A 57,671-nucleotide genomic window follows, 5' to 3' on the forward strand; every position below is an offset into this window, starting at 1 on the left:
ACGGACTCCTCGGCAGCACCCGCGACCTCACCCGCCAGGCCGGCACCCACATCCGCCAGCACCACCACGCCCCCCGCCTCATCAACCTCTGAGGTTTCGACGCAGAGCCCGCCTCGGCCCCGGCGCCAGGCGGCCTGCCTCCCGCGGGGCTGCTCGCGGTGCCGCGGTGCCGGTGCCGCGGCACCGCCGGTGCATCGGTGACCGGGGGAGCGGCCGGTGGCCTCGGCCCGCCGGGTCCGGTAGCGGAACCGGCCCGGTCCCGGGGCAGGGACCGGGCCGGAGCGCCGGCGAGCCGTCAGATCAGCTCTTCTGCGCCTTGGCGGTGAGCCGCGCGACAATGGACGCGAAGTCGTCGGTCTGGAACGACTGCTCCTCGGCGTTCGTGGCGTAGTCGAGGGTGGCGAGCACGGCACGTTCCAGATGAATGTTGAGCAGCCGCTTGGTGCTTTCCACGGCCTGCCGCGGAAGTTCGGCGATGCGCTTGGCGCAGGCTATCGCCTCGGAAAGCGGGTCGGCGGCGACATGGTTGGCCAGGCCCATCTCCACGGCGCGCTCCGCGGAGATCCGCGCACTGGTGAGCGCGTACTCCTTGGCCCAGTGCAGGCTGGTGTGCAGCGGCCAGGTGAGCGGGCCGCCGTCAGCCGCCACCAGACCGACCTGGATGTGCGGGTCGGAGAGGAACGCCTTCTCGCCGATGTACACGATGTCGCTGAGGGCGACCAGGCTGCACCCGAGCCCGACAGCGGGGCCGTTCACCGCCGCGACCACCGGCACCCGGCAACGCACCATGTTGAGGACGATCTCCCGGCCGTGCGCGATCGACTGCGCCCGCAGCTCCGGGTCGTTGAGCAGCACGTTCAGGTACTCGAAGTCGCCGCCCGCGGAGAACGCCCTGCCGTTGCCGGTCAGCACCACGGCGCGCACCTCGCGGTCGTCGTTGAGCCGCGGCCAGAGCTTCGCCAGCCCGTTGTGCAGATCATGGTTGACGGCGTTCAGGTCGTCGGGTCGGTTCAGCGCGATGATCCGCAGCGGACCTTCGGCGCGGACCTCGATCTCCTCCGGCATGTCGTACACGTCATACGTCCAATCCGATGATCCGGGTAGCGATGTCGTCGGAGGGCCGGCCCCGGTGCATGGCCCCCGGCGATCCGGGACCGCATCTTCTCGTCCTCAACCTCTGCAAACTACATTCTCGCTGAAGGTGAATCAACTTCTGTCGTCGAGAATGTCGTCGGCGGAACTGCTCAGGGCTTGACTCGGGGGCTTGGATGTGTACACCTACACCGTGTCCCAGGTGATTTCGGATGTGAACGGCCCGATGAATGCGGATACACCACGCAATGCGCATTCGTGTCGCACTGTGTCGGGGGCGACCCGCGCCGCGCCGCACGGGCGCGGGCGGACCCGGACGCCCGGCATGCACAGAAAGTGGGGTCATATGTGCGGTGGGTTACTCCCCGTTGGGTATCTCGGTGAACTCGACCATCACACTCGTGGGTACGAAGCCAGCGTCACCCAGGTACTCAAGGAGGATGGCGGCCGGGCGGGGTGAGGTGAACGGAGCGGTGCCCGACCACGACGGGTCGATGGTGAGTGTCGCCCGCCCGTTCGCGTCGAGGGTCGCCTCGAACGAGGGAAGACCGAAGTTCTCCCGGTTGCGTATCTTGCCGGTCGGAGTTCCGGAGACGCCGGGAACAGCCTTCACCTGAACATCGACGGTGTACGACTCGGCGAAAACGACAGTCGAACCGGGGACCGACGCGATGATCTRCGCATTCGGGATGTCTGCCGCCATCGTGCGCCGGTCCGGCCGGTAGTTCTCGTCGCCACTGTAGTCAAGCGTCAGGGTGTGGTAGCCGGGGGCGAAAGCGATGTCGAGGTGCCCCATCGAATACGGCTCCATGTCGCTGTGACTGATGGCCACCTTCCCGAGGAGGGCGTTCCCCTCGTACACGTTGATGATGCCGGTGGGCCAGGGAGTGGAAAAGCCACCCACAACGACTACGCCGACATCGATCCCGCCTGCGCGCACGTGGCCCGAGGCCTGCACGGCCTTCCGCTCATCCGCCGTGGATGGCGACTGGCTCGGCGTCGGCGTCGTCGTCGTCGTCGTGGGTGCGGGGCCGGTAGCGGTCGGCGTGGCACTGCCAGTCGGGTGGGGTGTGAAGGGGGTCGTCGGGGTGGGCGAGGGCGCGGTGGTTACCGTCGACCCACCGCCACCCGGGCCGGAGGCTATCGGTTCACACCCTGACACGAGAAAGCCGCAGGTCACTGCCGTGGCGAGGGCGAGTGAAGCGGGTCCGCCGCGATTCCCACGGATAAGTCGCCGAAAGCCCATGCATACCTCCAGGGTCAGTGGGATATGCGCGGCGAGCGATCAGTATGCGGCCCGCAGGCCGGGCGCATCCCACAGCGGAGAACGTCTCCGACCAGTACGAGGAGCACAGGTTATCGATCGCCCGTTAACTACGAGCAGCGAGGTCGAACGCATTGTGTGGTCGTAGCCGGGCGCCTCGACGACCGGCGCGCTACCCCGCGCGGCGTGGCGCGAAAGGATCCCGCGAGGCGGCGAGTCAGCCCAGGTGGGCGAATTCGCGGCCCTGCTGGACGCGGGCCTCGACCTCCACCAGGAACGACGGCAGGTCGTCGGGCGGGTCGCCCATCTTGCCGTCGGCGTAGCGCCGGTAGACGCCGGCGAGGATCCCGGCGGCCCGCCAGGCGGTGAACGCCAGCCAGTAGTCGAGCTGCCCGACCGGCTGGCCGGAGCGTTCGGCGTAGCGGGCGGCCAGCTCGTCGGCGGAGGCGAACCCGTCGAGCGCGGAGGGCAGCTGCTCCCCGCCGGTCCGGGCATCCGTCGCCGACCAGGTACGCAGCAGGTAGGCGACGTCCGCGAGCGGGTCACCGAGCGTGCACAGCTCCCAGTCCAGGATCGCGTGCAGCTCCCCATCCGGGCCGAGCAGCGCGTTGCCGAGCCGGTAGTCGCCGTGCACGATGCGGGGCGCGGAGTCGGCGGGGCGGTTCGCGACCAGCCAGTCGTGCAGCTTTGTGATGCCGCCGAGGTCACCCAGCCCGCAGGCGTCCCACTGCGCCGACCAGCGGCGGAGCTGGCGGTCGAGGTAGCCCTCGCGGCGGGCCAGGGTGCCCAGGCCGACCGTGTCGATGTCGATTGCGTGCAGGGCGGCGAGCGCGTCGACCAGGGCGTACCCCGCCCGGCGGCGGGCCGCCGGTGACGGGAGGAGCTGGTCGGCGTCGGCCGCGTCGCGCACCACGAGGCCGTCGACGTGGCTCATCACGTAGAAGTGGGCGCCGGTGACCTCGGGGTCGTCGCACACTCCGAGCACGCGGGGAAGGGGGACGTCCGTGTCCGCGAGCGCGGCCATGATCCGGGCTTCGCGGGTGACGTCATGGGCGGTGGCCAGCAGCGCGCCGACCGGCGGCCGGCGCAGCACGAACCGGGTGCCGTCGGCGTCGGTCGCGATGTACGTCAGGCAGGAGTGGCCACCGGTGACACGGTCGTAACTCAGTGGTGGGACGGCGTCCGTGACGTGCTCGCCGAACCAGCGGTCCACCTCCTGAACCGCGATGCCGAGCGGAGCCGGCGCCGTTTCGTGGACGTCCATCTGCGACCTGCCTCCCGCGAGCCACCATGTGCCGGTCACGACACTGGACCGATGTGGTGCCTGCCGCTCCGACGGGGCGGCCCCGGGAATCCCGGAGCCGCCCCGCCGGTGGCGCGTCGGTGACTCAGGTGTTGCGGCCGCCGTTGACGCCGATCACCTGGCCGGTGATGTACCCGGCCTCCTCGGAGATGAGGAACGACGCGGCGTTGGCGATGTCCTCGGGCCGGCCGGGGCGCCGCACGGGGGTGAGGTCGGCGTGGTGGTCGACGGTGCCGCCGAGCAGGCCACGCTCCTCGGACGCCCGCAGCATCGGGGTGTCGACGAAGCCCGGCGGGATCGTGTTGACCGTGATCCCCTTGGGCCCGAGCTCCAGTGCGAGCGACTTGGTGAAGCCGACCAGACCTGCCTTGGTCGACACGTAGTGCGTCATGTACTGCTGCCCGGACTGGGCGCTGGACGACGAGATGTTGACGATGCGCCCCCAGCCCGCCTCGATCATGTCCGGCACGGCGGCCTGGCTGCAGTAGAACGGCCCACTGAGGTTCACCGCGACGATCCGGTCCCAGACCGGGTCGGTGATCTTCAGGAACTCCTTGAAGCCGGTGATCCCCGCGTTGTTGACGAGCACGAGGATGGGGCCGTAGGTGCTGCGCACCTGGTCGAGCGTGGCGTTCACCGAGGCGCGGTCGGAGACGTCGACCTTGAAGGCGGTGGCCTCGTGCCCCTTCTGCCGGGCCTCCTCGGCGACGTTCTTCGCCGCCTCCTCGTTGAGGTCGAGGACGGCGGTGGCGAACCCGTCCTCGGCGAGCCGCAGGCTGATCGCGCGCCCGATGCCCGATCCACCTCCGGTGACGACTGCCGTGCGCCGTTCGGTCACTGTCCCGAACCTCCCTGTGGTAGCTGCGTCGCTGGTGATCGGTCGGCGATGTGAGAGCGCACGAACCACCAGGTGGTTCCCACGCTCTCACATCTCGCGAACAGAGTTACGCGACCGCCTCTTCACCGGCCAGCGATGCGCGGTGCATCAGCCGGGACGACGACGGTCCGTAGGGCAGGGCCCGGTGCAGCATCCCGGTGTTGTCCCAGATCACGAGATCGCCCTGGGTCCACCGGTGCCGGAGGACGAACTGCGGCTGGGTCGCCCAGTCCAGCAGACGGTCGAGCAGCGCCCGCCCCTCGTCCGCGGGCAGGCCGACGACCCCGCCCGCCGTCGATCCGACGAGCAGCGACCGCCGGCCGTTGCGGCGGGTCCACACCACCGGCTGCTCCCGGGTCGGGTTGCGGTCCCAGRCCGCCCGCTCCTCGGGTGAGGGGTCGGGGTTGGCCACGAGCTGGGAGGCGGCGAAGCTGTGCAGGGCCCGCACGCCCTCCAGCTGCGTCTTCTCCTCGTCGGACAGCGCTTCGTATGCGGCGTAGGTGTTGGCGAACTCGGTGTCACCCTCCGGATCGCCCGAGATCTTCCTGGCCGTGAGCAGCGTGGCCTTGTCCGGCACCTCGCCGGTGGTCCCGTCGATGTGCCAGTAGAACGTGGCCTCGCGGTACGCGGCCAGCTTGCTCTGCGACGCGTCGCGGGTGATCCGCTGGATTTCCTTGATCTTGTGGCCGCCCATGGGAAGCGGCAGGACGTTGCCCAGCAGCCGGCCGAAGGCGACGAGGCTCTCGTCGTCGATGTCGGCCTCCCGGAAGACGACGACGCCGCTCTCCTCCAGCGYCGCCAGGGCGTCCTCGGCGACGCCCTTGTCGAYGAGCTGGGTGCCCTTCAGCCCCGTGAACTCCGTACCGGTGTTCGGAGTGATCTTCCTGGTGGTGGTACCCATGGCACTTCGCCTTCTCAGAGAGCCGGTTCGACGGCGGTGTCGAAGAAAGCCGCGCCCGAGTCGGGGATCCGGGGCTGCTTGAAGATGTTCACCGGGTACGCCACCATGATCATGGAGGTCAGCAGGTGGTACAGCCGGGTGTCCTCGTCGGACAGGTCGTTCACGTCGCGCGTGTCGAGGTAGGCGATCGCCTCCTCGGCGAGCGGGGCGATCGCGTCGTAGAACTCCTGCAGCTCGTCGATGGTCTTCGACAGCCGCTTCTCGTAGCGCTCGACCCGGGTTGCCAGCGCCCAGTCCGCGACCCACGGCTCGAGGGCGCTGAAYGGCTCCGGCAGGGAGGTTTCCACGGTGGTGGTCATGAGTTCGGTTTCCTCTACTTCTCGCTGCCGGCCTGGTGCGCCGCGACGGCGTCCTGAACGACCTTGTRGAACTGGCGGATCATCAGTTCCATGTCGGACAGGTGGAAGGTCTGCAGCGCGCGGTTGTTGAGCTGCGACCAGGTGGCTTCCACCGTGTTYGTGTCCTGCATCGCGAACTCGATGGTGCTGTCGACGACGAGTTCCTGGGCCAGCCGCTCGGAGACGGTCTTCGGCTCGGGGAAGTAGATGTCGACCTCGTAGGCGTGGGTGCCCACCGTCTCCGGGATGTACTGGTACGTGATGTAGTACCCGCGGCCCCACAGCTGGATCGACAGGTTCGGGAACAGCCAGTACTGGTCGTTGCTCCAGGACTGGACCTGGCCCGGGTTGCGGTCCGGCGTCAGGTGGCCGACGTCCTCACGGATGTCGTCCGGGCCGAACAGTCCGGCGCGGAACAGCCGGTAGACCCAGTTCATGTCCCGCTTCGCGGGGCCGACCGAGCGCGTCTTCTTCTTCAGCAGAGGCGGGCCGGGCACCGAGGTGAGCATGTGCGGGGTGAACAGGTCGTAGTGGTACGAGTCCATCGGCGGGACGAGCTTCTCCGCCTCGGCGACGTTGGTGTTGAGGAACCGGCCGTGGACGTAGGCCGGGTGGTACCACTCCAGCAGCGCGTCGATACCGATCTTCCAGTTGCCCTTGACCTTCGTCCGGAAGGACCAGTGGTTGGTGAACTTCTCGAACGGCCAGCTCTCCAGCTCGGTGGCCAGCTTCTCGCCGAGGAACTGGCGCAGCGGCGGGGCGTCCTGGGAGAAGTTCACGAAGATGAAGCCGGCGAAGACCTCGCAGCGCAGCTGCGGCATGGCGAGCTCGTCGTCGGGGAGCGACTCGAAGAACTCGTCGCGCTTGGTCACGTAGGTGCACTTGCCGTCGAGGCCGTAACGCCAGCCGTGGTACTTGCAGGCGAACTGCCGGGCCGTGCCCTGGGTCTCCTGGGTCGGGTGCTCCTGCCAGACGACCTTGTTGCCGCGGTGCGCGCAGATGTTGTGCAGCGCGTACACCTCGCCGTCGGTGTGCCGGCTGATCACGATGGATCCGAGGCCCACGAACTCGCGGGTGAAGAAGGTGCCGTTGCGGGGCAGCTGCTCCACGCGGCCGACCTTCAGCCAGGTCCGCTTGAAGATCGCCTCGCGTTCGGCCTGGAAGAACTCCTCGGAGATCGAGTCCTCGTAGCTGACCGGACCGGTACCGAGGTTCGGATAGTCCGGCGTGTACTTGCCTCTGCCGGTCGCAAGTCGTTCCTGGATGGCCATCGGCCCCAACCCCTTTCGCAGAATGTGATTCGTTCACACCGCCGGCGGGATCTACCCGGCCCGGACGGTCCGGACGCCTGTCAGATCACCCCGTCGGCACGCAGCCGCGCGATCTCCTCCGGTGCCCGCTTGAGCAGGTCGCCAAGCACGTCGTCGGTGTGCGCGCCGAGCTCGGGCCCGAGCCAGCGGATCTCCCCCGGGGTGTCGGAGAGCGCGGGGATCACGTTGGGGACGGCCAGCGGGCCGATCCGGGAGTCCTCGACGGTGATCGTCTCCCGGTGCCGGTACTGCGGATCGTCGAAGATGTCGGCGATGGAGTACAGCTGCCCCGCCGGAACCTGGGCCGCCCGGCATCGGGCGAGCACCTCCTCACAGGGCAGCGAGCCGACCCATTCGCCGACCAGCGCGTTGACGAGGTCGCGGGCCGCGAGCCGGTTCGCCTTCGGGCCGAGCTGGTCGGCGTCCGCCAGCTCCGGGCGCTCCATGGCGCGGGTCAGCCGGGCGAACATGTCGTCGTTGGAGCAGGCGATCGCGACCCACCGGTCGTCCTTGGCCCGGTAATGACTGTGCGGGAGCACGTTGACGGTGTCGGCGCCCATCCGCTCCCGGACGAAGCCGAACTGCTGGTAGGCGGGCGCGATCTCGTCCAGTGCACGGAAGATCGTCTCGTACAGCGCGAGGTCGACCACCTGGCCGCGGCCGGTGCTCTCTCTGGCCCGCAGCGCCATCAGCACACCGATGACCCCGTAGAGGCCGGTCATGTAGTCCGCCAGCGAGGTGGAGCCGGGGGTGACCGGGGTACCGCCGGGCTCGCCGGCCAGGTAGGCCAGGCCGGAGAAGGCGTGCGCGATCCGCGCGAAGCCGGGGAGGTCGCGGTTCGGGCCCGACTGCCCGTACGCCGAGACCCGCAGCAGGATCGCGCGCGGGTTCAGCTCCTGGATCGCCTCGGGGCCCAGCCCCCAGCGCTCCAGGACACCCGGGCGGAAGTTCTCGATGACGACGTCGGCCGTCGTGATGAGCTCCCGCAGGAGCTCCAGGCCGCGCGGGTCGGCGAGGTTCAGCGTCACCGACCGCTTGTTACGGCTCTCGCTGAGCCAGACCAGGGTGTCCCCACAGTCCGTCTCGGTGCCGAAGCGGCGCAGGTTGTCGCCGGTGTCGGGGCGCTCGACCTTGATGATGTCGGCCCCGAACTCGCCCAGGACCGTGGCGCAGAACGGCCCGGCCAGGTAGGTGCCCAGGTCAAGAACTCTGACGCCCTGRAGTGCGTGCATGCTGTCAGCTCCCGGTTGGTCCGTGGTTCGACAGTGAGCCGATTCTCAGGCCGACCAGGGTGCCGACACCGGGCCCCTGGCGCCGCCRCTGGGGCACGGCGCCGGCGGGGTGCCGCCGGCATCTAACTCGAACCGGTGGTCGGCGTGCTGGTCTTGGGGCACGCTGAACCGTGTCTGCTCGATCATGAGCCTGTCCCTTCGGCGGGGCGGATGAGAACCACGATCTTCCTCACCGGAAACGACGCTACCACATATAGCAGGTCGTCCTATAGTCGGACGCGCATGTTATTCTCCGCCGGTGACGATCGAGCGACCCTTCCGCTTCGCTGTCCAGGCGACGAAGGCGAGGTCGGCGGCCGAGTGGCGCGACCTTGCCCGCCGCGTTGAGGGCCTGGGGTTCTCCACCCTCTTCCTCGCCGACCACTACCTGGGGCGTGGCCCCGCGCAGCGGGAGGCCCGATGGCCCTCGCAGCACCTCGCGCCGATCGCGGCCATGACCGCCGCGGCCGCCTTCACCACGACGCTGCGCGTCGGCTGCCGCGTCTTCTGCATCGACTACCACGAGCCCGCCGTCCTGGCGAAGGAGGCGGCGACGATCGACCTGCTCTCCGACGGGCGGCTGGAGTTCGGCATCGGCGCCGGCTGGAGCCAGGCCGAGTACCGGGCGATGGGGGTGTCCTTCGAGCCGGCCGGGCCGYGGATCCGCAAKCTCACCGAGGCGATCGCGCTGTTCAAGGCCCACTGGTCGGGGGAGCCCATCGACCAGAAGGGCGAGTTCATCAACGTCACCGGCTATTCGGGGCTGCCGCTGCCGGTGCAGAAGCCGCATCCGCCGATCATGATCGGCGGGGGCAAGCGGCGGGTGCTGTCCCTCGCCGGGCGCGAGGCCGACATCGCGAGCATCTCGACTCTCCACTTCGCCCCCGTGAACGAGGACGGCCTCACTCCCGTCGAGGAGGCGGAGCGCCGGACCGGGTACGTCCGGGAGGCCGCGGGTGACCGCTTCGCCCACCTCGACATCGAGAGCTCGCCGTTCTTCACCAAGGTCACCAAGGACGCCGAGGAGATCGAGGCGGCGGTCGGCGGCGTCGCGGCCACCATGCAGGTCGAGGCCGCAGGCCTGATGCGTCATCCGAACGTGCTGGTCGGGTCCGTGGAGGAGATCGTCGAGCGGCTCCAGGAACGGCGCGCGCAGTTCGGGGTGAAYTACATCAGCCTCCAGCAGTCGGAGATCGACAGCTTCGCCCCCGTCGTCGAACGCCTGGCGGGGCAGTGAGTACCGGCAGGCGACCCGGCCCCCGGGCCGCCTGCCGGCAACCCGGCCGGCCGGAGCTCAGCGGGCGACGTATCCGCCGTCGACCGGGATGGCCGTCCCCGTGATGAACGAGGCCTCGTCGCTGGCGAGGAACAGCGCCGCCGCCGCCAGCTCCTGCGGCCGGCCCCAGCGGCGCATCGGCTGGGGCAGGTTCTTGCCGGACGGCGGCTCGGAGTCATCGTCCGCGTTCGCCAGGCCCGTCCAGGTCATGCCCGGGCAGATCGCATTGATCCGTATACCGCTCTCGGCATAGTCCAGAGCGGCCGACTTGGTGAGCTGAATGACTCCGCCCTTCGCGGCAGAATACCCGGCCTTACCCTTCCAGCCGACCAGCCCCGCGGCCGACGCGGTGTTGATGACCGAACCGCCGCCGTGCCGCAGCATCGCCGCTATCCCGTACTTCATCCCAAGGAAGACACCCTTGAGGTTGACGGCGACCACCAGGTCGAAGGTCTCTTCCTCGATGTCTGCCAGGGGGTTGGGCGGCCCGCCGAAGCCGGCGTTGTTGAAGAGCACGTCGAGCCGCCCGAACTCGCGCTCGGCGGTTTCGATCATATTCTTCGCGTCTGCGGAGAGCGACACGTCGGCATGCACCGCGACCGCGCCGTCACCAATCGCGGCCGCGGTCTCCTTCTCGCGGCCGCTGATGTCGGCGCACACGACCTGGGCGCCCTCCCGACCGAACAAAAGGGCGGTGGCTCGGCCTATGCCGGAGCCGGCGCCGGTGACCACCGCGACCTTCCCATCCAGGCGTCGCGCGGGAAAAGAATCCGGAATCTGCTCGACCATGCAGGTCATACTACACATCGGTCGTCCGGGGTAAAAGCGTCCGGCGGCGGCCAGGATCGCGGCCAGCGTAGCCCGGATGACGAAGAACGAGAACCGTGCGAAAAAGGCCGCTGGGGCCGCGCGCGGATATTCTCCTGCGCTTTTCCGGCGGTGCCGCGGCAAGTCAGTGCGGGTCCGGTCGGTCAACCGACCGGCCGGACCCGCCTCGCGGACGTCTGCCGCAGGCTCAGGCGCCGGCCAGCGACGCCTTGTACAGGACGTTCGCGGCCAGCCGCATGTGCRCCGCGTCGACCAGGCGGCCGTCCCGCCCGATCGCCCCCACGCCCGCGGCCTCGGACGCCCGGTAGATCGCCACCGCCTCGTGGGCCTCGGCGACCTCCTGCTCCGTCGGCGCGAACACCTCGTTGGCGATCGGCACCTGGCCCGGATGGATCGCCCACTTGCCGTCGAATCCGAGCAGGCTCGCGTGGGTGGCCGAGCGGCGGTAGCCGTCGACGTCCTGGTAGGCCGGGTACGGCGCGTCGATCGCGTCGATGCCCGCGCCGCGTGCCGCGGCCAGCACCTGCACGCGTGCGAAGTGCCAGAAGTCGCCGGGGTACTCGCCGACCGGATCGAAGTTGCCGTCCACCCGGGCCTTCAGCGATGCGGAGAGGTCGCCGGCGCCGAAGATGATCGCCTCGAGGCGGTTGCTCGCCCGGGCGATCTCGGCGGCGTTGGACAGCCCCTCCGCCTCCTCGATGAGGACCTCCAGCGCGATCCGCCGGGTCAGCCCGAGCTTGTGCTCCAGCTGCGTGAGCAGCACGTCCACCCACCAGACGTCACGGGCAGACCGCGCCTTGGGCACGATCAGCACATCGACGGCCTCGCGGGCGCCCGTCACGATCTCGATGATGTCGTCGTGGCACCAGGGCGTGTCCAGCCCGTTGACGCGGACGGCGCGGACCGTCCGCCCCCAGTCGTGACCGGTCAGAGCGCGGACGGCGATGCCGCGCGCGGCCTCCTTGGCGGCGGGCGCGCAGGCGTCCTCCAGGTCGAGGAAAACCAGGTCGGCGCCCGACGAGGCGGCTTTCTCGCACATGCGCTCGCTGCTGGCCGGGGTTGCCAGTTCGGACCGGCGCGCGCGCGGGCCGGAGGAATTCGCTCCAGCCGCGGGACGGGTGGGCGGGGAATTATCGGGCGCGGCCGCTGCCAGGCCGGGAACGTCCACACTCTGTGCTGACACAACTGCCTCCCTGAGTCCTGCGCCGGCCGGGCAAATGGCCGGAGYCCGATACTTCTTCGGCGTGGGGCCGAGTCTTCCGAGAACGCGCCATGAAGCCGCGTGAATTTCTTCCCGTTGCCTGCTTGATCTCGCCGGAACCAGGCCGTCTGATCCGGCGAGAACGGTTCCCCGGGGCGTGCTCAGCCGTGCGGCACCGCGCCGCGCTCCGAATTTCGACGGGGGTTCCCGAGGACGGCCGCCGATGCCGGCCCGGCGGGCCGAGGAATACCACCCCACCCTGGTTGTATCGGGCGCGGGACCTCTCGCCGGGAGATGGCTGAACGGTGGACCCCCGGCGGGGAATCCGCGGCGGGCGCGCGCCGGCCGCGACGGGATTTCGCCGGGGCGGCCAGCCCTGGGGGTGATTTCTCCGTGCGATCTTGGGCCCGGTGCCGGACCGGGCGGCCGGCGGAGGTCAGGGTGACGCCCGCCCACGGGCGCACGGCCGAATATGCTCCCAGTGGATCACTTTCCCTCGGCGCGGTAGCGGGCTGTGGATTCGGTTGTTCGATTTAGATGCCAACGTTAGTGTTGTCGCATGACAACCGCAACTGTCGGCGGCCCCGGGGCACGGTCCGCTGCCGCCGCGCCGGCGGTGGTCTGCGGCGGCTCCGGCTTGTGAGCCTGCCTGCCGGCGGCGGAGCGTCGGCCTGATCGCGGCTTGCCGGCTTGCCGGCTGGCTGGCCGGCTGGTGGTGGTCGTCGCGGGTCGGTGGCGAGCGGCAGCCGCGCGCGGGATCGTCTCCCTGTCTGAGCGTGTTGCACATATTTGACTGATCACTACCGCGGGCCGTGTCCGGAGGGACTCATGCAGCAGCAAGAACATCTGTTCATCGGGGGCGAATGGGTCGCGCCGAGCGGCACGGCCACGATCGAGGTCGTCTCGCCGCACAGCGAACAGGTCATCGCCCGCATCGCCGCGGCCGGCAGGGAGGACGTCGACCGGGCTGTGGCGGCGGCGCGGCAGGCCTTCGACGAAGGCCCCTGGCCGCGCCTCGACCCGGCCGAGCGCGCCGAGGTCATCCGTCGCCTGGCCGCGCTGATCAAGCCGCGCCGCAAGGAGCTCGCCGAACTGATCACCGCCGAGATGGGCGCGCCGATCTCGTTCGCGAAGCTGTCACACGTCACGCTGCCGATGTTGATGATGGGCGCCTTCGCGGACATCGCCGTCAACCTCCCCTGGGAGGAGCCGCGGAAGGGCTTCTACGGCCAGGACATCCTCCTGCGCAAGGAGCCCATCGGGGTCGTCGCCGCCATCGTCCCGTGGAACATGCCGCTGTTCCTGACCGTCGGGAAGCTGGTACCGGCGCTGCTCGCCGGCTGCTCGGTGATCCTCAAGCCGTCGCCGGAGACGCCGCTCGACGCCTACGCGCTGGCGGATCTCCTCGGTGAGGCCGGGCTGCCGCCGGGTGTCGTCAGCGTGCTGCCCGGCGACCGGGACCTCGGGGAGTACCTCGTCGCGCACCCGGGCGTCGACAAGGTCTCGTTCACCGGGTCCACCGCGGCCGGGCGGCTGGTGGCGGCCTCCTGCGGATCGAACCTCAAGCGGGTCAGCCTGGAGCTCGGCGGCAAGTCCGCCGCCGTGGTGCTCGACGACGCAGACCCGGCCGCGGTCGCCGCCGGTGTGGAGATCGCCGGCCTGATGAACAGCGGGCAGGCCTGTGTGGCCCAGACCCGGATCCTCGTTCCCCGCTCGCGCTACGACGAGTACCTGGACGCGCTGGTGGCGATGGTCGAGTCGCTTCCGGTCGGCGACCCGACCGACCCGGCGACGAAGGTCGGCCCGCTGGTCGCCCGCCGGCAGCAGGAGCGGGTGCGGAGCTACATCGAGGTGGGCCAGAAGGAGGGCGCGCGGCTGGTCACCGGCGGTAGCGACCTGCCGGCCGGAGTGGAGAGCGGCTGGTACGTGCGCCCGACGGTCTTCGCGGACGTCGACAGCAGCATGCGCATCGCCCAGGAGGAGATCTTCGGGCCGGTGCTGACGGTACTGCCGTACAGCGACGACGCCGAGGCCGTCCGGGTCGCCGATGACACCGAGTACGGCCTGTCCGGATCGGTGTGGACGTCGGACGTCGAGCGGGGCCTCGCCATCGCCCGCCGGGTCCGCAGCGGGACCTTCGGCGTCAACCAGGCGTACAGCATGGATCCGAACGCGCCGTTCGGTGGGGTGAAGGCCAGTGGCATCGGGCGTGAGCTGGGCCGCGAGGGCATCGAGAGCTACCTTGACGTGAAGTCGATCTCGGTGGCGCCGGCGTCCTGACCGGCGGCCGGCGCACGGCTGGGACCCGCCTGCCTCGGGGCCGCTGTAGGGCCCCCGGGCAGGCGCTGGTCCCAGGGTGGTGACGCGCCGCATGTCGAGGCGCGGGGTGCAGACGTGCCGCGTGACCGGTCGCGGCGACGTCACAGCACGGTTTCACAGCGCGGTTGCCGCGCCAGCCCGGGTGGGCGGCGCTGCCGCACTGCGGACTGCGTACTGCGGGGTACTGCGACTGCGGCTACTGCGGAGTGCCACGGCCCACTGGCCGCGGGCCTGCCGCAGTCAGGAGGCGGGTGCGGACGAGGTGTCGACGGCAACCCAACGGCGGGCGTGCGAGGAGGCGGCGCCGAGGTCCTGGAGCCGGCGCAGACCGGCGGTGACTTCGGCGGGGGGCAGACCCAGGTCCAGCGCGAGGACTCGTGCGCGCACCGGCTGGTCGGCCCGGGCGAGGGCGTCGCGGACGGCGAGGACGGTGCGGTCGGCGCGGGTCAGCTTGTCCCGGTACCTGCGTTGAGGCTGGCGCGGGACGTCCCCGGTTAACCTGCTCTTCGCCTGGAGGGAGCCCGTGGGAGAGGTCACAGAATGCATTGCATCACCTTTCTCGATTTCGCTTAACTCCAACAATGCCTAGTTTCGCGGCGGTCGTCATGGTGAGGTTCGCCGCGTCACGCTAAGTGTTTGCGACAATACAGCTTGCCCATTGGTGTGTTCGGGTAACGCCACGATCTCTTCGCTGCCGCAGCGCCTGTGTGACCGGGGCAACGCCGGCTGGCCCACCCGTAGGTGCTGGGTGGCCCGGGCGCCGCGGGGCCTTCGCCCCGGCCGGCGCCGGCAAGCCGCCGTGATCGGCGGAATGCCCCGGACAGGCCGCATGCCACTGCCGGCGCCCGTCGAACGGCCCGGGTTTTCCTTGTCTATTGGCTCTCATTCTACGAAGAATTTCCTGAAGGCCGGAACATGTCGCGGGCGTCCTGATAGCGACAGCGACGTCGGTAAGAGGCGCCCGGTGCGGACCCGGTCGCGGCCCCCGTCGGCATGGGCCCGGCCGGCCCGGTGGCCGCGCCGGTGCCGCGTTCCCCGCCACCCCCACCGGCCGCGGCGCGGGACGCCGATGGGCCGGTGGCTGCCGGTGTGGACGGCTGGGCATGGTGCCTCCTCTCGGTCGGTGATGGTCGACGGTCGTCCTACCGGAGTTGCTCAGTGGTGGAACGACGCGCGGCTCCCGTCGCCCGGYCACCTCCCGGCCTGCCGGTCGGTCAGTCGGCAGACGACCCGCCGCAGATCGTCCAGGAGCAGATGCGCGAGATCGCGGCTGAATTCCGCCCGGACAACGATCCGCAGCACGGCGAGATCCGTCAGGGCGGGTGGGAAGTGATAGGCCGGAACCAGCCAGCCGCGGGTGCGCAGCGCCTCCGAGACGTCGAAGACGCTGAAGTCCGTCCCGTCCCTCATCGTGAACGCGAACGCCGGGATCCCGGAGCCGTCCGAGATCAGCTCGAAGGGCCCGAGTTTCGAGATCTCGTCGGCCAGCCATCGCGCATTGTCACGGCACGTGCGGGCGGCGAGCTGGTAGCCCGCGCGACCGAGCCGCAGCAGCGAGTAGTACTGGGCGACGACCTGTGCTCCGGGCCGGGAGAAGTTGAGGGCGAAGGTCGGCATCGTGCCGCCGAGATAGTCGACGTCGAACACCAGATCGGCCGGGAGGTGCCCGGTGTCCCGCCACACCACCCAGCCGACGCTCGGGTACACCAGCCCGTACTTGTGCCCGGAGGCGTTGATGGAGACCACGCGGTCGAGTCGGAAGTCCCAACGCAGGGCCGGGTCGCAGAACGGGGCGATGAAGCCTCCGGAAGCGGCGTCGACGTGCACGGGGACGTCGGGCCCGCCCGTCGCGGCCAGCTGGTCGAGCGCGGAGGCGATCTGCTCGACCGGTTCGTAGGTCCCGTCGAAGGTCGACCCCAGGACGGCGACGACGCCGATCGTGTTCTCGTCGCAGTGAGCGACCGCCTCCCCCGGGKTCAGGTGGGTCCGCCCGGGGGCGAGCGGGACCAGGCGCGGCTCGACGTCCCAGTAGCGGGCGAACTTCTCCCAGCAGACCTGGACGTTCGCCCCCATGACGATGTTCGGCTGCTGCTCGGTGTGCGGTGACCGGGCGGCACGGTCCCGCCACCGGCGCAGGAGGGCGAGACCGGCCAGCATGCAGGCCTCGGACGAGCCGGTCGTCGAGCACCCGATCGTGTTCGCGGCGTCCGGGGCGTTCCACAGGTCCGCGAGCATGTTCACGCACCGGGACTCCAGCTCGGCGGTCTGCGGGTACTCGTCCTTGTCGATCATGTTCTTCGCGGCGCACTCGGCCATCAGCCTGTCCGCGTGCTCGTCCATCCAGGTGGTCACGAACGTCGCCAGGTTCAGCCGGGCGTTCCCGTCCAGCATCAGCTCGTCGTGCACGATCTGGTAGGCGGCCTCCGACGAAATCGACGAACGCGGTATCCGGTACCGGGGCACCGAGGTGTCCTCGTCCAGGGCCGACAGGTGTGGGCGCACCGCGACGTTCTGGTCGCCACGCTCGCCGCGAACCCGGCCATGCAGGGCCATGGGTGGTTCCTCCTCCCGGCTGGCTCCGGTGTCGCTCTGAGTCTGCGACTTGGCAAGCGATCACGCCAGGTGACGTACCGGGTGTGGAGGGTGTCGCCGGGTGGCACTCTGTCGCCCGTGTCAGGTCGGCGAGGCCCGTCAGCGGCCCCCGGTCAACGACCGTCAGGGGCGGTCGGCGGGTGCCGGTCGGGCCGGTGCCGTCGGTCGGGCGCCGGTCAGAGTGCGTCGGTCAGAGAGCGTCGGTCAGCGGCCGTCCCGGCTGCCCAGACGCCAGTCCTGAGGCGCCGGCGGGCGACGCCTCGGTGGACGAGCCCGTTGCCAGGCGCTCGACGAGGAGCAGCGCGAGATCGTCGTGCAGGTTGCCGCCGACGTGCCCGGTAAGCGCGCTGGTCAGCTGGTCGAGCGCGACGTCCGGGGACACCCCCCGCAGCAGGTCCACGTGCCGCTCGAGCTGGAAGAAGGCCCGGTCACCGTCACGGGCCTCGATCAGCCCGTCGGTGAACAGCAGCAGGCGGTCACCGACGTCCCAGCCCGCGGTGGTCGTGGCGAAGCGGTCACCGAGGCCCAGCGGTGGGGAGAACGGGCAGGTCAGCGCGGCTGTGCTCGTGGCCCCGACGAGCAGCGGAGGGTGGTGGCCGGCGGAGCACAGGCTGAGCCGGCCGTCTGGGTGGATGTCGACCAGAAGGGCGGTCACGAAGTCCTCCGGGTCCGCCTCGCGGCTGACCGAACGCGCGCACGCCGCCGCGACCTGCTCCTGATCGAGCCAGGTGGACGCGGCCTCGCGGAAGGCGCCGAGCACCACGGTCGCCAGACGCACGGCGGGCAGCCCCTTGCCGCGGACGTCACCGATGATGACGCGGATCGTGTGCTGGGTCGCGACGACCTCGTAGAGGTCGCCGCCGACCGAGGCCTCCCGGGCGGCGGAGAGGTAGCGCGCGGCGAACCCGGCGCCGTGCAGCCGGCCGGGGATCTCCGGGAGCAGGGCCCGCTGGGCGACCTCGGCCACGGCGCGGACCTGCCGCAGCTCCGAGGTCCGCCTCGTCCGGTGGACCGCGATGTACACCGCCACCGTCGCCTGCGCCGCGACAAGCACGCACGCGGCGATGTGCTGGCCGTTGCCGAACCGGTGGTCCCACAGGCCCGAGGTGACCGCCACGACCTCGCCGAACAGCCCCACGCCCAGGGTCACCCCCACCGGGCAGGCGACTGCCGCCACCAGTGCCCCGAGGCCGAAGTAGCCGGCCGTGGACAGCGTGGTGGACACACCCACCACGATCGCGGCGGCGAGGACCAGCAGGCCGGCGGCCAGCGGCTCCCAGAAGCCTCGAACCCGGTCAACCACGGTGGTGAGCATGTGCCATTGTCCCGAGAGAAACGCTTTTGTCAGCGGGGGACCGTCACATCGGCCGCGCGGCGGACGCCTCGAGACGTCCTGGGTAACGGGTGTACCACTTTTCGACGTCCTCCAGCTCGGCGGCGAGAGAGATCAGTGTCCCTTCGTAGCCGGCCGGGCCCATCAGCTGTGCACCCACCGGCAGTCCCGCCGGCGTGAGCCCCGCGGGGACGTTCACCGACGGCCAGCCGAGCACGTTCCACGGCCAGGTGTACGGGCAGGCGGCGACGATCGCCTGGTCGGTCTCCCAGTTCGTCGGCCGGTTCAGCTCCCCGACCCGCGGCGGCGGCACGGCCGTCGACGGCGCGAGCAGGATGTCCACCTTCCGGAACAGGCGTCCGATGCCGGCCCGCGCCACCGCCTCCACCGCCCGGCTCGGGCGGAGCAGCGGCCGCAGCGCCCGGCCGGTACGGGCGTTCGCCAGCGTCCGCGGGTCGAGCAGGCCGGGATCGGGCACGCGGCGGGACCAGTCCCGGATGCCGTCCATCGACCGGGGGAGGAACAGCAGCCCGAGCAGGCCGTAGGACGGGTCGGCGGGCACCACCTCATGGCCCAGCCGCGCCAGTACCTCGGCGAGGCGCTCCACCGCGGCGCGGACGGCGGGATCGAGGGCTGCAGGCATCCCGCTGTAGGGGATCCGCAGCGACAGGCCGATCCGAAGCCGTGGCGGCGGCCGTTCCGCCGCCCGGGCGAACGGCTCCACCGGCGGCGACGGGCGGTCCCGGTCCACCGGGAGGCTGCCGCTCAGCAGATCCAGCAGCAGCGCGCCGTCCGCGACGGTGCGGGTGAGCGGCCCGAACGTCGTGAGCCCGTTGAACTGCTCGGGAACCGGCGCGCTCGAGATCCGCCCGCGCTGGGGCTTGATGCCGACAAGATGGGTCCAGGCGGCGGGAATGCGGACCGATCCGGCACCGTCCGAGCCGATCGCGGCGGGCACCAGCCCGGCGGCGACCGCCGCCGCCGCGCCGCCGGACGAGCCGCCCGGAGAGTAGTCGAGGTTCCACGGATTGCGGGTGGCGCCGAACGCCGGACCCTCGGTGAACGGCCACTGCCCGAACTCGGGAGTGTTCGTCTTCCCCACGATGACGGCGCCCGCGGCCCGCAGCCGGCGGACCATCTCACAGTCCTCGGTGGCGGGCGGAAAGTCGCCGGCGGCACCGAACGCGGTCGGCAGGCCGGCGATGTCCGTGTCATCCTTGATCGCCACCGGGACTCCCAGCAGCGGCAGCCGCTCCCCGGCGGCCAGCCGGCGGTCGGCCTCGTCGGCTTCGGCGAGCGCCTGATCGGTACGCAGGACCCGGAAGGCGTTGAGCGTCGTGGCGGTCGCCTGCGCGCGGTCGAGGCTGGCCGCGACGAGCTCGCGTGACCCGACCTCCCCCGAGGCCAGCCTGCCGGCGAGTTCCCGCAGGCCGGGCAGGCCGTCGAGCTGGTAGCCGTCCGTCCACACATCCGCGGTACCCGACATCAGCCACCTCCTGGACGCGACACGCGCGGCGGAGCCGTGGACAGCACGCTAGCCGACCCGGCCAGCCCGCTCGCCGGCCCGGCGGGACATGAGACGTACGCGGCAGATGTCGGCCGTCGAGCCGATGCGCACATCCGTGCACCCGGTGGCCTATGTGCCAGACCACGCCCTGATACGTGGACAGGTCGGTTATCCATGGCATGGGCGGGTATTCGGCCAACGGACGCGTGTGAGCAACCCCGGATTCGTCATCGGTTCACCGCACGCGAGACTCGCAGACCCGCCGAGGAGGACAACGAGATGACCGAGGGCATGAGCACCCGCCACACCGAGCCGACCGCATCGCCCCCCGCCTCCGCCCCAGCGCCCGATCTCGGGGGCCCGGCCGCTGCCGGAGCAGCCTCGGGCCCCGCGCGCCACGTCCCGCCGGTGGTGGACCCCGCCGCCCGCTCCGTTCCCACCGCGGCCGCGGCGGACGCCGCATCCGGCGGCTCCGCCGGGGCAGCCGGGGCAGCCGGGGCAGCCGGGGCAGCCGGGGCGGCGGACCGGGTCGCCCCGGTCGCCGGCGCGGCTTCCGGCGGCACCGCTGGCTCGGACGACAACGCCTCCGGCGACGACAACGCCTCCGGCGACGGCGCCGCCAACGCCGATCTTCGCGCCCGTTTCAACGAGGTGACCTCCGGGCTCGCCCCGCACGTGGCGGCCGCCACGGAGAAGACACGCGACGCCGCCGGGAAGGCCGCCGAGGTGGTCCGGGACAAGGTGATCCAGACCCCGGCCCTCGCGTCCGCGGCCGGGCGCACCGTCGAGGCCAAGGACCGTGCGGTCGGCACCGTCCGCGAGCAGCTCGACCAGCACCCACAGGTGGCGGCCGCCGCCGAGCGGACAGCGGCCACCGGTGGCAAGGCTGCCCGGTCGGCGGGCCAGCAGGCCCGGCGRCATCCGGGTGCGACCGGTGGCGCCGTGTTCGGTGCCGCGGCACTCCTCTTCCTCCGGCGGTTCACCCGGCGGCGGAAGGCCGCGCGCAACGCGTAGTAACGCGCGCAACGCGTAGTAACGCGCGTAGCGCGCAGTAACGCGGAGCAGCACGCCACGCGTCGTCACAAAAGGGCCAACAGGCACCTTGCAGGATGAAGTGTTTATAGGTGGACGACCCGGGGACAAAGCAACCAGTCGCTCGAAGTGAGCGAACATCTCGGTAAGGGAGAGCCACAGATGCTCACATTCATCGTCGTCATGGTCCTGCTCGGTCTGATTGCCGGCGCCGTCGCACGGCTGGTTCTCCCGGGCCCGGACCCGATCGGCATTCTCGGCACGATCGGTGTTGGAATCGTCGGCTCCTTCGTCGGTGGTTTCCTCGGCTATGTTCTCTTCGGCAAGGATCTGGGTGAGGGCGCTCTGCAGCCGTCCGGGGTCATCGGCTCGATCATCGGCGCGATCATCGTGCTCGCCGTGTGGCGCGCGATCAGCGGCCGTGGCGTCTCCCGGAACCACCACCACCGCAGCCACCGGTACGCCCGCCGGTAAGCGGCCGGCGGTCCCGATGTCCGGGACCCGCGGCTGACGGGCCCAGCAGGGCCGGAACAGGACGCAGGCCGCCGCCCCAGGTTTCTCCGGGGCGGCGGCCTTCTGCTGTGCCGGGGGCCCGTGTTCCGCGCGGCGGAGCTCCTGCTGCCCGTGGCGGGCAGGGTGCAGCACCAGCTCCGTGTCGGGACCCGACGCGGAGCTCGACGCCAGGCGCAGGGGCTCGTGGCTCGCGCCTTGCGGCGGCAAAGCCGGATTACTACCTTGTGTGTGGACTGTCGGGTCGGTGCGTCGTCGCGAAGGCGCGCCGACATTTGTCTGGATGTGCGATTTGTTGCTTGTCAGCAGATGTTCCATCCAGGTCTTGGGTCAAAATGTGTCGTCCACGAGTCATCCGTTTTACGGATTATGAGTTTCTGCTGAGGCATCCTGGAGGCATGYCGCTGTACCCGGTTGCCCCCTTGCCAGGCATCCACGTGCCGGCCGAGTCGTGCCCTGGTCCGCGCGGTACTCTTCGAGGCGCGGCCCGGCCCCGCGGTGTGGCGTACCGAATGCCGGAAAGTCGCGGGAGCGCCGGGTGTCCCCGGCAGCGTGCAGGTCGCTCCGGGATGGCGGGATCGCATGTCTGTCTCCTGCGGACCGGTATGTCGACATGCCAGCAGGAAAGGCCGGGAGGGGCGAGCCGTGAACGCGGTCAAGGTGAGGTCGGTAGGCGCGGAGGACCTCCCTGTGCTCAGCGACATCGACAAGAGGATCTTCGGTCCGCTGGCCTACCCCAGGTTCGTCCTTCGCCAGTACTTCGATGTCCATCAGCGGGAGATCCTGGTCGCGGAGGAGTCCGGCGAGCTCGTCGGTTATTCGATTGCGGTTCGTTGTGGCTCGGACGACGAGCGCGAACTCGCCCACTTCCTGGCGCTCGGGGTGGACACGTCGCACCGGCGCCAGGGGGTGGGGCGCCTGCTGGCAGAGGAGACCCTCGACAGCCTGCGCCTCCGAGGGGTGCGCCGGGTGCGCCTGGCGGTCGCGCCGCGCAACACGGTCGCGATTGCTCTTTACGAGTCGTTGGGCTTTACCCGGATCGGTGCCGAGGACGACTACTACGGCCCCGGCGAACCGCGGCTGCTGTTCGACCTGGCCTGGCCCCACACCGAACCCGCCGGCCCGCGCTCGTCGGGAGCCGCCGCCTACTGAGCGGAACTCGGGCAGTGCGGCCGCCAAGCCGCACGCCCGCTCTTCAGACGCCCGCTCTTCCGGTCCTTCCAGCCTCGCTGGCGCTTCCAGCCTTGCCAGCCCTTCCAGCCTTGCCAGCCCTTCCAGGCGCTTCCTGCCTCGGCCGCCGCCGTAGGACGCGCCCCCTCGCGGCGGTGACGGCCGCGTATCCGGCCTGCGGCCTCGCGCGCCCGCGTCGTGCCCTGACAGCGCGCCCACGCCCGGCCGCCTCCGTGCGCCCGGGCCCGGTGGCCGCGCGCACGCAGGGATTCTCCGCGCGTGGCCGGCCCCGCGATCCGTCGCCCCCAGCCGCCCGGCCCGACCGCGGCCCGGCCCGAGACAGTGACGCGCGCATTCAGTGGGAGCAGATGTGCACGTAAAACCGATGGAACCCGTGGGACCCGGCGAGCCGCGGATGGCGAACTCCGCGGGTGAATGGGACAGATTCGACCCCGACGCCTATTACGAGCTCAACTATTCCGCGCTGCGTGCGGATGACCGGCAGATTCTCGAGGGCGTCCGGGCCTACTTCGCCACCTTCGCCGCCGCGGCGGCGGCGGAGCGTCCGCTGAGCGGGCTGGATGTGGGGAGCGGCAGCAACCTCTACCCGACCCTGTCCATGCTGCCGTGGTGTGAGCAGATAACGCTGGTCGAGTTCGGTGCGAGCAACGTGGTCTGGCTGGAGAAGGAGATCAAGGCCTATGGCGCGACCTGGGACGAGTTCTGGGACGTCCTGTGCCAGGAGCCCGTCTACGGGGCGGTCGAGGACCCGCGGCGCCTGCTGGCGGAGCGGGCGACCGTCAGCCAGGGCAGTGTCTTCGAGCTGGACCGGGCCCGCTGGGACATCGGGACCATGTTCTTCGTCGCCTGCTCCATCTCGGAGAAGGAGGACGAGTTCCGTAGGGCGTCGGAGTGCTTCCTGAACGCGCTCGTGCCGGGCGCGCCGTTCGCCATGGCGTACATGGAGAAGTCGGAGGGCTACCGCGTCCGTGACGTTGCCTTCCCGGCCGTGTCGCTGGACATGACGCAGATCCAGGACAGCCTGGACGGGCTGGCCACGGACCTGAAGGTCAACCGCATCGTCGTGGCGGAGCTGCTGCGCGAGGGATACGAGGCCATGGTTCTCGTCTGCGGCCGCACCCGGCGTGAGCCGGTGCCGGGCGCACGGATACCGGACTGAGGGGCCCCGCCATGGACATCCGACCGCGGCAGCTCCTGCTGGAGATGTGGAAAGCCGCCGCAGATTACTCCTACGGCGACGGCACGTGGCGTTTCGCCGGCCGCGCCGCACCGAACTCGACCAGCGACGCGGAGCAGATGCTCTGCCTGATGTACCCCGCCTACCAGATGACCGGGATGGGTTTCGTCAGGCCGGACGAGACGGCCAGGGACGTGTGCGCGGCGCTGGAGGGCCTCGGTGACGCCCGGCAGATCCCGCAGGTGCTGAGCCGGGCACTCGTGCAGTACCTGCAGCGGTACACCGACAGCAACGGGGCCCCTGTCTTCGCCGGCGGCTCCTATTTCCAGACACTGCACGAGGGCGACACAATCACCCCCGACCAGGAGGCGCTGGAGGTCGTCGACTCCTTCTCGATGTCCATCACGCTCTCGCTCGCGATTCTCGGCTTCGTCAAGGAGTTCCGGCCGACGGTGCGCCGCAGCGCGCTGCTCGACGAGATGCGGGCGCTGGAGGCGGYTGCGTCGCACCGGCTTACGGCATCGATGGTGGGAATTCTGCGGTGCTTCACCGTGCGGTCGTTCACCCCCGACTCGCCGGACGGGCAGGCACTGCGTGATCTGGTCAACACGGACGACTCGCCGCGTGAGAGAGTGCTCGACTCCTTCCGGGAGGCTCTGGTCCCGGCACGTACCGCACTGCGCGAACTGAAACTGGGCGTCGACCTCTCCAGTAGCGACGTGGTGGAGGACGACTCCCTGCTGTTCGAGTGCGGCTGGTCCTGGGGTGTCATCCGGGATGCCCCGCCCGTCGAGCCGGGCGGGAACTACGAGGTGGCCCAGGCGAAAGGCCTTGCCGAGGCCCGCCCGTCGCTCTACTTCACCCTCTCCGCGCTCGACGGCATTGCCGACCTCTTCTCGGAGCGCACTCGCCGGCTCGGCCTCATCAGTCCGGAGCAGGAGGGCCTGGTCGGCGCGCTGGCGCTGCGGCAGAACCTGGCTCAGCTGTACTGGGCGACCATCGCCCGTTTCGGCCGGGCCCGCTGGGCGGTCGAGGAGATTCCGTGGCGGGGCCGGCTCGTCGCCGACGAGGGGCCCGAAACGGACTACGACACCCTCCTCGCCGCCTCCATCACCATCGAGGCACTGGCCACCGAGCGGGCGAGGGACGTCGACGTCGCGCGCATCGCCTCCGTTCTCGAGGAACTGGCGATCCGGGGCCGGGTGACCCGGCGCGCCCGTCTGCGTGAGCAGGCCACCCAGCTGCACGTGCCCGGCGTCCGCATGGAGCTGTCCGGCGCGGAGGACCTGGGCCCGCCCGTGGTCTGGCCGGTGGCCGACTTCTCGACGGCGCTGCTCAAGCGGGTCGCCCGCACGGCCTCGGTCACCCGCGACAGCGCGCTGCGGGACAGGCTGCTCACCCTGGCCGACCAGATCTGGCTCAGGCACCTCCAGCGCCGACAGATCACGGCCGGCTCGGGGGCGGGGCTGTGGGACGACATCGCCGACATGTTCAAGGTGGAGATGCCGGACAAGGAGCCGTCGTGGTACTTCACCGAGCGAATCATGGAGGCCCTGGTCTCCGTCGCGACCATCGCCAACACCCGCCCGTACAGCAGCCGGCTCGCCGAACTGGCCCTGGACATGATCGCCGAGGCCGACCATCTGCACGCCGGTGAGCTCCTGCGCCAGTCGCCGACCGCTGCGCTGCCCGCCCGCACCCAGCTGCACGGAATCGGAGCGAGCCTGAGACGGGCCCGGGAGCTGCGGGAACGGCAGCCGGCAACGGCGGTCGCCATCGTGCAGGAGGCGCTGCGCGATCTCGACAAGCTCGCCCTCGCCCGGCGCGGATGACGGCCGGCGACCGATGATCGTCTTCGCGACCTCCGACAAGGGCGGAACCGGCCGCTCCGTGACGAGCTGCAACGTCGCCTACCGGCGGGCGATGCAGGGCAGCGATGTGTGCTATCTCGACTTCGACTTCGGCTCGCCCACCTCGGGCGCGATCTTCGGCGTGGAGGCGGCAGGCCAGGGGACGCCCACCGGGCGCGGGTTGCACACCTATCTCGCCGGGGGGACGGCGGAGGCGGAGCAGTTCGACGTCTGGACCCAGTCGACTCTGGGCGGCGGCTGGGCCAGGCCGCTCGGCGCCGGCCGCCTCACACTCCTGCCCGGTGATGCGGGGGGCGGTGAGTTCCCGGTGAACAAGCAGATGATCCGCCGGTGCACCGACCTCTTCCTCTCCCTGGACGAGGAGTTCGAACTGACCCTCGTCGACCTGAGCGCGGGCCGCTCGTATGCGACGGAGCTGGTCCTGCGAGCCACCGCCGATCCGGTGCTCGCGGCCAAGACAACGCGCTGGCTCGTGTTTCACCGGTGGACCCGCCAGCACATCGTGGCCGCCTCGGGTCTGGTGCACGGGACGCAGGGCATTCTCGAGACGGGTGCGGAGTACGGGCACCGGAAGCCGGACCTGGAGGACGGCATCCGGTTCGTGCGTACCGCCGTGCTCGAACCCGAATCGCCGCAGCTGGCCAGCCTCCGCCCGGAACAGTCCGTGTGGCTGCAGTCCTATGACATCGATCTGCAGCGGCTGGCCGGGAAGATGCGGCTGGGAAGCAGCCTGATGATCGGGTCGATTCCGCTGGACCCCGTTCTGCAGTGGCGGGAGCAGATCATCGTCGAGGACGACATCTCGACCACCCGTATCGCCAACGCGGAGACCGGGCAGGCGTTCGAGGCACTCGCCGAGCGGCTGACGGACAAAAGCCTGTGGGAGGGGCTCTGACACCCGTGGAACCGCCGCCCAGCGAACCGCCGCCCAGCGAACCGCCGCCCAGCGAGCCGCAGCTCATGGAACCGCAGCTCATGGAACCGCTGCCGGGCCAGCCGCCCCCGGCAGTGCCGGTGGCGCCTTCCGCACGCGCCGTCTTCCGCGAGACGAGCGCGGCCGGGCGCACCGTGGAGGTGCCGCTCGCCCAGCTGTCGGTGGAGCTCGGCCATTTCTACCCGGAGGACTTCCACGACGGAGCCGGAGCCCTGGCCGCGCACTTCCGCCGGATCGCGCCGTGGGCGGAGCATTCGTCGCTCGGTGCGCTGGTGGGGGCAGCTGGACGTCCCACCAGGGTCAGCACCTGCCTGCTGGTGGACGACTACTCGGAACCGGACACGTTGCCGCCGCCGGGTGTGGTGCTGCCGGAACTGATCGCGGCCGCCGGTGCTCACGGCCTGGTCATCGACTACATCGCGCGGGAGTCCGCGTGCGTGGAGAACGGGCGGGTGCCGCTTGCCCGCCTGGTCGAGAAGGCACTCATCCCCGATCCGCCGTACGGGACGAACGGGTCGCGCCCGCCGGTGCACGAGACCGGCTGGCTGTGTAACGGATCCCGGTCGGTATCCACCGCCGAGGTCCCGGCCATGGGAGGCCGGACACCCTGGCACCCGCCGGCTGAGAACGCCGCCCGCCGGCATTCGGTGTTCCTCGACGCCGAGCTGTGGACGGAGGAACCGGGCCCGGAGGGCCGGCTGTGGTCCTGCTCGTTTCTTGCGGCGGTGTGGCAGCTGCTGCGGCTCGGACTGCTGCGGGCGCGGGGGGAGACGGTGGTCAACCCTGTGCCGGTCGACCTCACCGATCTTCCGGACGGCTGGGCCGACTTCCCGGCGATCGGCCGGATGACCCCGAGGGCTGCGCCGTTCTGCGCCTACCGGACGTTCTCTGCGCTCGGCACGACGTACCTTCCCGTCGAGCATGCCGTGCGGGTGATCCTCGGGCAGGTCGGCATCGACCCGGCTGCCCTGGCGTCCACGGTGCGACGGGCGGCGGAGGAAGGCCTCACGGTGCCGGCCGAGCCCGCCGACCGGCTCACCTACCTCTTCCTGAGCCGCTGATGCCCGCCTCGACGCGACCGGCCCCCGCGCGGGCGCGTGCCGGGCCGGCTCCAGCGGAGAACCTGGACGTCCTCGTCGGCGAGGTCCGGACCACCCTGCTGCAGAACTCACACCAGGTCGGTGCGGATACCGTCGCCCGGCTCCTTGATCTGGACCCAGGTCGCCGGGTCCTCCGTGCGACCAGACCCTTCACCTACGCGGTGTCACCGGACGAACGGGTGGGCGTGCACTGCCCGCTCCCCACCGGCTCGGGCACCCGCGCGGACGGGGTGGGAACTGTCCTGGCCCGGGCATCCGTCACCGGCGGGATCATCCTGCAGGCATCGGCGCGGGCCCGCCTCGTCCGGGCCGCCGGCGAACGCCGGCTGCCGTGGTCGCACTACCTGACGAATCCGGGGACCATCGAGGTCGGCGCGCGCTGCGGCGCGCCGGACCTGACCGCGGGCTTCCTACGGGACTCCGCGCGGTCGTCCCCGGCCGCCGGCCCTGCCCGCGAGTACCTCGATCTCGGGGCTGTCGTGAACCGACTGCTCAATCAGGTGCAACGCATGCCTTACATCGACCGGGTAACGATGTTGCGGGCACGCCGGACAAGACTGCGGTTCGCCGTAACCTGGCGGTCTCCGGATTCCGGTGAGCTGGCAGAATCACCGGATATTGAACTCGTTGTCCACGACGAGACGTCGCGGACAGTACGACTACGGCTGCCGGCATCGATCAGCGATCCGGCCGAGGCGGTGGTTGCCTGCGAGGATCTCGCTCTGCATGACTGGCTGCTGACCACCGTCGCGAATCTGATGGAGAACAGCAGAATCGGTGTCGATCCGGCCGCCGAGGTGGTGGCCCGCATCCGCCCGGCCGTCGACCATCTGCTCCACCTGTGGATGCCGGGCGCCAGAGTCGCCGAGGACCTGGGCTGGATGTGGACCGCACTCGAGCGCCGTCCCGGCTTCTCCCGCCAGTGGACGAGTCTGCGCGGCCAGATCCAGAACCAGTTGCTCCTGGCCGTGCTCGAAAAGCCGGCCGCGGCGCCGACCCACGGAAACCTGGTCTTCCAGGACGGCGTCGAGGGGATTTCGCACCGGGCCTGAACCGGTACTGGCGGCCGACCGAACGGGGTGGACGTGCCTGCTTTGAGAATCGTCAGGGAGATCGCGCTGGCGCTGGCCACCGGCGGCGCCACCTTCCTGATCAGTTACCTGCTTGACGGGGAAATGACCTGGACGACGATGCTCTCGGTCTTCATCGGCGGGGTCGTGCTGGTCGTGCATCATCTGGCGTCCCTGGAGGACCGGATGGAGACCGTCGTGCTGGGTCAGGAGCAGCGCCTGGGCACCTTCGCCCAGCTGGTGACCGGTGAGCTCGACACGACGCGGCAGACGGTCACGCGGCGGCTGGACCGGGTCGACCGCGGGGCACGTCTGCTGGAGTCGCTGGAGAACTCGGCGGTGGAGACGGCGGTGCCCAACTCCCGGCCCATCAGCGGGCTGATCGAGCGGGCGGCACGATTCGTCCCGCCGGCGCCCGTTCTCGGCCGTCTGGTGACCGAGGAGATCCGGGCGCTGAACGAACTGCTGCGCGGGCTGGAAGGTGATTCGGTGAGCTGCCCGGGTGAGGACCGTGACTGGCTGCTGACCCTCACCCGCACCACCCGGCGCACGATTTCCGCCACCAGCACGACGACTGCCGACGGCGGGCGGCGCAGCTTCAGCGACGGGTTCTGGAAAAGCGAACTTGGTCGCGCCTACCTGGTGGCACAACGGGAGGCGGTCGCCCGCGGCGTGAACGTCCGCCGCGTCTTCATTCTGAACAACGAGAAAATTCTTCGCAACGCCGACTTCCTGAAGATCTGCGACGAGCAGCGGGCCGCCGGCATCAAGGTTCACAGTGTCGTCGTTCCCGGCGGCTCACAACTCGGCCGGGCGGTGACCGGCTGGCGCAACACCTTCCGCGACTTCATTCTCTTCGACGACGAGGTCAGTTACGAGGTGGAGGTCGGGGCACTGCYGGGCTCGAGTATCACCAGCACCAACCTCTGGTTCGACCGGACCCGCATCGGCGAGCGGATCGAGCTTTTCAACGACATCTGGGCGGAGGCCGAGGCCGCCGAGGCCGCGGGAAACACAGCGGCGGCAGGCGGTGCCGCCGGTTCGGGTGGGGCCGCCGGCTCGGGTGGTGGTGCCGGTTCGGGTGGTGGTGCCGGCGCGGGCACCTGAGCCGAGGGGGCCAGCTACACAGTGTGGGTGGGCGGGGGGAGGAAGCGGTGCATCACGTAGAGGTCGACATCCCCCTGCCACGGGTGGCGGAACGCCGCGGGCAGCGTGCCGACCACCCGGAACGACAGCGATCGCCACAGTGCGACCAGTCGGGTGTTGGCGGCCACCACGGCGTTGAGCTGCATCGCGTGGTAGCCGAGGTCCGCGGCGTGATCGATCATTCCCTCGCCGGCGGCCCGGCCGATGCCCTGCGCGCCGCTGGGCCCGTGGTACCCGCCGGGCCCGAACGCGCCGCCGCCGAGGTTGACCAGGGCGGGGTCGACGAGGAGCTGGGCGAGCGCCACGTGGTTGCCGAGGTCCGGCTGGCTGGGGACGAGCAGTGCAGTGGCGACCACCCGGGTCGAGGCAGGCCCGTCGTCGACCTCCATGATCAGCACCTCGGCGGGCGCGGGCAGCATCCACAGCCCTCGGGCGCGGGCCTCCCCGGTGTCGGGATCCCACAGGCACGTCTCACCCTCGGCGACGACTGCGTGCCACACCGGCCAGATGGCCGGCCAGTCGTCCTCCGCTGCCCGACGTGTCCGCACAATCCGATCCTGCCCGGCAATGTCGGTAAGTGTGGGCTCAGCGTTCCTCCATGGGTGCCGTTACGAGCAGGACCGGTCCCGGCTCAGCTCCAGCCGAGCTCGTGCAGGCGGGTGTCGTCGATGCCGAAGTGGTGGGCGATCTCGTGAATCACCGTGATCCGCACCTCGCGCACCACGTCCTCCTCTGATGCGCTCATGGCGCAGATCGGCATCCGGTAGATGGTGATCCGGTCGGGAAGCRCGCCGCTGTACCAGTCGCCCCGCTCGGTGAGCGGCACCCCTTCGTAGAGGCCGAGCACACCGTCCTCGGAATCGTCCTCGACGAGGACGGCCACGTTGCGCATCTGCCGTCCGAGCTCGGGCGGCAGGCTGTCGAGCGCGGTGAYGACCAGCTCCTCGAACCGCTCCGGGCTGACGGGATCCACAGATCCATCCTGCCTGCGCTGGCGGCTCCGTGYGGTCTCGCCGGGCACCCGACGAGGGTGTCGCTCGCGGGACAGTGCCGGGTGCGGTCGAGGGCTTGTTCCTCGGACGCCCACCTGGTTACTCTCACATCTAGAAAATCTCGTAATGAGATGAACTGTCGGATGCCGGCGGGCTGGCGGGGCACGTCACGGGGGGCGAGCCTGGCACGGAGGTCCCGCCGGCACCTGCCAGAAGCGAAGGCGGTGAACCATGCCGGAGGTCGAGGCCGGACCGACCCGTCCGCGGGCGGGTGGCGGGTACGACCCGAGCACCTATGACCCGCGGGCTTTCGACCCGGTCGCGGTGACGGTGGATGTCGTGGCGCTGACGGTGCGGGAGCGGAAACTGCACGTCCTGCTCGTGCGCCGGGGGGAGGAGCCCTTCGCGGGCCGCTGGGCACTGCCCGGCGGGTTCGTCCGCCCGCGCCCGGATCGAACAGGGCATCCCCTCGAGGAGGACCTCCCCGAGGCCGCGGCCCGTGAGCTGGTCGAGGAGACCGGCCTGACGGCGGCGGAGGCCGACGCCCGGCCACCCGACGAACCACCCGGCGTACCGGGTACTGTCCGGTCCGCCGGATCGGTGCGGGTGCATCTGGAGCAGCTCGGCACCTACGGCACCCCGGGCCGGGACCCGCGCATGCGGGTGATCTCGGTCGCCTATCTCGCCTTCGCGCCGGACCTGCCGGACCCGACCGCGGGCGGCGACGCGGCAGCTGCCGCCTGGCTGCCGCTGGCGACCGGGTCGGGCGGCGTGGCGTTCGACACCTCCGTGGTCGGTGACCTGCCGTTCGACGCCGTGCTGCCGGGCGATCYGGCCTTCGACCACGGGCGGATCCTCGCCGACGGGGTCGAGCGGGCCCGATCGAAGATCGAGTACACGCCGCTGGCGACCGCTTTCGTCGGCGAACCGTTCACCATCACCGAGCTCCGTGAGGTCTACACCACGGTCTGGGGTCGGGCACCGCACGCCGCGAACTTCCACCGCAAGGTCCTGTCGGTGCCGGGCTTCCTGGAGGACACCGGAACCACCACCGAACGCGGCGGCAGCCGTGGCGGGCGCCGGGCCCGGTTGTACCGGGCGGGCCCGGCGAAGCTGCTGCACCCGGCGCTGCTGCGGCCGTCCGGGCTCGAAGCGGGTGGTGTGGGTGATGCCTGAGCCTGCCGTCCCGGCCAGCCTCGACGAAGCGTTGCGCCTGCTGAGGGACGTCCCGGCGGAGGCCGGGCGGGAGGATCTCGTCGGGGTGTTCGGGCCCACGCCAGGGGTGGCTGGTTACCGGCGGCTGGCCCGGCTGGTGCATCCCGACCGGGCGCCGGCGGGCAGCGCGGGCGCCGCGACCGAAGGGTTCGTTCGGCTCGGTGAGCTGTGGATTCGCTACCAACAGCTCGAGGACCTGCCCGGATCCGCCACGGGCGGCGGACGGCCCGGCCCCACGTGGGGCCGACCTGGCAACACCGCGGCCCGCAACACCGCGGCCCGCAACACCGCGGCCCGCAACACCGCGGCCCGCAACACCGCGGCCCGCAACACCGCGGCCCGCAACACCGCGGCCCGCAACACCGCGGCCCGCAACACCGCGGCCCGCAACACCGCGGCCCGCAACACCGCGGGCGCCGCGGGCGCCGCGGGCGCGGACCAGGCTGCCGGAAACGAGGAGAGGGCCGGGGACGGGACGGCGGTTCTTCGTACCGGGCGTCACACGTACACGCTGCGGACGTCGCGCCGCCGCGCGGCCCAGGGGCCGGACGGGCCCGTAGGTGGGGTCGCCGGGGCTGTCGGGGCCGTCGTCGAAGGTGACGTAGCCCGCCTGCACCCGGCCGAATGCCGGTCGGCCGCGGGCGGAGCGGCCCACGAGGTGCTCCTCAAGATCCCGCGTTCCGGGGCGGACAACGATCTGATGGAGCGCGAGGCGGCTGCGCTGGGCTGGCTCGTCCGCCAGGGCGACCGGCGTTTCGCCGCCTACGCACCACGGCTGGTCGAGTCGTTCCTGCACGTCCCGGGGGATGAGGCCGCGGCGGGCACGGCTGGGGCGCGGCGGGTCAACGCCCTCGGGCGGCTCGACGGTTTCTGCTCGCTCAGCCGGATCCGCGCCGCCTGTCCGCAGGGGGTCGACCCGCGGGACGTCGCCTGGATGTGGCGCCGGCTGCTGGTGGCTCTCGGCTACGCCCACCGCGCCGGGGTGCTGCACGGCGCTGTCGTCCCCGACCACGTCCTCATCCACCYTGACCTGCACGGACTCGTGCTGGTCGACTGGTGCTACAGCGTTGTCCGGGGTGGCGACACCGGGGTGAGCGGGGCCCGGGTGCCGGCCGTCGTCCCGGGCTTCGAGCAGATGTACCCGCCGGAGGTGCCGGCGCGGCAGCCGCCCGACGAGGCGACGGACATCTATCTCGCCACCCGCTGCATGACCTTCCTGCTCGGACCGGACGTCCCGGTTCCGCTGCGGCGGTTCGCGCAGGGCTGCACCCTGCGGGCCGCCGCGCGCCGGCCGCATGACGCCTGGCGGCTGCTCGGCGAGCTGGACGAGCTGCTGGAACGGCTGTTCGGACCGCGTCGCTTCAGGACGTTCCACCTCCCGCCCCTGCCGGCGGGAAGCCCGGCGTGAGCCGACGGCCATTGACGGCCGCCGACGGCCGCCGAGGAAGCCGACGACCACCGAAGAAACCGACGATCACTGACGAGGACCGGATCCGTTCCGGGAAGGCGGGAGAGACATCATGGGCAGCGGCTACTGGTCGACCGACGTGTACGCGGCGGCCGCGGGCTACCGTGCCCGCAGCGGGGCGAGCGCGTTCGAGTACAGCGACTCGATGYGGGCGAGCAGCCGGCGCAGCTGGAAGGCGCATCCCGACCTGGATCCGTGGCTGGTCACAGCCCGGGAGAGCCGGGACAGCGAGGACCATCCCGACAGCCTGGCCATCGCCGTCCTGTTCGACGTGACGGGGTCGATGGGGCAGGTCCCGCGCACCCTGCAGACCCGGCTGCCCGAGCTGCACGGATTGCTGCTGCGCAAGGGCTATGCCCGGCACCCGCAGATCCTCTTCGGCGGCATCGGTGACGCGACCTGCGACAGGGTTCCCCTGCAGGTCGGCCAGTTCGAGTCGGACAACCGGATGGACGACCAGCTCGGCGCCATGATGCTCGAGGGCGGCGGTGGCGGCCAGAAACACGAGTCCTACGAACTGGCGATGTACTTCATGGCCCGCCACACCTCGACGGACTGTTTCGAGCGGCGCGGCCAGCGGGGCTACCTGTTCATCGTCGGCGACGAGCTGCCCTACAACCGGGTGATGCCGAGCCAGGTCGCGGCCGTGGTCGGCGACCAGCTGGCGGAGAGCATCCCGGTCGAGCAGATCGTCGCCGAGCTGGAACGCCGCTACAACGTCTACTTCATTCTGCCGGCCGGGACGTCCTACGCCGGTGACCGGGAGGTGATCGGCACCTGGCGCGGGCTGCTCGGCGAGCGGGTGCTGGAGCTGGACGACCTCGACGCGGTGTGCGAGACGATCGCGCTGACCATCGGGATCAACGAGGCGGCCATCGACCTCGACGCGGGGCTCGACCACCTGCGGGACGTCGGCGCGCAGCGGGCGGCGCCCAGCGTCGGGCGGGCGCTGGCCCGGTACGCCCGCACCGCCAGCTCCCGCAACACCCGTGCCGTGGTCGCCCGCGGCGCCCGCGCGCTGAACGCCCGGGTCGCCGAGGCCGACGGCCCCGGCATCGCCCGCCTCTGAAAGGACGAAGGCTGTGGCACCAGGGCGGACATCCACTGTGACCTGGCCGGACGGGGACGGGCCGGGTGACCACGTCATCGTCGTCGATCTCGGGTTCGGCGACGCGGGCAAGGGCACGGTGGTCGACTGGCTGTGCGCCCGGGCGGCCGCCGCCGGGCGGGTGCCGGCGGTGGTGCGTTTCAACGGCGGCGCCCAGGCGGCGCACAACGTCGTGACCGACGACGGCCGGCACCACACCTTCGCCCAGTTCGGCGCGGGTTCCTTCACCGCCGGCTGCGCGACGCACCTGGCCCGCACCGTGCTCGTCGACCCGTTCGCGCTGGTCGCGGAGGCCGCGCATCTGGAGTCCGTGGGGGTGCCTGACCCGTTCGAGCGGCTGACGGTCGACGGCGACGCCCTGCTCACCACGCCCTACCACGCGGTGGTGAACCAGGCCCGCGAGCTGGCACGCGGAGCCGGGGCGCACGGATCGTGCGGGATGGGGATCGGCGAGACGGCCTCCTACGCGCAGGCCCGGCCCGACGCCGCGCCGCGGGTCGCCGACTGTGCCGGTGCGAACCCGTCCCGGCTGCGCCGCCGGCTGCACGAACTCCGTGACTGGCTGTGCGCCGAGCTCGCCGAGCTGACCCGGCCTGCCGGGCCCGGTGCGCTGGACGAGCTGCCGGCGGTACCCGAGGTCGAGGACGTCGTGGCGGTCCTGTCCGCCTTCGGCCGGGCGGCGCGGGTCGTGGACGGTTCGCGGCTGCGTGTGCTGTGCGCCCGCGGGCCGGTGGTGTTCGAGGGGGCGCAGGGCGTGCTGCTCGACGAGTGGCACGGCTTCCATCCGTACACGACCTGGTCGACGACGACACCGGCCAATGCCGAGGAGCTGCTCGCAGAGGTGGGTCTGCGTGGCGCGGCCCGGCGGCTGGGGGTCGTCCGCTGTTACACGACGCGGCACGGGCCCGGCCCGCTGGTGACCCAGGACGCGGAGCTGGCCGCGATGCTGCCGGACGTCCACAACGGGACCGGCAGGTGGCAGGGGCGGTTCCGGGTGGGGCACTTCGACGCGGTCGCGCACCGGTACGCGGTCGACGCGGCGGGTGGCGTGGACGCGGTGGCCCTGACCCACCTGGATGTGGCCGCACGGCTGCCGCTGCAGCTGGCGTTCTGCGCCGGCTACCGGGTCGACGGGGAGTGTGTGCRCCGGCTGGAGCCCGGGCCGCCCGGCGATCTGGAGCGGCAGGCGGCACTCACGGAGCGGCTGGCCCGGGCCGAGCCGCTGCCCGGCGTCCGGGTCGTGCCCGAGGAGTGGCCCGATCGGGTGGCGGCGGCGCTGGGGGCGCCGGTGACCCTGGCCTCGTACGGCCCGCGGGCCGCGGACAAGATGTTCCTCCCGGCCGGGCGGGCCCTTCCGGCACCCGCGGCCGGGCCCGGTGGACGCCACGCGCGCCTCGTGGCCACCGGGCCCTGACCGTGGGGCCAGGGGATCCCCTGCGGTTGGTCAGTGCAGGGGACCCATGCAGTCCTTGCACCGCTCGCTGAGGATGGACAGGAGCTCGACCGCCTTGATCGAGGCGTCCCGCACCTTGGCAAGATCCTGCGAGGAGTTCAGCCGGAGCAACGCCGACTCCGCGCCGTCGGAGGCACCTTCGCTGAGTGCCTCGACGATCTCCGCTGCCGGGGTGCCGTACTGGTACAACAGGACCTGCTTGTCCTGATACGAGGGCAGCTCGGCGGGGAGGTGGCCGAGGCCGACTCCGGCGAGCTTGCGGCTGAGAATCTGCCGTACATTGTTGCCTAGCCGGCCGTAACCGCCTATCTCCCGCAGGACTGCCATGTCGATGCGATAGACACCGTTGTTGCCGACGACTGCGGTGCGCAGGTCTTCCCATGAGATGGGCGAGCCGGACCAGGCGTCGACGGCCTGAGCTTCCGTCACTTCCTACCGTCCTGGCTTTCGGTACCGCTGCGGATGGGCACGAGCTGTTCTCTGGTGCTGCCTGCCGATTTCCTGTGCAGCCTCTGCCTCTGTCTGTTCCGGTGTTGACTCCGCCGGTTCCCGGTGCTGCCGGGCCGGTGTTGCCAGGTGCTTTTATCCCCGTGTGYGCGAGGCAACGCTATCCGACCCACCGGGCCTGGTCCAGAACCGCCGGTCGGGCATGGTTTCCGAGACGTAAATCCCGTCGTGACCCGCTTCCGGGTACGTCCCGCGGAGGGTRCCGCGACGAGGGCGGTGGCTCCCGGAACCCGTAGTCGGGACAATGGGCCACCGTGAACGCGGATCGTTCGGTAGTAGAGTTCCGCAAACGCGGATACCGTCGGTTCAGGTTGACGCAGATGCGGCGGTAGGCGGATATCTTCGCTCCGTAGTTCTGTGTTTCACGTCATATCGCGGCCGGCATATCCGAGGCGGTCACCAGCGAGGATACTCCCGGTTAACGGGGCGCTGATCCGGGGGAAACCGGATCCGGCACCGTGCGGGGATCCCCGGCGAGTCGTGTGCCGGCACTTCTGCTAAGGCCCGTGCCGCCGCACGTGCAGGTCGCTGCCTCCTTCGGAGCCGGCCGGAAAAATTTTTCCTCAGGCTTTTCCCGTGGATTTTTCTACGTGCTTTCCTGGGAGTTCTTCTCGCAGGTCAGAGGCTCGATTTCATGTTAACGGGGCAGTTACCGACGTACATGCTTCCGAAATGAATCCCTCCTACGGTTCCTAGACATCGCGGCAAGCCGGGCGGACGAGCTACCAACGCCCATTCGGTCCGGGGCCACGACCGCGACCGATATCCGGCCCGCGRGACGCACTGTGCGAAACCGCGCATGCGTACCCAGGCTCCAGGAGGAGAAAGCAATGCGCCAGATCGCGTTCTACGGCAAGGGTGGTATCGGCAAGTCCACCACCCAGCAGAACACCATGGCTGCCATGGCCGAGATGGGCCGCCGGGTCATGATCGTCGGCTGCGACCCCAAGGCCGACTCGACCCGCCTCATCCTGCACTCGAAGGCCCAGACCTCGGTCATCCAGCTCGCTGCCGAGAAGGGGTCCGTCGAGGACCTGGAGCTCGACGAGGTCCTGGTCGAGGGCCAGTGGGGCATCAAGTGCGTCGAGTCCGGTGGCCCGGAGCCGGGTGTCGGCTGCGCCGGCCGCGGTGTCATCACCTCCATCACCTACCTGGAGGAGGCCGGTGCGTACGAGAACCTCGACTTCGTCACCTACGACGTCCTCGGTGACGTTGTGTGTGGTGGCTTCGCGATGCCGATCCGCCAGGGCAAGGCCCAGGAGATCTACATCGTGACCTCCGGCGAGATGATGGCGATGTACGCGGCGAACAACATCTCCCGCGGCATCCTCAAGTACGCCCACTCCGGTGGCGTGCGTCTCGGTGGCCTCATCTGCAACAGCCGTCAGACCGACCGCGAGGACGAGCTGATCATGGAGCTCGCCCGCCGGCTCAACACCCAGATGATCCACTTCATCCCGCGTAACAACGTCGTGCAGCACGCCGAGCTGCGCCGGATGACGGTCATCGAGTACGACTCCAAGAACGCGCAGGCTGACGAGTACCGCTCGCTGGCCAAGAAGATCGACGAGAACGAGATGAAGACCATCCCGACTCCRATCAGCATGGACGAGCTCGAGGAACTCCTGATCGAGTTCGGGATCATGGCGCAGGAAGACGAGAGCGTCATCGGCAAGAAGGCCGACGCGACCATCTGACCGCCTGACGCTGCCTGACGCTGCCTACCTGCTCTGACACCGTCGAGGATGAGGTCCCGATCATGACGACGACGCCGACCCCACCGCGGGCCGAGACCGAGGCGATGATCGCCGACGTCCTGTCGCACTACCCCGCGAAGGCGGCCAAGTTCCGGGCCAAGCACATCAAGGCCAACGACCCCGAGGGGTCGAAGGAGTGCGAGGTCAAGTCCAACATCAAGTCCCGCCCCGGGGTCATGACGATCCGTGGGTGCGCCTACGCCGGTTCCAAGGGCGTGGTGTGGGGTCCGGTGAAGGACCTGGTCACCATCAGCCACGGCCCCGTCGGCTGCGGCCAGTACTCCTGGGCCACCCGGCGTAACTACGCCCGCGGCCCCTGGGGTGTCACCAACTTCGCCGCGATGCAGATCACCACGGACTTCCAGGAGAAGGACATCGTCTTCGGCGGTGACCCCAAGCTGGAGAAGGTCTGCGACGAGATCAACGAGCTGTTCCCGCTGGCCAAGGGCATCTCGGTCCAGTCCGAGTGCCCGATCGGTCTGATCGGTGACGACATCGAGGCGGTCTCCCGCACGGCGACGAAGAAGCTCGGCAAGCCGGTCATCCCGGTTCGCTGCGAGGGCTTCCGCGGTGTCTCCCAGTCCCTGGGTCACCACATCGCCAACGACGCCGTCCGCGACCACGTGCTCGGCACCGGTGGCGAGTCGTTCAAGGAGACCCCGTACGACGTCGCGCTCATCGGCGACTACAACATCGGCGGCGACGCCTGGGCGTCCCGGCGGATTCTCGAGGACATGGGCCTGCGGGTCATCGCGCAGTGGTCCGGCGACGGCACGCTGAACGAGATGGCCTCGACGCACCTGTCGAAGCTGAACCTGATCCACTGCTACCGCTCCATGAACTACATCTGCACCACCATGGAAGAGCGCTACGGCACTCCGTGGATCGAGTTCAACTTCTTCGGTCCGACGAAGATCGTCACCTCGATGCGGGCCATCGCGGCCAAGTTCGACGAGACGATCCAGGCGAAGACCGAGGCCGCGATCGCGCGTTACCAGAAGCGCTTCGACGAGATCACGGCGGCGTTCAAGCCGCGCCTCGACGGCAAGCGCGTCATGCTCGCCGTCGGCGGTCTGCGCCCCCGCCACACCATCGGCGCCTACGAGGACCTCGGCATGGAGGTCGTCGGCACCGGTTACGAGTTCGCGCACAAGGACGACTACACCCGCACGTACGCCGAGCTCAAGGAAGGCGTCGTTCTCTACGACGACCCGACGGCGTTCGAGCTGGAGGAGTTCGCCAAGCGGATGAAGCCGGACCTCATGGGTGCGGGCGTCAAGGAGAAGTACGTCTTCCACAAGATGGGCATCCCCTTCCGCCAGATGCACTCCTGGGACTACTCCGGGCCGTACCACGGCGTGGACGGCTTCGCGGTCTTCGCCCGCGACATGGACATCGCGATCAACAGCCCGACCTGGGACCTCATGGAGACCCCCTGGTCCAAGGCTGGAGAGGTCTTCTGACCCGAAGATCGGCTCCGCCGGCGACCGCCGGTGGTCATCAGTCACGGTAGAAAGGAGGATGTCCGGTGACGACAACTCCCGAGACAGGTAGTCACATACCGCTGAAGGTCCTCGACCACAGCGAGCTGTTCAAGGACGAGGTCTACCAGAAGCAGTTCGAGGGCAAGGGCGAGTTCGAGAACGGCAGCGACGCCGCCGAGGTCACCCGGGTTCTGGAGTGGACCCGCGGCTGGGAGTACCGGGAGAAGAACTTCGCCCGGGAGGCGCTGACCGTCAACCCRGCCAAGGCCTGCCAGCCGCTCGRCGCGGTGCTCGCGGGCCTCGGGTTCGAGGGCACGCTGCCCATCGTGCACGGGTCGCAGGGCTGCGTTGCGTACTTCCGCAGCCACTTCGCCCGGCACTTCAAGGAGCCCGTCCCGGCGGCCTCCACGTCCATGACCGAGGACGCCGCGGTCTTCGGCGGTCTCAGCAACCTGGTCGAGGCGCTGGGTAACGCCAACGCTCTCTACAAGCCGAAGATGGTCGCGCTCAGCACCACCTGCATGGCCGAGGTCATCGGTGAGGACCTCTTCGCCTACATCGGCGCGGCGAAGGAGCAGGAGGTGATCCCGCAGGACTACCCGGTGCCGTACGCCCACACGCCGAGTTTTGTGGGATCGCACCTGACCGGGTACGACAGCATGCTCAAGGGCATTCTGGAGAACCTGACGAAGACTCCGGACGCCAAGGAGCCGGAGACCGGTGGGAAGCCCCGGCTGAGCATCATCCCCGGTTTCGAGACCTACATCGGCAACCTGCGCGAGTACCGGCGGATCCTCGAGCTGATGGGGGTCGACCCCCTGATCCTCGGCGACCACTCCGCCGCGCTCGACTYGCCGGCCACCGGCGAGTACGAGCTCTACCCGGGGGGCACGCGCCTCGCGGACGCCGCCACGGCCAAGTTCAGCCGTGCCACGGTGGCCCTGCAGACGACGACCACCCGTAAGACGGTCGAACTGATCAGCTCAGTGTGGAAGCAGGACACGGTCGTGCTGGAGACCCCGATCGGGGTCCGCGGCACCGACCAGTTCCTGACCGAGATCGCCCGGCTCACCGGCCTGGAGATCCCGGCCGAGCTCACCGTCGAGCGCGGCCGGCTGGTCGACGCCCTGACCGACTCGCACGCCTACCTCCACGGCAAGCGGGTCGCCATCGCGGGCGACCCCGACCTGGTCATCGCCCTGACCCGGTTCGTGCTCGAGCTCGGCATGGTCCCGGTGCACCTGCTCAGCACGAACGCCGACAAGGACTTCAAGCCCCGCATGGAGAAGGTGCTGGCGGCGAGCAAGTTCGGCGACGCGGCCACCGTCTGGCCGGAGAAGGACCTGTGGCACCTGCGGTCGCTGGTCTTCACCGAGCCGGTCGACCTGCTCATCGGCAGCACCTACCTGAAGTACATCTCCAGGGAGGCGAACATCCCGCTGGTGCGGGTCGGGTTCCCGATCTTCGACCGGCACCACCTGCACCGCTTCCCGATCGTGGGATACGAGGGCGGGCTGCACCTGCTCACCCAGCTGGTCAACACCGTGCTGGACGAGCTGGACCGCACCAGTCCTGACCATAGCTTCGACGCCGTGCGCTGAGTCCCGCCCGGGGGATGCCTCCTGAGCATCCGGCATCCCCCGGACGGAACGCACGGCCTTCCCGGTGGTCGGTCGGCTGTGGCCCCACACCCCCCGCTCGGCCGGGGCCCCGGCCCGCGCGCTGGGACCGCGCCCCCCGCGTCGCGTGCGGCCGACGCCCCGCCCGTTGCCGGGCCGGGGCCCCAGCCGGCCGGCCACAACCTCCGGCGAACGGCCACTCACCCAGCTCACCGAGGGAACGCCCCTCCCCAAGCGGAGAGATCGCCATGGCCGCCACTGACCGCGCAACGCTTTTCACCGAACCGGCCTGTGACCACAACCGCGACAAGTCCGCCAAGGAGCGCAAGGCCGGCTGCCCCAAGCCGACGCCTGGCGGTACCAGCGGAGGCTGCACCTTCGACGGCGCGTTGATCACCCTGGTCCCGATCGTGGACAGCGCCCACGTCGTGCACGGCCCGATCGCCTGCGCCGGAAACTCCTGGGACGGGCGGGGAAGCCTGTCGTCAGGACCCGACCTCTACCGGCGCGGTTTCACCAGCGACGTCGGCGAGCAGGACGTCATCTTCGGCGGCGAGCAGCGCCTGTTCGACACCATCATCGAGGCCGTCGAACGGCACCGGCCGCCGGCCGTCTTCGTCTACTCGACCTGCGTCACCGCGATGATCGGCGACGATCTCGACGCGGTGTGCGCCGCGGCCGCCACCCACACGGGTGTGCCGGTCATCCCGGTGCACGCGCCGGGATTCGTCGGCAACAAGAACCTCGGCAACAAGCTCGCCGGGGAGGCCCTGCTCGAGCACGTCATCGGGACGGTCGAACCGCCCGACGTGACCGACCTGGACATCAACCTTGTCGGTGAGTACAACATCGCCGGCGAGCTGTGGGACGTCCTGCCCACGCTGTCGAAGCTGGGCCTGCGGGTCCGGGCCTGCATCAGCGGGGACGCGCGGTACGCCGACGTCGCCGCCGCCCACCGGGCCCGCGCGACGATGGTCGTCTGCTCCCGGGCCCTGCTCGGGCTCGCCCGCGGGCTGGAGGAGCAGTACGGCATCCCCTGGTTCGAGGGGAGCTTCTACGGCGTCCGGGCGATGAACGACACCCTGCGCCAGTTCGCCCGGCTGCTGGGCGGCGGCGAGCTCGCCGAGCGTGCCGAGGAGCTCATCGAGCTGGAGCAGACCGCCGTCGACCTGGCCCTGGAGCCCTACCGGGAGCGGCTCGCCGGCAAGCGCGCCGTCCTCTACACCGGCGGGGTCAAGAGCTGGTCGATCGTCTCCGCGCTGCAGGACCTGGGCGTCGAGGTCGTCGCGAACGGCATCACCAAGAGCTCCGACGGGGACGTCGAGAAGATCCAGGAGCTGCTCGGCCCGGACGCGAAGATCGTCACTGAGGGCAGCCCACGCGAGCTGCTGCGCATCGCCGAGGAGACCCGCGCGGACATCCTCGTCGCCGGCGGCCGCAACCAGTACACGGCGCTGAAGGGCCGGCTGCCCTTCCTCGACATCAACCAGGAGCGCCACATCCCCTACGCGGGCTACCGCGGTGCGGTGGAACTGGCCCGGCGCCTCGACCTGGCCATCACCAACCCGGTGTGGGAGCAGGTCCGCGCGCCCGCGCCCTGGGACGCGGCGGGGGTGGCGTGATGGCCCGGGTCGTCACGACCACGCGGCGGGCCGGCCTGGACCCGCTGAAGTTCAGCCAGCCGCTCGGCGGCGCGCTCGTCTTCCTCGGCCTGGCCGGCGCGATGCCGGTGATGCACGGCTCCAAGGGCTGCGCCTCGTTCGCCAAGGCGTTGCTGACCCGGCACTTCAACGAGCCCATCCCGCTGCAGACCACCGGCATCACCGAGGTCACCGCGGTCCTGGGTAGCGGCGAGGAGCTCGTCGTGCACCTCGACGCGATCCGCGCCAAGCAGCGCCCCGAGATCATCGGGCTGCTGACCACCGGGGTCACCGAGGTCAGCGGCGAGGACGTCGCCGGCCAGATGCGCCAGTACATCGCGATGATGGAGCACACCACCCCCGAGGGCGCACCGCTGATCGTGCGGGTGTCGACCCCCGACTTCATCGGCGGTCTGTCCGACGGATGGTCGGCGGCCCTGCGGGCGCTGGTCAGCGCGGTCCCGTTCGACGGGCCCGACGCGGACGACGCCAGGCGCGGCAGCGGCAGCGGCAGCGGCGAGGACACGGTCGCGGTGCTCGTCGGCCCGTCGCTGACGGCGGCTGACCTCGACGAGCTCTGCGCCCTGATCCGCGGGTTCGGGCTGGCCCCGGTGCTCGTGCCGGATCTGTCCGGCTCGCTCGACGGGCACCTCGCGCCGTCCTGGCAGCCGACGACGACCGGCGGCACGGGCCTCGCCGCGCTGCGCCGCCTCGACCGCGCCGGGCTGGTGATCACAGTCGGGGCCACCGCGGCCGAGGCCGGCGTCGGCCTGGCTGCCCGCACCGACGCCGATCTCGTGCACTTCGACCACCTCAGCGGGCTGCGGGCGGTGGATGCCCTGGTCACCGAGCTGATGGCCCGGTCGGGGCGCGGGCCCACCCACGAGGTGCGCCGGGCCCGCGCCCGGCTCGCCGACGGGCTGCTCGACAGCCACTTCGGCCTCGGTGGGGCCCGGATCGCGCTGGCGATGGAACCGGAGGCCCTGGTCGCTGTCGGCTCGCTGCTGCACGACGTGGGCGCCGAGATCGTCGCGGCCGTCTCCCCGACGGACGCCCCCGTCCTGGCCACGGCACCCTGGGACGAGATCGTCATCGGCGATCTGATCGACCTCGAGGAACGTGCCGTGGACGGCGGCGCGGAGCTGCTCATCGGGTCCAGCCACGTGCGGGCCGTCGCCGACCGCATCGGTGCCCCGCACCTGCCCGTCGGTTTCCCGATCTACGACCGGCTGGGCGCCACCCTGCGCACGACGGCCGGGTACGCCGGCAGCCTGCGGCTCCTCGTGGACGCCGCGAACCGACTGCTCGACCACCACCACGACACGGACCACCGGATGGACCCGCACCGGGACCACCACGCTGAGCGCCGAGACGTCAGCCAGCACCGGATCGACCCGTTCGACGAGCTCGACGTTCTGTGCCAGGAGCCCTCATGTTGAAGATCGCCTTCGCGACCGGCGACGGCACCGCCGTCGACCAGCACTTCGGCTGGTGCCGCCGGTTCGACGTGTACGAGGTCGGCCCCGCGGGTTACCGCCTGTTCGAGACCAGGGAGCTCGGGCCCGCGGAGGACGACGAGGAGGACAAGATCGCCTCGCGGCTCGCGGCCGTCACCGACTGCGCGATCCTCAACGTCTCCGACATCGGCGGGACCGCGGCGGCGAAGGTCATCAAGGCCCGCATCCACCCGATGAAGGTCCCGAAGGGCACCCCGATCGACGGCCTGCTCACCAAGTTCGTCGACGTGCTCGCCGGCAGCCCGCCACCGTGGCTGCGCAAGATCCTGCGGGCGCACGACCCGCAGGAAGTTCCCGTCTGGACCCCGGTCGCCTCCGGGTCGTCCCCGTCGGATTCGGCCACGTCGACCTCGACGACCATGGGAGGAACGGCATGACCGCACCGGCAGACGCGGCAGGCGGCAAGGCCGAGGGGTTCCTGCGGGACCTCGTCGACCAGCTCCGCGCCGGCGACACCTACGGCAACCTCGACCGGCTCCCCGACGAGGCCCTGCTCAGCCCGTTCGTCCTGACCAGGGAGCAGCGGCGCCAGATCGCGATCGCCTGCGACATCGACGCGCTGGTCGAGGGGCGGGTGCGGTCCTTCTACCAGGCGGTCGCCGCCTCGATCGAGAAGGCGACCGGCGCCGTCACGACGACCGTTCTCGACCTCAACCACGAGGGCTTCGGGCGGGTGGTCATCTTCGCCGGCCGGCTCGTGGTGCTCTCCGACGTCCTGCGGGACGTCCAGCGCTTCGGGTTCAACACCCTGGAGGACCTCGGCGCCCGCGGCGAGGCCTTCGTCACCGCCGCCGTCAAGCACGTCGACCAGTGGAAGGAGGTCGCCCGCGATGACTCCTGAGACGAGCACCGGAACCGACGCGGCCGCCGTGCAGACCCGGCTGCGCAAGCTGAACAGCAAGGCGTCCCAGCTGAAGCTCGACCTGCACGACCTTTCCGAGGAGCTGCCGCTCGGCTGGGAGAACATCCTCGACCTCGCCCGCCGGACCTACGACGCCTACGCCGAGATCGCGCTGCTGGAAGGCGAACTGCGCGCCAGCACCGGGAACGGCGCGACGAACGGCGCGACGAAGGGGGCGGGGCAGTGACCACGTCAGCCAGTCAGCTCGCCGAGTTCCGCCGCTGCTCGACCGCCGAGCAGTACTTCGAACTGCTCGAGGTCGACTACGACCCGCGGGTGGTGGCCGTGAACCGGCTGCACATCCTGCGCTACTTCGCCGACGAGATCGCCACCCTGCACGGCGACGCGGCCGGGTCGCCGGAGCCGGAGGAGCTGCTGCGCGACTACCGCGCGGCGCTCATCCGCGCCTACGAGGCCTTCACGACGGCGACGGCCCTGGACCACCGGCTGTTCAAGGTCCTCAAGGACCGCGCGCCGGAGCCCACGGCCTTCGTCCCGATGTCCGCGATCACGATCGAGCACTCCGCAGCCGCGGGACCAGATGGGAAGGAGCAGAGCTGATGAGGTCCGCCTTCGATGTCGGAGATGTTGTCGCGACCACCAAGGCGCTGCGCCAGGACGGGACCTTCCCGGACCCGGACATCGCCACCGGCCAGATCCTGGTCGAGCCGGGGACCCGCGGCGAGGTCATCAACGTCGGTCTCTACCTGCAGGAGCACGTCGTCTACGCCGTCGCGTTCGAGAACGGGAGGGTCGTCGGCGCCCTCGAGCGCGAGCTCGAGGCCGCGCCCCGGGATCCCCGCGGATCCGCGTCCGGCGGCGACGTCCATGACCGGGACGGTGAGCCCCGCCACGGGGRAGCCGTCCACGCCACGAGTTCCGCGGCTGACAGCAGCGCCGCCGTGACCAGCGGGACCACCGATGAGGAGGAGGGGCTGTCGTGACCAGCGAGCCCGTCGCGCTCCCGGTGCTGTCCACCGCGCCGGCGGCGCCTGTGCCCAGCCAGTCCGCCACGTCCGCCGCCACGGCGGCGCTGGGAGGCGGCTGCGCGTCGAAGACGAGCTGCGGCAGCAGCGCTCCGGCGACCGACCCGGAGATCGCCGAGAAGATCGCCAACCACCCCTGTTACAGCGCCGAGGCACACCAGTTCTACGCCCGGATGCACGTCGCGGTGGCGCCCGGCTGCAACATCCAGTGCAACTACTGCAACCGCAAGTACGACTGCGCGAACGAGAGCCGGCCCGGCGTCACCAGCGACCTGCTGACCCCCGAGGACGCTCTCGCCAAGGTCAAGCTGGTCGCCAGCGAGATCAAGCAGATGAGCGTGCTCGGCATCGCCGGCCCGGGCGACCCGCTGGCCAACCCGAAGCGGACCTTCCGCACCCTGGAACTGGTCGCGCGGGACTGCCCGGACATCAAGCTGTGCCTGTCGACGAACGGGCTCACCCTGCCCGACCACGTCGACCGCATCGCCGACCTGAACGTCGACCACGTCACGATCACGATCAACATGATCGACCCCGAGGTCGGCGAGCGGATCTACCCCTGGGTCGCCTACAAGGGGAAGAAGTACACCGGGCGGGAGGCGTCGAAGATCCTCTCCGAGCGCCAGCTCGAGGGGCTCGCGATGCTCGCCGAGCGCAAGATCCTCGCCAAGGTCAACTCGGTGTTGATCCCCGGGGTCAACGACGAGCACCTCGTCGAGGTCTCGCAGACCGTCCGCGGGCTCGGCGCCTTCCTGCACAACGTGATGCCGCTGGTCTCGGCGCCGGAGCACGGCACCGTCTTCGGTCTGGCCGGCCAGCGCGGCCCCACCGCCCAGGAGCTCAAGGCCCTGCAGGACAGTTGCGCGGGTGTCGACGGCGCCGACATGAACATGATGCGGCACTGCCGGCAGTGCCGGGCCGACGCGGTCGGCATGCTGGGCGAGGACCGCGGCGACGAGTTCACCCCGGAGACCTACCAGGGCCGCGAGATCGCCTACGACCTCGCCGGCCGGCAGGCCGTGCACGCCGAGATCGAGCGGTCGCGCGCGGAGAACCGTACCGAGCGCGAGACGCTGCGCATCACCGACAGCGGCCCGAAGCCGGACGACACCGTCCTGGTCGCCGTCGCCACCAAGGGCAGCGGTGTGGTGAACCAGCACTTCGGGCACGCCAGCGAGTTCTGGATCTACGAGGCCGGGCGCAACTGGGCCAGCCTCGTCCAGACCCGTGACGTCCAGCGCTACTGCGAGGGCCCGTCCGAATGCGGTGACGGCGCCTCGGTGCTCGACAAGACCATCGCGATGCTCTCCGACTGCGCTGCCGTCCTGTGCAGCAAGATCGGCCCGGGCCCGTACGACGCGCTGGAGGACGCCGGCATCGAGCCGATCGAGGTCTACGAACTGATCGAGACGGCTGTTGCCGCGGCCGGCGCCCGCATCACGGCGGCGCGCGCCGCGGCCGCCCCCACAGACGGCTCCGGCGACGCCGGTACTTCCCCGACCGACGTCGCCGCTGAGCTGGACCTTGAGGTTCGCAGTGGCGAGCTGGTCGACGTCGACCTGCTCGACCCGGACCTGATGGACGAGGACCCGTTCGCGTTCGCGGTCCACGTCCGGCCCGGCGCCGGCTCCTGCTCCGGAGCTGGCGCCGGGAAGGGAGGCCGGGGCGGTGGCTGCTCCGGCCATGGTGCCGACCACGCCAGCGGTTCCCGCACCGACAGCTCTCGCACCGACAGCGCCCACACCGACGGCGCCGACCTGGAGGTAGCCCGGTCATGACCCTCGCTCCGAGCACCATCGAACTGACCGAGCGGGCCCGCCAGCAGGTGCGCTCCCTGATCGGCGGCAGCGCCGAGACGGCCGGCTTCGGCCTGCGGGTCGGCGTGAACCCGGGCGGGTGCTCCGGCTTCACCTACGCCCTGGCACTGACGCCGAGCGCGGAGAACGACGACATCGTCATCAACGAGGACGGCTTCGACGTCTTCATCCACAACTCGATGATCGGTCACCTCCGCGGTCTGCGGATCGACTACGTGGAGTCGCTGACCTCCTCCGGCTTCACCTTCACCAACCCGAACGCCTCCAGCTCCTGCGGCTGCGGCAACAGCTTCGGGACGCCGGACGAGCCCGAGCGGGCCGAGGCCGACGCGCAGCTGCGCGCGCAGGTCGAGGACGTCATCACCGAGATCCGGCCGTTCCTGCAGGGCGACGGCGGCGACGTGCAGGTCGTCACCGTGCTCGCCGGCAACGGCCAGCCCGGCACCGCCGAGGTGCACATCCGCCTCACCGGTGCCTGCAACGGGTGCTCCAGCGCCTCGGCCACCGTCACCGCGGTGATCGAGAAGCGGATCAAGGAGAACCTGCCGGAGATCGGGCGCGTCGCCCTCGTCTCCTGACCTCCCGCGATCAGATCGTCCCGACCGACCACGCCACGCCAGCACAGGGAGCCTTCATGGAAAGCGGCATGATCGTCACCCCGTGCGATGTCCGGCCGGGGTTCGCCCCGGCCGGACAGGTCGATGCCCGCCAGGCGCCACCCCCCGGCACCGGCGCCCAGACGGCACCGCCGCGGCAGCGGATCGCCGCCGGCGACCAGCTCGCCGGCGGCCGGCCCGCCACCGCGGCGCGGCCGGGCCGCTACGACCGCCAGCTCGGGATACCGGGCTTCGGCCCGGCCGCCCAGGAGCGGTTGCGCCGCGCGACCGTGCTGGTGGCGGGGATCGGTGGCGTCGGCGGCGCGGCGGCGACCTACCTCGCCGCCGCCGGGGTCGGTCGGCTGGTCCTGGTCCATCCGGGCCCGCTGGAGGAGCCCGACCTCAACCGGCAGACCCTCATGCGGCCCGAGTGGATCGGCGGCTCCCGGGTGGCCTGCGCGGAGCAGACTCTGCGCGCGCACCACCCGGGCGTCGAGATCGTCACCTTCGACCGCGAGCTGGCCAAGCTCCCCGAGCTCGGCCAGCTCGTTGGCGAGGCGGACGTCGTGGTGGACGCCCGCCACAACTTCCCCGACCGCTACCGGCTCAACGACCTCTGCGTGGCGTCGCGGACCCCGGCGGTCATCGCCGCGATGAACGCCACCGAGGGCAATGTGCTCGTCGTCGAGCCGGGGACACCCTGCCTGCGCTGCGTGTTCACCGAGGGCGACCCGTCCTGGGAGCCCCTGGGGTTCACGGTTCTCGGAGCCGTCTCCGGCCTGGCCGGCTGCCTCGCCGCGACCGAGGCGATCAAAATCATCGCTCGGTTCGGCGAGCCGGCCAGCGGCCGGCTGCTGCAGTACGACCTCTGGGACATGGACTTCCAGTCGCTGCGGGTGCGGCGCGACCCCGCCTGCCCGACCTGCGCCGAGCTCACCGGCGCCGGCGCCGAGGAGCCCACATGATCTACCTCGACCACAACGCGACCACCCCGGTAGACCCGCGCGTGGTCGAGGTCATGCTTCCGCTGTTCACCGACCAGTTCGCCAACCCGGCCAGCAAGCACGGGCCGGGGCGGGAGGTCACCCGGATCGTCGAGCGCGCCCGGCGGGAGGTCGCCACCCTCGCCGGTGCGCGTGCCCGCGACGTCGTGTTCACCTCCGGAGCGACCGAGGCCGCGAACCTGGCGATCGGCGGGGCGCTCGCCGCCGCCGGGCCCGACCGGCCCCGTGTGCTCGTCGGCGCGACCGAGCACCCCGCGGTGCTCGGCGCCGCCGACGCCGCCGCGGCGGCCGCGGCCGGGCCCGGCACCCGTGCCGAGCGGATTGCCGTCCACCCCGACGGCACCATCGACGTCGACGACCTGCGCCGCCTGCTTGGTCCCGACGTCGCGCTCGTCGCGGTGATGGCGGCCAACAACGAGACCGGGGCCGTGAACGACCTGCGGCCCCTGGTCGAACCCGTGCACTCCGCCGGCGCGCTGCTGTTCAGCGACGTCACCCAGGCCCTGGGGCGGATCCCGGTCAGCCTCGAGCGGACAGGCGTCGATGTGGCCGTCGCGTCCGCCCACAAGCTGTACGGCCCCAAGGGCGTCGGCGCGCTGGTCGCGTCGGGGGACGCCTGGGCGCGCATCGCGCCGCGGGCGCACGGGGGAGGGCAGGAACGCGGCCGACGGGCCGGCACCCTCAACACCGCCGGGATCGCCGGCTTCGGCGCGGCCGCCCGCATCGCGGCCGCATCGATGACGGACGACGGCAGGCGCCAGCGCACGCTGGTGGCGCAGCTGACCGAGCTGCTCGTCGGGCAGCTCGGCCGCGGCGCCGTCGAACTGAACGGCCCGGTGCGGGCCAGGCTGCCGAACACCGTCAACCTCCGCTTCGTCGGCGCGGGTGCCGACGACGTCCAGGCATGCCTTCCGCAGGTCGCGGTTTCGGCCGGCTCGGCCTGCAGCGGCGGCGGGGATGTTCCGTCCCACGTCCTGCTGGCCATGGGCCGGACCGCGGCCGAGGCCAGGGAGAGCCTGCGCTTCAGCCTGGGCCGCGCCACGACACCCGAGGAGATCCGCACCGCCGCGGACCAGGTGGCCCGCGCTGTCCAGCGCGTCCGCTCCCTTACCCAGAGCACCCCCATCCAAGACGAGGTTCGCGATGACAACCGAGCTCGAACAGCCCGACCCGCGGGTACGCCGGCTTAAGGGAGTCGTCATCCGGTTCGCCGGTGACTCCGGCGACGGCATGCAGCTCACCGGTGACCGCTTCGGTGCGCAGGCCGCCGAGGCCGGCAACGACGTGGCGACCCTGCCCGACTTCCCCGCCGAGATCCGGGCGCCAGCAGGCACCGTCGGCGGTGTGTCCAGCTACCAGCTGCACGTCGCCGACCACGACATCACCACCCCCGGTGACCAGCCCGACGTCCTCGTCGCCATGAACCCGGCGGCGCTGAAGGCCACCCTGAAGGACCTGCGGCCCGGCGGCGTGCTGCTCGTCGACTCCGGCGCGTTCAACGTGCGCTCGCTGGAGAAGGCCGGCTACGACTCCGACCCGCTGACCRACGGCTCGCTGAGCAACTACATCGTGCACGCGGTCGACCTCACCGGGCTCGCCGTCGGCGCCACCGACGGCCTGGGCCTGAAGCGCAAGGACGCCGCCCGCACGAAGAACATGTTCGCGCTCGGCCTGGTCTCCTGGATGTTCAACCAGCCGGTCGAGAGCACGATCGCCTACCTGGAGAAGCGCTTCGCGAAGAAGCCGCCGGAGATCCTCGCCGGCAACCTCGCGGCGCTGCGCGCGGGCGTGGACTACGGCGACACCACCGAGGCCTTCGCGGTCTCCTACGAGGTGAAGCCCGCCGCGCTGCCCCCGGGCAACTACCGGCACATGCGCGGCAACCGGGCCATCGCGTTCGGCCTCGTCGCCGCCGCGCACCAGGCCGGGATGCCGCTGTTCCTCGGCGCGTACCCGATCACCCCCGCCACCGACGTCCTGCACGAGCTGAGCAAGCTCATCTCGCACGACGTCCGCTCCTACCAGGCGGAGGACGAGATCGCGGCGATCGGCGCGGCGATCGGCGGCTCGTTCGCCGGCATGCTCGGCGTCACCGTCACCTCCGGCCCGGGCATGGCGCTCAAGGGCGAGGCGATCGGCCTGGCGATCTCGCTGGAGCTGCCGCTGGTCATCGTCAACGTGCAGCGCGGTGGCCCGTCCACCGGTCTGCCGACGAAGACCGAGCAGTCCGACCTGCTGCAGGCCCTCTACGGGCGGCACGGCGAGGCCCCGCTGCCGGTGCTGGCGGCGCAGAGCCCGGCGGACTGCTTCGCCGCCGCGTTCGAGGCGGCGAAGATCGCCCTCGAGCGGCGGACCCCGGTCATCCTGCTCTCCGACTCCTACATCGCCAACGGCAGCGAGCCGTGGAAGGTGCCGGACGTCAGTGAGCTGCCTGACCTGGGCATCGAGTTCGCCACCGAGCCCAACGGCGTCGGCAAGGACGGCAAGCCCGCGTTCCACCCGTACAAGCGTGACCCGCGCACCCTCGCCCGCCCGCTGGCCATCCCCGGCACCCCCGGTCTGGAGCACCGCATCGGTGGTCTGGAGAAGGCCGACGGCAGCGGCGAGATCTCGCACGACGCCGACAACCACGACCTGATGGTCCGCACCCGCCAGAACAAGGTGGACGGCATCGACGTCCCGCTGCTGGAGGTCGACGACCCGAGCGGGCCGCCCGGATCCGGCGCGAAGCTGCTCGTCATCGGCTGGGGCTCCACCTACGGCCCGATCGGCGCGGCCTGCCGGCTCGTCCGCGACCAGGGGCTGGACATCGCCCAGGCGCACCTGCGCTACCTCAACCCGCTGCCGGCGAACCTCGCGTCGGTCCTGGCCGCCTACGACACCGTGCTCGTCCCGGAGATGAACCTCGGGCAGCTCGGCGGCCTGCTGCGGATGCACTGCCAGATCGAGCCCGTCGGCTACACCCAGACCCGCGGCCTGCCCTTCCGGGCGGTCGAGCTGGCGGCGGTGTTCACCCGGCTCGTCGACGGCACCAGCGTCGGCACCGAGCTCACCACGGAAGACATCAAGGCCATCGGCGGCTCCGGCGAAGTCGGCCGCAGCGAGCTCGGATCGGAGGGAGACAAGTGACCAGCCCCGACGCAACTGGCAAGCARCTCACCGCCAAGGACTTCTCCGCCGGTGAGGCACGCTGGTGCCCCGGCTGCGGTGACCACGCGATCCTCAACAACATGCGCAACCTGATGCCGACCCTCGGCATCCCGCGCGAGAACTTCGTGGTCATCTCCGGTATCGGCTGCTCCTCCCGGCTGCCGTACTACCTCGACACCTACGGCATGCACTCGATCCACGGCCGGGCGCCGTCCATCGCGACCGGTGTGTCGATCAACCGCCCCGACCTGTCGGTCTGGGTGGTGACCGGTGACGGTGACGCGCTGTCGATCGGTGGCAACCACCTGATCCACGCGCTGCGCCGCAACGTGAACCTCAAGATCCTGCTGTTCAACAACCAGATCTACGGCCTGACCAAGGGCCAGTTCTCGCCGGCGACCAAGCCCGGCACGGTCACCCCGTCCAGCCCGTTCGGCTCGCTCGACCACTCGTTCAACCCGCTGGCGCTGGCGCTCGGTGCCGAGGCGGGCTTCGTCGCCCGCACTGTCGACACCGACCGCAAGCACATGATGGAGATCCTCGCCGCCGCCGCCGCCCACGACGGCTCCGCGCTGGTGGAGATCCGGCAGAACTGCCCGACCTTCAGCGCCGGGGAGAAGGCCGCGGCGGCCGACTCGTCGGTGCCCACGGGGGCTGACGGCCCGATCCGCCTGGAGGCGGGCGCGCCGATCCTGTTCGGCGCCGACAGCCAGTGGGCGGTGCTGCGCGACGCCGAGAGCGGCGACCTGAAGTTCGGCCGCTCGACGGAGAAGGGCGTCGTGGTGCACAACCCGCGCTCGACCAGCCCGACCTACGGCTACGCGCTGGCCCGGCTCGCCGACGTCGACCCCGACCTCGCGCCGATCGGCGTGTACCGCGCGGTGGAGCGGCCGAGCTTCGACAAGCAGTGGCAGAACACCCTGGCCACGGCCCGCGCGGGTGGGCGCGGCGACCTGCAGGAACTGCTCTCCGGTAACGACTCCTGGACGGTGCCGGCCCGGGCCTGACCCGGACCCGCGCAAGGCTGACCAGGCTGACCAGCGCTCCGGCCGGTGCACCGTCGCGCCGGCCGGAGCGGCCAGCGGTCAGGCCAGGGCTGTCGACCCGGGCCAGGGCATTGCACGAACCGCAGGCAAACGAGATCCTCCCGGGCCCTCGCGCAGGACCCGGACCTTAGACGGGAAGAAGAACTCCGATGCCCTACGTCGTCACGTCACCCTGCATTGACGTCAAAGACACCGGCTGCCTCGACGAGTGCCCGGTCGACGCCATCTACGAAGGCGGCCGGAAGCTCTACATCAACCCCAACGAGTGCACCGAGTGCGGCGCCTGCGCCTCGGCCTGCCCGATCGGCGCCATCATGCTCGACCTCGAGGTTCCCAAGGCCGAGCGGTCCTTCGTGAAGAGCGAGAAGGAGTTCTTCTCGAAGGTGCTGCCGGGCCGCGACGAGCCGCTCGGCGACCCCGGCGGCGCCAAGACCGTCGGCAAGGTCGGCGTCGACACCCCGTTCGTCGCGGAGTACGAGGCCTCCTGAGCACCTCGCTCGAGCCGTTCTGACGGCCGAGTCGACCGGCTCTTCGGGGCCGAAAGCGCCACCGGCTGATCGTTGCCACGCGCGAGTCGCGTGGAGACCCGATGATCAGCCGGTGGCCGGCCTGTTTTATCGACGAGTCCGGCTGTTACGGGTCAGAGTCCGGGCCCCGCCGCCGGAAGTCGGGGTGCGCGGGGCAAGGTCACGGCTCTTCGAGAGTTGTCCTGATGGTCAGGCGGTGAAGACCCATCCGGGACGCCCGTCCTGGATCAGGCGCGGTCGGTGGTGGCAGTGCCGAACAGTTCGAGGTAGCGCTGAGCCGCGTTGGGGTGCAGGGGCGGGTTGATGAGCGAGGAGCGGACGTTCGTCGCCTCGGCCGCGTTGAAGTAGGCCTCGTAGGCGAGGATGTCGCGGTTGCGTTCGAACAGGTCGTGCATCTTCTCGATGTAGAGCGGGTTGTCGCCGCCGCCGTGCCGGTCCGCCCGGACCAGGCCCCATTCGGGCACCGCGAACTGCTTGCCGTGCGCCCGCGCGAACGCGGCCACCGTGCACGTGCCCGACGGGACGATGCACTGCTGCTCGAAGAGTTCCGGTGTCAGCGACGGAGGGTACGAGTCGTAGGTGTCGCTGCTCACGATGTCGACGAACTCGTCGCCGGGGTAGGCCGCCCACACGTCGTCACCGTTGGGCATCCGGTCCCGGTGCGCGCTCACGTTGAACTCGATGCGAACTCCGGGGGCCGTCGAACGGATCGCGGTCGCCGCGTGCTGGAAGCAGGTCTTCCAGGTCGCGGTGTCGCGGGGGTACCACCAGAACCAGTTGCCGTTGTACTCCCAGCCCAGGCGCACGATCGCGTCGGGCCGCCCGTTGCGGGTCAGGGTCTGCCCGAACGCGGCCCAGTGCTGGTCGTAGTGGCCACGGGAGCAGGTGCGCTCGTCACCTGACTGCGGGAACAGCGGCTGGGCTACGGAGAGCTGGCCCGCGTACACCTCCGGCCGGTAGTCCGCGAAGGGCCAGTCGGAGTAGGCGATGTGCTCCCAGTTGTTCCGGACGGTGAACACGGTCGCGATGTCCGTCGGTCGCCCCGTCCACGCCTCCCACGCCCGGATGTCCAGCGGCGGGTTCGCGTTCGTTCCCGTCGGCCACCGGGCCCCCGGCGCCGCCGGGCCCTGCGGGGTCGGCTCGGGCGCGGCGGGCTGCCCGGCCGGGCCCGGCGCCGGCCCGGTGTCCGGACGCGGGCCCGCCGTTGACGGCTTCGGCGCCTGCGGCCGGCCGTCGTCGCTGGCCAGGGCGACCAGGCCGAGTACCCCGAGGACGACGACCATCCCGGCGGCCGCCGCGCCGATGATGGACCGGCGGCGGCGTCGGCGCGACCGGGTCGGCCTGGTCGCTCCGCGGTGGGTCCCGCGCCGGCGCCCCTTTCGTCTGCCGCTCCCGGAGCCCTCGCCGGGCTCCGCGCCGGCCTGCGGCCCGGTGCCGGGCTCCGGCTCGTCGCCCGTCCCGGTCACCGCTCCGCCGACGGTACTGACCGCGTCCGCCTCTGACGGGGCGTCGTCGGACTCCATGGCAGGCACCGGCAGCGGCAACGTCGCCGCCGGTCCCTCCGTGCCCGAGGCCGGGGCGCCGGGAGCCGTGGCGTCGGCCGCGCTGTCGTGGGCCCAGGGCGCATCCGCCTCGTCCGTGCTGCTTCCTGCCACCACCGTGCTACCTGCTTCGTGCCGCTGCACGTATGTCCCCTATCGAGCACCCGCCGGTGGTCACCGGCCCATCTTTCCAACCTCCTTACGGGGACGCCCGGGGGGACACCCGGCCTTCCGCCCACTCTTGGGCCGCTGGCCAGGACTGTTACCGGGGATGGGGCCGGGATTGACCACTGTGGGGCGCCGATGGGCCGGCCCGCGGCGGCGGGTCGCGGCGGCGGGTCGCGCACGGAGATCTGCCGCCCCTGGGGCCTCAGTCGATCAGTTCGTAGAAGGCCAGCGCCGGCGGCGGGTCGGTCTGGACGGAGTCGCTCTCCCGCACTCTCCCGTCGGCCGACCGGGCGGCCATCTCCGCCAGGGGCACCTCGAGGTCGTCGGCCTCGATCTCATAGACGGCCAGGTACTCCCGGGCCGAGGGCCTGGCCGTGATCTGCCCGGCGTCGCGGATCCGGTACCGGCGGGCGGAGACGATTTCCGGAATCGCCCGGATGTCGGGCATGTGCTCCTCGGAGTACCACCGGTTGTACTCGTCCTCCCGCTCGGGCGAGACCGGACGTGTCTGCACGACAAGGATGCCCTTCGGCACGTGGAACCTCCCTGGTGTCGCGGGCCCCCGGCCGCCCTGGCGGYGGGCTCAGACCCGCCACAGCGGGTTGGGGATGGCGCCCGTGTGGCCTGTCCGCGCGTGGGTGATGGTGACCACGCTGTCGTCGAACATGTCCAGGAGATACGCCTGCGAGGCGGCGAGATGGGCGCGGGCGACCCGCTCGGCGGCCGCGGCGCGCCCGGCGGTGATCTCGGTGAGGACGCGGCGGTGGGTCCGCACGACCTGCTCGGCCTCGACCTGGTCGGGGTACTCGCCCCGGCTCGCGGCCGTGTCGGCCCAGGCCCGTTCCTGCGCGGACCACAGTGCGACCAGGCTGCCGACGATGTGGCGGATCGTCGCGTTGGGAGTCAGCGCGACGACGAGCTCGTGGAACTCGCGGGCGGCGTGGGTGAAGGGGCCGCTGGTGCCGACGAGCCGGGCGGTGGCCTCGATGTTCGCCCGCAGCGCCGGGACGATGCGCTCCTGGCGGTCGGGGGCGAGGGCGCACTGGGCGGCGCACTGCGGTTCGAAGGTCTGCAGGCCGACCGCGAGATCGCCGAGGGTGACCCGCCCGGCCTGCAACGCGAGCCCGAGGTGGTACGCGGCGGACGACTCGTCGGGCCGGTGCACCTCGGCGCCGCCGACCTTGCCGCGCCGCACGGTGACGAGGCCCTCGGTCTCGAGGATCCGGATGGCCTCACGGATGGACGGGTAGCTGACGCCGAACTCCTGGACGAGCTGGTCCTGGGTCGGCAGCTGGTACTCGTCGGAGCCGTCACCGGAGAGGATGCGCCCGCGCAGCGTCGACGCGACGGTCTCGGCGATGCGGACCTGCGAGACTCGTCCCTGGCGGGTCGGCACCTTGGGCACCCTGTGAGCATACCCCTTCTTATCTTTATAAGTATTGAAGGTTGAAGCGTTTCCGGCTACTGTCTGCCGTCCATGGAGTACGACATGGGCGAGGGAGTGGAGACACTCCGGCGCGACCTGCGCGAGCTGGTCCACAAGCATGTGCCGCCGGACTTCCTCGGCGCGTTCACCGACGATCCGGCCGACCTCGAGGTCGCCCAGAGCTTCTCCCGGACCCTCGCCGAGCTGGGCCTGCTGTGCATGGCCTGGCCCACCGAGTTCGGCGGC

Annotated in this window: 53 protein-coding genes (1 of these 53 running past the window's edge); 33 read left to right on the forward strand and 20 right to left on the reverse strand. The window is 70.9% G+C overall.

The features are described 5' to 3' along the window. Positions 1 to 300: 300 nt before the first annotated feature. The 8 genes from CC117_RS17010 to CC117_RS17045 form a co-directional block, all read right to left on the reverse strand. Positions 301 to 1,074, reverse strand: a complete 774-nt coding sequence (locus tag CC117_RS17010; RefSeq protein WP_018637126.1) for an enoyl-CoA hydratase/isomerase family protein — start codon at positions 1,072 to 1,074, stop codon at positions 301 to 303. Between the two features lie 376 nt (positions 1,075 to 1,450). Continuing rightward, positions 1,451 to 1,996 (reverse strand): hypothetical protein, encoded by a 546-nt coding sequence (locus tag CC117_RS17015; RefSeq protein ID WP_131803085.1) that lies wholly within the window; start codon positions 1,994 to 1,996, stop codon positions 1,451 to 1,453. A gap of 577 nt (positions 1,997 to 2,573) precedes the next feature. Continuing rightward, positions 2,574 to 3,620, reverse strand: a complete 1,047-nt coding sequence (locus CC117_RS17020; protein ID WP_071085317.1) for a phosphotransferase family protein — start codon at positions 3,618 to 3,620, stop codon at positions 2,574 to 2,576. A 124-nt stretch (positions 3,621 to 3,744) separates the two neighbouring features. Beyond that, positions 3,745 to 4,497: an SDR family NAD(P)-dependent oxidoreductase gene (locus CC117_RS17025; RefSeq protein WP_071085319.1), complete on the reverse strand. Its 753-nt coding sequence runs from the start codon at positions 4,495 to 4,497 to the stop codon at positions 3,745 to 3,747. 106 nt (positions 4,498 to 4,603) lie between these two features. Next, entirely contained in the window at positions 4,604 to 5,437 is an 834-nt protein-coding gene (locus CC117_RS17030; RefSeq protein WP_071085322.1) for a TauD/TfdA dioxygenase family protein, read from the reverse strand. 14 nt (positions 5,438 to 5,451) lie between these two features. Continuing rightward, positions 5,452 to 5,796, reverse strand: a complete 345-nt coding sequence (locus CC117_RS17035) for a hypothetical protein (protein ID WP_071085323.1) — start codon at positions 5,794 to 5,796, stop codon at positions 5,452 to 5,454. Between the two features lie 14 nt (positions 5,797 to 5,810). Next, positions 5,811 to 7,106, reverse strand: coding sequence for an aromatic ring-hydroxylating oxygenase subunit alpha (locus CC117_RS17040; RefSeq protein WP_071085325.1), 1,296 nt, complete (start codon positions 7,104 to 7,106; stop codon positions 5,811 to 5,813). An 80-nt stretch (positions 7,107 to 7,186) separates the two neighbouring features. Then, a complete protein-coding gene (locus CC117_RS17045) occupies positions 7,187 to 8,377 on the reverse strand; it encodes a CaiB/BaiF CoA transferase family protein (RefSeq protein ID WP_071085327.1) in 1,191 nt (396 codons plus the stop codon). A gap of 298 nt (positions 8,378 to 8,675) precedes the next feature. Here CC117_RS17045 and CC117_RS17050 point away from each other — a divergent pair, with 298 nt between their 5' ends. After that, the gene (locus CC117_RS17050; RefSeq protein ID WP_071085329.1) at positions 8,676 to 9,653 is read left to right on the forward strand and encodes a TIGR03621 family F420-dependent LLM class oxidoreductase; all 978 of its coding nucleotides are present in this window, start codon (positions 8,676 to 8,678) and stop codon (positions 9,651 to 9,653) included. A gap of 57 nt (positions 9,654 to 9,710) precedes the next feature. Here the strand turns inward: CC117_RS17050 and CC117_RS17055 are convergent, their stop codons facing one another. Both CC117_RS17055 and CC117_RS17060 read right to left on the reverse strand, forming a co-directional pair. Further along, complete coding sequence (locus tag CC117_RS17055; RefSeq protein WP_071085474.1) at positions 9,711 to 10,481, reverse strand: SDR family NAD(P)-dependent oxidoreductase; 771 nt, start codon at positions 10,479 to 10,481, stop codon at positions 9,711 to 9,713. Between the two features lie 226 nt (positions 10,482 to 10,707). Continuing rightward, positions 10,708 to 11,586, reverse strand: a complete 879-nt coding sequence (locus CC117_RS17060; RefSeq protein ID WP_084132289.1) for an HpcH/HpaI aldolase/citrate lyase family protein — start codon at positions 11,584 to 11,586, stop codon at positions 10,708 to 10,710. Between the two features lie 963 nt (positions 11,587 to 12,549). On the opposite strand from CC117_RS17060, the gene CC117_RS17065 reads away from it, so the two are divergent. Then, positions 12,550 to 14,001 (forward strand): aldehyde dehydrogenase, encoded by a 1,452-nt coding sequence (locus CC117_RS17065; protein WP_071085333.1) that lies wholly within the window; start codon positions 12,550 to 12,552, stop codon positions 13,999 to 14,001. Between the two features lie 279 nt (positions 14,002 to 14,280). On the opposite strand, the gene CC117_RS34980 is transcribed toward CC117_RS17065, so the two are convergent. The 4 genes from CC117_RS34980 to CC117_RS17085 all read right to left on the reverse strand — a co-directional run bounded on the left by CC117_RS34980 (position 14,281) and on the right by CC117_RS17085 (position 19,451). Then, a complete protein-coding gene (locus CC117_RS34980) occupies positions 14,281 to 14,586 on the reverse strand; it encodes a hypothetical protein (RefSeq protein WP_116287822.1) in 306 nt (101 codons plus the stop codon). 609 nt (positions 14,587 to 15,195) lie between these two features. After that, positions 15,196 to 16,593, reverse strand: a complete 1,398-nt coding sequence (locus CC117_RS17075) for a glutamate decarboxylase (protein ID WP_071085337.1) — start codon at positions 16,591 to 16,593, stop codon at positions 15,196 to 15,198. A gap of 229 nt (positions 16,594 to 16,822) precedes the next feature. Continuing rightward, positions 16,823 to 17,947, reverse strand: a complete 1,125-nt coding sequence (locus tag CC117_RS17080) for a PP2C family protein-serine/threonine phosphatase (RefSeq protein ID WP_071085339.1) — start codon at positions 17,945 to 17,947, stop codon at positions 16,823 to 16,825. Between the two features lie 43 nt (positions 17,948 to 17,990). Beyond that, entirely contained in the window at positions 17,991 to 19,451 is a 1,461-nt protein-coding gene (locus CC117_RS17085) for an amidase (protein ID WP_071085342.1), read from the reverse strand. 300 nt (positions 19,452 to 19,751) lie between these two features. Between CC117_RS17085 and CC117_RS34985 the strand changes: the two genes are divergently transcribed. The 9 genes from CC117_RS34985 to CC117_RS17130 all read left to right on the forward strand — a co-directional run bounded on the left by CC117_RS34985 (position 19,752) and on the right by CC117_RS17130 (position 29,464). After that, positions 19,752 to 20,486 carry a hypothetical protein gene (locus tag CC117_RS34985; protein ID WP_241830187.1) on the forward strand — a complete coding sequence of 245 codons (735 nt, stop codon included), beginning with the start codon at positions 19,752 to 19,754 and terminating at the stop codon, positions 20,484 to 20,486. 180 nt (positions 20,487 to 20,666) lie between these two features. Continuing rightward, complete coding sequence (locus tag CC117_RS17095; RefSeq protein WP_071085343.1) at positions 20,667 to 20,978, forward strand: GlsB/YeaQ/YmgE family stress response membrane protein; 312 nt, start codon at positions 20,667 to 20,669, stop codon at positions 20,976 to 20,978. A gap of 726 nt (positions 20,979 to 21,704) precedes the next feature. Then, a complete protein-coding gene (locus CC117_RS17100; RefSeq protein ID WP_018637104.1) occupies positions 21,705 to 22,166 on the forward strand; it encodes a GNAT family N-acetyltransferase in 462 nt (153 codons plus the stop codon). A 403-nt stretch (positions 22,167 to 22,569) separates the two neighbouring features. Continuing rightward, complete coding sequence (locus tag CC117_RS17105) at positions 22,570 to 23,364, forward strand: SCO2525 family SAM-dependent methyltransferase (protein WP_241830188.1); 795 nt, start codon at positions 22,570 to 22,572, stop codon at positions 23,362 to 23,364. 11 nt (positions 23,365 to 23,375) lie between these two features. After that, positions 23,376 to 25,214 carry an SCO2524 family protein gene (locus CC117_RS17110; RefSeq protein ID WP_071085346.1) on the forward strand — a complete coding sequence of 613 codons (1,839 nt, stop codon included), beginning with the start codon at positions 23,376 to 23,378 and terminating at the stop codon, positions 25,212 to 25,214. Positions 25,215 to 25,227: 13 nt separating this feature from the next. Then, entirely contained in the window at positions 25,228 to 26,148 is a 921-nt protein-coding gene (locus tag CC117_RS17115) for an SCO2523 family variant P-loop protein (RefSeq protein WP_071085348.1), read from the forward strand. An 80-nt stretch (positions 26,149 to 26,228) separates the two neighbouring features. Continuing rightward, the gene (locus tag CC117_RS17120; protein ID WP_071085477.1) at positions 26,229 to 27,248 is read left to right on the forward strand and encodes an SCO2522 family protein; all 1,020 of its coding nucleotides are present in this window, start codon (positions 26,229 to 26,231) and stop codon (positions 27,246 to 27,248) included. Further along, positions 27,248 to 28,339 carry an SCO2521 family protein gene (locus tag CC117_RS17125; protein WP_071085350.1) on the forward strand — a complete coding sequence of 364 codons (1,092 nt, stop codon included), beginning with the start codon at positions 27,248 to 27,250 and terminating at the stop codon, positions 28,337 to 28,339. The genes CC117_RS17120 and CC117_RS17125 overlap by 1 nt, the downstream gene beginning before the upstream one ends. Positions 28,340 to 28,381: 42 nt before the next feature. Beyond that, positions 28,382 to 29,464, forward strand: coding sequence for a hypothetical protein (locus CC117_RS17130; RefSeq protein WP_071085352.1), 1,083 nt, complete (start codon positions 28,382 to 28,384; stop codon positions 29,462 to 29,464). A gap of 14 nt (positions 29,465 to 29,478) precedes the next feature. On the opposite strand, the gene CC117_RS17135 is transcribed toward CC117_RS17130, so the two are convergent. Further along, positions 29,479 to 30,051: a GNAT family N-acetyltransferase gene (locus tag CC117_RS17135; RefSeq protein WP_071085354.1), complete on the reverse strand. Its 573-nt coding sequence runs from the start codon at positions 30,049 to 30,051 to the stop codon at positions 29,479 to 29,481. 83 nt (positions 30,052 to 30,134) lie between these two features. Beyond that, a complete protein-coding gene (locus tag CC117_RS17140; protein WP_071085356.1) occupies positions 30,135 to 30,476 on the reverse strand; it encodes a metallopeptidase family protein in 342 nt (113 codons plus the stop codon). 250 nt (positions 30,477 to 30,726) lie between these two features. Between CC117_RS17140 and CC117_RS17145 the strand changes: the two genes are divergently transcribed. From CC117_RS17145 to CC117_RS17160, 4 genes are all read left to right on the forward strand, one after another. Next, complete coding sequence (locus tag CC117_RS17145; protein ID WP_071085358.1) at positions 30,727 to 31,671, forward strand: NUDIX hydrolase; 945 nt, start codon at positions 30,727 to 30,729, stop codon at positions 31,669 to 31,671. Next, positions 31,664 to 33,118 (forward strand): hypothetical protein, encoded by a 1,455-nt coding sequence (locus CC117_RS40895; RefSeq protein WP_241830189.1) that lies wholly within the window; start codon positions 31,664 to 31,666, stop codon positions 33,116 to 33,118. Before CC117_RS17145 ends, CC117_RS40895 begins: the two co-directional genes overlap by 8 nt. A 112-nt stretch (positions 33,119 to 33,230) precedes the next feature. Beyond that, positions 33,231 to 34,247 carry a FecR family protein gene (locus CC117_RS17155; RefSeq protein WP_071085361.1) on the forward strand — a complete coding sequence of 339 codons (1,017 nt, stop codon included), beginning with the start codon at positions 33,231 to 33,233 and terminating at the stop codon, positions 34,245 to 34,247. A gap of 37 nt (positions 34,248 to 34,284) precedes the next feature. After that, positions 34,285 to 35,700: an adenylosuccinate synthetase gene (locus tag CC117_RS17160; RefSeq protein WP_071085363.1), complete on the forward strand. Its 1,416-nt coding sequence runs from the start codon at positions 34,285 to 34,287 to the stop codon at positions 35,698 to 35,700. A gap of 30 nt (positions 35,701 to 35,730) precedes the next feature. On the opposite strand, the gene CC117_RS17165 is transcribed toward CC117_RS17160, so the two are convergent. Further along, positions 35,731 to 36,168, reverse strand: a complete 438-nt coding sequence (locus tag CC117_RS17165; protein WP_018637091.1) for a hypothetical protein — start codon at positions 36,166 to 36,168, stop codon at positions 35,731 to 35,733. 908 nt (positions 36,169 to 37,076) lie between these two features. Between CC117_RS17165 and nifH the strand changes: the two genes are divergently transcribed. The 17 genes from nifH to fdxA all read left to right on the forward strand — a co-directional run bounded on the left by nifH (position 37,077) and on the right by fdxA (position 54,251). Next, entirely contained in the window at positions 37,077 to 37,943 is an 867-nt protein-coding gene (gene nifH, locus CC117_RS17170) for a nitrogenase iron protein (protein ID WP_071085365.1), read from the forward strand. A gap of 62 nt (positions 37,944 to 38,005) precedes the next feature. Beyond that, the gene (gene nifD / locus CC117_RS17175) at positions 38,006 to 39,466 is read left to right on the forward strand and encodes a nitrogenase molybdenum-iron protein alpha chain (RefSeq protein WP_071085366.1); all 1,461 of its coding nucleotides are present in this window, start codon (positions 38,006 to 38,008) and stop codon (positions 39,464 to 39,466) included. A 65-nt stretch (positions 39,467 to 39,531) separates the two neighbouring features. Beyond that, positions 39,532 to 41,088, forward strand: coding sequence for a nitrogenase molybdenum-iron protein subunit beta (gene nifK / locus CC117_RS17180; RefSeq protein ID WP_071085368.1), 1,557 nt, complete (start codon positions 39,532 to 39,534; stop codon positions 41,086 to 41,088). A gap of 266 nt (positions 41,089 to 41,354) precedes the next feature. Beyond that, a complete protein-coding gene (gene nifE / locus CC117_RS17185) occupies positions 41,355 to 42,728 on the forward strand; it encodes a nitrogenase iron-molybdenum cofactor biosynthesis protein NifE (protein ID WP_071085370.1) in 1,374 nt (457 codons plus the stop codon). Continuing rightward, positions 42,728 to 44,185, forward strand: a complete 1,458-nt coding sequence (gene nifN, locus CC117_RS17190; protein ID WP_071085479.1) for a nitrogenase iron-molybdenum cofactor biosynthesis protein NifN — start codon at positions 42,728 to 42,730, stop codon at positions 44,183 to 44,185. The genes nifE and nifN overlap by 1 nt, the downstream gene beginning before the upstream one ends. Further along, complete coding sequence (gene nifX / locus CC117_RS17195) at positions 44,179 to 44,640, forward strand: nitrogen fixation protein NifX (RefSeq protein WP_071085372.1); 462 nt, start codon at positions 44,179 to 44,181, stop codon at positions 44,638 to 44,640. Before nifN ends, nifX begins: the two co-directional genes overlap by 7 nt. Further along, positions 44,637 to 45,104, forward strand: coding sequence for a NifX-associated nitrogen fixation protein (locus CC117_RS17200; protein WP_071085374.1), 468 nt, complete (start codon positions 44,637 to 44,639; stop codon positions 45,102 to 45,104). Before nifX ends, CC117_RS17200 begins: the two co-directional genes overlap by 4 nt. Then, entirely contained in the window at positions 45,094 to 45,351 is a 258-nt protein-coding gene (locus CC117_RS17205; protein ID WP_071085376.1) for a CCE_0567 family metalloprotein, read from the forward strand. Before CC117_RS17200 ends, CC117_RS17205 begins: the two co-directional genes overlap by 11 nt. Next, complete coding sequence (nifW, locus tag CC117_RS17210; protein ID WP_071085377.1) at positions 45,348 to 45,725, forward strand: nitrogenase-stabilizing/protective protein NifW; 378 nt, start codon at positions 45,348 to 45,350, stop codon at positions 45,723 to 45,725. The genes CC117_RS17205 and nifW overlap by 4 nt, the downstream gene beginning before the upstream one ends. Then, the gene (locus tag CC117_RS17215) at positions 45,725 to 46,108 is read left to right on the forward strand and encodes a nitrogen fixation protein NifZ (RefSeq protein ID WP_071085379.1); all 384 of its coding nucleotides are present in this window, start codon (positions 45,725 to 45,727) and stop codon (positions 46,106 to 46,108) included. The genes nifW and CC117_RS17215 overlap by 1 nt, the downstream gene beginning before the upstream one ends. After that, entirely contained in the window at positions 46,105 to 47,928 is a 1,824-nt protein-coding gene (nifB, locus tag CC117_RS17220; RefSeq protein WP_071085380.1) for a nitrogenase cofactor biosynthesis protein NifB, read from the forward strand. The genes CC117_RS17215 and nifB overlap by 4 nt, the downstream gene beginning before the upstream one ends. Beyond that, complete coding sequence (locus CC117_RS17225; protein WP_071085382.1) at positions 47,925 to 48,545, forward strand: iron-sulfur cluster assembly accessory protein; 621 nt, start codon at positions 47,925 to 47,927, stop codon at positions 48,543 to 48,545. Before nifB ends, CC117_RS17225 begins: the two co-directional genes overlap by 4 nt. A gap of 68 nt (positions 48,546 to 48,613) precedes the next feature. Continuing rightward, a complete protein-coding gene (locus CC117_RS17230) occupies positions 48,614 to 49,528 on the forward strand; it encodes a HesA/MoeB/ThiF family protein (RefSeq protein ID WP_241830190.1) in 915 nt (304 codons plus the stop codon). Further along, entirely contained in the window at positions 49,525 to 50,757 is a 1,233-nt protein-coding gene (locus CC117_RS17235) for a cysteine desulfurase family protein (protein ID WP_071085384.1), read from the forward strand. Before CC117_RS17230 ends, CC117_RS17235 begins: the two co-directional genes overlap by 4 nt. Further along, positions 50,711 to 52,696, forward strand: coding sequence for a 2-oxoacid:acceptor oxidoreductase subunit alpha (locus CC117_RS17240; RefSeq protein ID WP_071085386.1), 1,986 nt, complete (start codon positions 50,711 to 50,713; stop codon positions 52,694 to 52,696). Before CC117_RS17235 ends, CC117_RS17240 begins: the two co-directional genes overlap by 47 nt. Next, positions 52,693 to 53,724 carry a 2-oxoacid:ferredoxin oxidoreductase subunit beta gene (locus tag CC117_RS17245; RefSeq protein ID WP_071085388.1) on the forward strand — a complete coding sequence of 344 codons (1,032 nt, stop codon included), beginning with the start codon at positions 52,693 to 52,695 and terminating at the stop codon, positions 53,722 to 53,724. The genes CC117_RS17240 and CC117_RS17245 overlap by 4 nt, the downstream gene beginning before the upstream one ends. A gap of 188 nt (positions 53,725 to 53,912) precedes the next feature. Continuing rightward, entirely contained in the window at positions 53,913 to 54,251 is a 339-nt protein-coding gene (gene fdxA / locus CC117_RS17250) for a ferredoxin (protein WP_071085390.1), read from the forward strand. A gap of 266 nt (positions 54,252 to 54,517) precedes the next feature. Here fdxA and CC117_RS17255 read toward each other — a convergent pair whose 3' ends face one another. The 3 genes from CC117_RS17255 to CC117_RS17265 all read right to left on the reverse strand — a co-directional run bounded on the left by CC117_RS17255 (position 54,518) and on the right by CC117_RS17265 (position 57,395). Further along, the gene (locus tag CC117_RS17255) at positions 54,518 to 55,945 is read right to left on the reverse strand and encodes a glycosyl hydrolase (protein ID WP_071085483.1); all 1,428 of its coding nucleotides are present in this window, start codon (positions 55,943 to 55,945) and stop codon (positions 54,518 to 54,520) included. 256 nt (positions 55,946 to 56,201) lie between these two features. Beyond that, complete coding sequence (locus CC117_RS17260; RefSeq protein WP_071085392.1) at positions 56,202 to 56,534, reverse strand: DUF4286 family protein; 333 nt, start codon at positions 56,532 to 56,534, stop codon at positions 56,202 to 56,204. 48 nt (positions 56,535 to 56,582) lie between these two features. Continuing rightward, positions 56,583 to 57,395 (reverse strand): FadR/GntR family transcriptional regulator, encoded by an 813-nt coding sequence (locus CC117_RS17265; protein WP_071085484.1) that lies wholly within the window; start codon positions 57,393 to 57,395, stop codon positions 56,583 to 56,585. Between the two features lie 93 nt (positions 57,396 to 57,488). Between CC117_RS17265 and CC117_RS17270 the strand changes: the two genes are divergently transcribed. Further along, positions 57,489 to 57,671: the 5' end (the start) of an acyl-CoA dehydrogenase family protein gene (locus tag CC117_RS17270; RefSeq protein WP_241830191.1), read on the forward strand. It continues 960 nt past the right edge of the window; 183 of the gene's 1,143 nt are visible here — the first part of the coding sequence; its start codon is at positions 57,489 to 57,491; the stop codon falls past the right edge of the window.

This window comes from Parafrankia colletiae (assembly GCF_001854655.1).
GTDB classification, from domain to species: domain Bacteria; phylum Actinomycetota; class Actinomycetes; order Frankiales; family Frankiaceae; genus Parafrankia; species Parafrankia colletiae.

Coding starts and splice junctions, on each gene's coding strand:
- CC117_RS17020 (WP_071085317.1), bottom strand. CDS start 3,620: ATGGACGTCCACGAAACGGCGCCGGCTCCGCTCGGCATCGCGGTTCAG.
- CC117_RS17055 (WP_071085474.1), bottom strand. CDS start 10,481: ATGGTCGAGCAGATTCCGGATTCTTTTCCCGCGCGACGCCTGGATGGG.
- CC117_RS17065 (WP_071085333.1), top strand. CDS start 12,550: ATGCAGCAGCAAGAACATCTGTTCATCGGGGGCGAATGGGTCGCGCCG.
- CC117_RS34980 (WP_116287822.1), bottom strand. CDS start 14,586: ATGCATTCTGTGACCTCTCCCACGGGCTCCCTCCAGGCGAAGAGCAGG.
- CC117_RS17080 (WP_071085339.1), bottom strand. CDS start 17,947: ATGCTCACCACCGTGGTTGACCGGGTTCGAGGCTTCTGGGAGCCGCTG.
- CC117_RS17085 (WP_071085342.1), bottom strand. CDS start 19,451: ATGTCGGGTACCGCGGATGTGTGGACGGACGGCTACCAGCTCGACGGC.
- CC117_RS17095 (WP_071085343.1), top strand. CDS start 20,667: ATGCTCACATTCATCGTCGTCATGGTCCTGCTCGGTCTGATTGCCGGC.
- CC117_RS17105 (WP_241830188.1), top strand. CDS start 22,570: ATGGAACCCGTGGGACCCGGCGAGCCGCGGATGGCGAACTCCGCGGGT.
- CC117_RS17115 (WP_071085348.1), top strand. CDS start 25,228: ATGATCGTCTTCGCGACCTCCGACAAGGGCGGAACCGGCCGCTCCGTG.
- CC117_RS17120 (WP_071085477.1), top strand. CDS start 26,229: ATGGAACCGCTGCCGGGCCAGCCGCCCCCGGCAGTGCCGGTGGCGCCT.
- CC117_RS17125 (WP_071085350.1), top strand. CDS start 27,248: ATGCCCGCCTCGACGCGACCGGCCCCCGCGCGGGCGCGTGCCGGGCCG.
- nifD (WP_071085366.1), top strand. CDS start 38,006: ATGACGACGACGCCGACCCCACCGCGGGCCGAGACCGAGGCGATGATC.
- nifE (WP_071085370.1), top strand. CDS start 41,355: ATGGCCGCCACTGACCGCGCAACGCTTTTCACCGAACCGGCCTGTGAC.
- nifN (WP_071085479.1), top strand. CDS start 42,728: ATGGCCCGGGTCGTCACGACCACGCGGCGGGCCGGCCTGGACCCGCTG.
- nifX (WP_071085372.1), top strand. CDS start 44,179: ATGTTGAAGATCGCCTTCGCGACCGGCGACGGCACCGCCGTCGACCAG.
- CC117_RS17200 (WP_071085374.1), top strand. CDS start 44,637: ATGACCGCACCGGCAGACGCGGCAGGCGGCAAGGCCGAGGGGTTCCTG.
- CC117_RS17205 (WP_071085376.1), top strand. CDS start 45,094: ATGACTCCTGAGACGAGCACCGGAACCGACGCGGCCGCCGTGCAGACC.
- CC117_RS17225 (WP_071085382.1), top strand. CDS start 47,925: ATGACCCTCGCTCCGAGCACCATCGAACTGACCGAGCGGGCCCGCCAG.
- CC117_RS17230 (WP_241830190.1), top strand. CDS start 48,614: ATGATCGTCACCCCGTGCGATGTCCGGCCGGGGTTCGCCCCGGCCGGA.
- CC117_RS17235 (WP_071085384.1), top strand. CDS start 49,525: ATGATCTACCTCGACCACAACGCGACCACCCCGGTAGACCCGCGCGTG.
- fdxA (WP_071085390.1), top strand. CDS start 53,913: ATGCCCTACGTCGTCACGTCACCCTGCATTGACGTCAAAGACACCGGC.